A 57671-nucleotide genomic window follows, 5' to 3' on the forward strand; every position below is an offset into this window, starting at 1 on the left:
GTCATGATCACGTCGCCTGGGAGCAAGGTCATGTACTTGCTGAGGTAAGCAACGAGATAGGGCACTGGGAATACCAGATCCCTGCTGTTGCCGTCCTGCCGTACTTCACCATTCACACGCGTGATGACCTGTTGACTTGCGTGGTCGAGCCCGGTGACGATCCACGGCCCGAGTGGGGCGAATGTGTCAGAGCCCTTTCCCGCAAGCAGACACCCGAATGCGCTCTCGCGGCGCTGGAGCACGCGATCACTGATGTCATTGCCGCAGGTGTAGCCAAACACAAAGTCGAGGGCATTGGACTCACTCACGTGGCGGGCTCGCTTGCCGATCACAACCACGAGTTCTCCCTCGAAGTGAATGTTCTCACCGTCGGGAGGATAGAGGATGGAGTCCTCAGGACCAATGGCTGCCGTGCTTGGCTTCATGAACAGCACGGGTAGGTCCGGTACTGGTTTGTTGGTCTCAGCTGAGTGCGCCTTGTAGTTGTAGGCGACACCAAAGATTCGGGGCTGATGGACAGGTTCCAACAGACGAACATCGCTGAGTCTGTCCTGCTCACCGCTGAACACAACGCCATCGAATGGCGCACCGATCAAGCGCTCCAGTACATCTCCTTTCAGCACACCGTAGTACGGCAACCCTTTGAGCTCATAGCGAGCCACACGCATTTGCGACATATATACCTCCAGCCAAAGAGTGCGAACGTTAGCAAGAAAGCTCAGAAATCTGTGTTCGGGTAAACCATGATCTTCGAAACGTTGACATGCGTAGCGTGGACTGATTAAACTGCGCGAACGTTAGCACAAACAGGAGATGACATCATGCACAAAAAGTTCGTTCCCGTTCAATGGCACATGCGCAGAGGCGCTTCAGGAGCCGGGTCGTGAGTATTTCGCTGCTGCTGCAGTCCGCCATAGGTGGGCTTCTATTGGGTGGGATCTACGGACTGCTCGCTCTCGGTCTGAGCTTGAGCTGGGGGTTGCTGAGACTGGTGAACCTGAGTCACTTTGCACTTGCCTTTCTCGGTGCATATCTCACCTACCAACTCAACACTCAGTTCGGGTGGGCTGCCTGGGCCTCGTTGCTTGTCGTTGCGCCAGCCTTCTTCCTGCTCGGAGTCGCGCTGCACGCGCTCTTTGTCCGATTTAAGGTCACCGAATTCGCCTCGATGCTCGTCACTTTTGGTATGACGGTGCTGATCGAGTCGATGATTCAGTGGATCTGGTCCGCCGATTTCCGCAAGCTTGAAACGCCCCTTCAGCAGGAGTCGATTCGCCTCGGACCGCTGTTCATACCCGTTCTGGAGCTGACTGCATTTGTCTGTGCCTTGCTCCTTGCGGTAGCGGCCTGGCTCTGTCTGCACCGCACATTGCTGGGGCGTGCTTTGCGCGCTGCCGCACACGATGGACCGATGGCTGCAGCGTTTGGCATCAACGCAGCTCAGCTTTCATATGGTCTCGCGGGTCTATGTTCTGCCTCGGCAGGTGTCGCCGGCGTATTTATCGCGCTGACGTCGACTCTCGCCCCGTCGCAGATAGAGGCATGGATCGGCGTTGTATTTGCTGTCGTGATCATCGGTGGCCTCGCCAATCCGCTGGGGGCGTTGCTGGCTGGAATGCTCATTGGTGTCTCGGAGGCCGTCACGATGGCTGTCGTGAACCCAGCTTGGGCACCGCTCGTCGCATTCTCGATTCTGATTGCTCTACTCGTCTGGAAGCCCAAATGGCTGTGATCAAACTTCCTGCAAAGCTGGCACTGGGTGCTGGCGCCGTGTCGCTTCTGGCGCTTCCATACATCGGCGCGCCGGATTTCTACCTCTCATACCTGTACATCATCTTCTTCTGGATATCACTCGCGACCAGCTGGGGCATCTTGAGTGGATACGCTGGATATTGGAGCTTTGGGCATGCGGCGTTTTTCGGTGCAGGTGTCTATGCGTCCTCCGTGCTCGCGACAAAGGTCGGCCTTCCGTTTTTGCTGACCATCCCATTGGCGGCAGCGACTGCAGCTCTGCTGGCGACTGCGATCGGTGTCGTGGTTTTTCGCATCAACACGTTGCGTGGCGAGTTCTTTGCGTTGCTGACGCTGTCCGTCACCTATGTGCTTGCGGCCATCGTCTCCAACACCGCGATAGATGGAGGTGCGGGCGTGAACCTCAGTACCGTAGCTCTGCCCACCTTTGGAACGAGTGTTCCGGGCGCAATCTACCTTCTTGGATTGACTGTCGCTGCGGCCGCCTTGCTGATTTCGCGCGCAGTGCTGCACTCATCCTTCGGTGCGGGGCTCTTGGCTATCCACGATGACGAGGATGTTGCTGAGGTCAAGGGCGTACCAACGTTTCGATACAAGCTGGCGGCCTTCGCCATCTCTGCCGGCATCGCTGGTGCAGCAGGAGCCATCCAGGCCGCTTACGTTGGCTACGTAACGGTGGGGGAAACCTTCTCGATCACGGTGCCCCTCTATGTTGTCTTGATGAGCATTCTCGGCGGTGCACGGCATTGGGCTGGTCCTGCAGTAGGTGCAACGCTGATCACCGTGGCCTTGAGCCTCTTCGTCGGGGGCAGCTACGCGGAGTTGGGGCGCGCGGGTGTCGCGTTGGCCTTGATCGTTGTGATCTTGGTGCTGCCGCAGGGCATCACGCCCCGGCTGCTGGCGTTGCTGCGCAGGGGAGTTCCGAAGCAGAGCACTGTTCAACCAGCTGGGATTTCGTTGGTGGCATCTCGCAACGCAGCTTCGTTGCGCAGAAGTGAACAGAGGCCCTTGCTGACGTGTCATGAGGTTGTGAAGCGCTTTGGCGGGTTGCAGGCATTGGCCGGTGTCAGTCTGGATGTGTACGAGGGCGAGATCCTCGCCCTGGTTGGCCCCAACGGATCGGGCAAGTCAACCCTGATCAACATGATCAGTGGCCACTTTCCGCTCTCCAGCGGAAGCATCATGCTAGATGGCCAGGCAATCTCCTCGCTTGATCCGCACCAGGTCGCCAGGCGAGGCGTGGCACGAACCTATCAGATTCCGCGCCTGTTCGAGAACATGACGGTGTTGGAGAACGTGCGGCTGTGTGCTGCCTTCGGAAGGACGAAGGGCGGGCCAGAGCAGGATCTCGATGAGTCGGCGCGTCACTGGTTGACGTATGCGGGGCTGGGGGACAAAGCACAGGAGTTGCCGGCGGCGTTGAATCTGCATGAGCGAAAGTTCGTTGAGTTTGCTCGGGCTTTGGCAGCGCGACCCAAACTGCTTTTGCTCGACGAAGTTCTGTGCGGTCTGACCCCCTCGGAAGTGGACCAAGCTATTGATCTGATTCGACGGATCCGTGCGGGCGGTACGACGATCGTCTTTGTCGAGCATGTGATGCGTGCCGTCGTCGCGTTGGCTGATCGCGTTGCGGTTCTCGACCAGGGCAAATTGTTGGCGCTCGGGGCACCACACGAAACGATGTGCAATCCCGCTGTTGTTGATGTCTATCTGGGAGTTGCACATGCTGCTTGATGTCCGAAACCTGCATGTGTCGTACGGCGACGCTCCCGCCCTGTGGGATGTTTCGCTCCAGATCGATGCTGGACAGATCGTCTCAGTTGTTGGGCCCAATGGAGCAGGCAAGAGTACGCTGATCAACGCCGTTGCCGGCATCCTGCGTCCGAGTGAAGGACAGATCCTGGTGAAGGGGGTGGACGTCGCAATGCTCGCCGGCCACCGCGTGTGTGAGCACGGAGTGGCCATCGTCCCAGAAGGCCGTCGTCTCTTCACCCAGATGTCGGTGCAAGACAACCTCGAGCTCGGTGCCTACAGGCGCGAGGCCCGTGTTGCAACGCGCGAAACGATGGACGAGGTGTTCAAGTTGTTGCCTGTGTTGAGGGAGCGGCGCACGCAAATTTCGGGTTCGATGTCAGGTGGCCAGCAGCAGATGGTGGCGATCGGACGCGCCCTGATGGCACGGCCGAAGCTGCTGCTGATGGATGAACCCTCGCTGGGCCTATCCCCGCTGATCGTTTCGGAGATGTTCAAGATCATTCGACGTATCAACGAAAGTGGTGTCGCTGTGATGCTGGTTGAGCAGAACATTCATCAAGCGCTGGAGGTTGCGCACCATGCGTATGTCATCGAGCACGGGCGGATAGTGACCTCCGGCAGTCCGCAAGCACTGTTGAACAACCCGAAGATCCAGGAGGCTTACCTTGGCGTCTGACACGTTTCATGGCGTACCTGTCGCGCTGCAGCGCGTCGTTACCGGACACGATACCGATGGCGAAAGCTGTTTTGTACAGCAGTCGGCGCCACCTCGGACCGATGCATACACCAGCATACCGGGTATGGTCTCGCGCTTGGTCTGGGCCACGGGTTCTCAATCATGTCTGCCCCACGATGATGAGGACCCCACGCTGCAGGTTTCGAACTTTGTACCCAACCCGGGCGAAACGAGATTCCTCATTGTCACGTTCCCTCCCGACAGCGTTTTCGCATCACCCGATTTCAATGAACAGGCCGCAATTCAGGAGAACCTGGCGCTCAGCCCGGGGCTGGCTGAGCGGTTCGAGCCCGATGGGATGCATGCCACGCCCACCATCGACTACTGCATTGTTCTTGATGGCGAAATCTGGCTTGAACTCGATGGTGGCAGAGCGTCGCATTTGAGGCAGCACGATGTGGCGATCCAAAACGGCACCCGACACGCATGGCGCAACAAGAGCAATCGGTCGGCGACGCTGGCCTTCGTGCTGATCGGCGCTCAAAGTGCGCGCTGACCAGAACGGCATACAGGAAGACTGCAAACAATTATGAAGAACACAACCATTGATCAAGTCCGGGCTCGCCGGGTCTGGGATTCTCGTGGCCGACCGACGGTGGAAGCCGAGGTGTTGTTGCGCGACGGCACCAAGGGACGAGCGATTGCACCTGCTGGCGCATCCACCGGAAGTGGCGAGGCGTTGGACCTTCGCGACGGAGGCACCCGATTCGGCGGTCTTGATGTTTCACGTGCCTGTGCGGCAGTGAACGAGCAGATCTCGCCTGCCTTGACGGGTTTCGACATCTCTGACCAAGAGTCGCTTGACGCAAGACTGGTCGCCTTGGACGGAACTGCAGACCGCAGTCGCATCGGAGGCAATGCACTTGTGGCCACATCGATGGCGCTTGCTCATGCGGCCGCTGCCGCAGCGGGGCGCCCGCTCTGGCTCCATCTGGCTGGTGATCGTCAAGTCCGGCTACCGCTGCCGGAGATTCAGATATTCGGTGGCGGCGCGCACGCGGCCCGACGCGTTGATGTGCAGGACTTCATGGTGATGTGTCCGGCGGCAAGTTCTTTCACAGAAGCGCTTGAGTGGACTGCAGAGATCTATCTGGCGGCGGGGGCCCTGCTGAAGAAAGCAGGCACGTTGCAGGGGGTCGCAGATGAAGGTGGATATTGGCCTGCGTTTTCGACCAATGAACAGGCCCTTGATACGCTGATGCAGGCCATCGTCGACGCCGGATTTCACCCAGGTACAGAGGTTGGTATCTCGCTGGACATCGCGGCTTCGGAGTTCGGTAGCCATGGACGCTACGAACTTGCACTCGACGGTCGCTCACTCGACTCCGACGCCATGATTGAGATGCTGGGTGGCTGGTTGGCGAACTACCCGATCCTGTCCATCGAAGATCCATTGGCAGAGGACGATCCCGAAGGGTTCAAGCGCTTTTGCGCGGCTCATGGGTCGAGTTGCCAAATCATCGGGGACGACTTCCTTGTAACGAATGCCGACAGGGTTCGCGCGGCTGCAAAGGTGCAAGCTGTCAATGCCGTGCTCATCAAGCCCAATCAAGCAGGCACCCTCAGCGAGACGCATGCCGCGTTGGTGGCCGGTAAAGCGGCGGGCTTCGGCACCATAGTCTCGGCGCGTTCAGGTGAAACAGAGGATCTGACGATTGCCCATCTTGCGGTCGGATGGAATGCCGGCCAATTGAAAGTGGGCTCGTTCTCGCGCTCAGAGCGCATGGCCAAGTGGAATGAGGTGTTGCGGATTGAGGAGTCCCTAGGGAAGCAAGCCAGCTTTTGGGGGTGGGACGCACTGCCTTTCCGCTCCGCACAGAGATCTATCGGATGACAAAGGAATTAACCATGAAAAAAGTACGTTTGCTGGGTATCTCAGGAAGTCTTCGCAAGGCTTCTCACAATTCGGCCATTCTTCGCACGCTCAAGGAGCGAATTCCGCAAAACGTGGAGCTCGAACTGCTACCGCTCGACGACCTGCCTCTGTACAACTCCGACCTTGAGGCGCCGCAACTCCCAACAGCGGTGGAGGCGTTCAAGTCAGCTGTGAGCGCCGCAGACGGATTGGTGATCTGCTCTCCAGAGTACAACGCGGGGACCTCAGGCGTGCTGAAAAATGCGCTTGATTGGGCTTCTCGTCCTGGCAATGCAGCGCCGCTCAAGGGCAAACCAGTTCTGCTCATGAGTTGCTCGCCTGGCTTCACTGGCGGCATGCGGGCGCACGCCCAGTTGCGTGAGACGCTCGCAAGCACTTTGTCGCGGGTGCTCGTGCATCCACCTGTGGTGATCGCCAGCGTGCACGACAAGATCAAGGACGGCCGCCTTGTCGATGAGGCAAATCTGCAATTCGCACTCAATGCCGTAGCTGCTCTGGTCGAGGAAGTCAGGCTCACCAATGCACCGAGCCAATAGTCACAGGGGAAGCCCTGCCGGCCAGATGCCGCTTTCAGTTTTTTTTGTTGATTATGCTAACGTTGGCACTACTTTTGTCAAGCCCAGTCATTTGTCATAGGAGCTCCTCATGTTGCCTATCGTAGATTTCCGTCCACCTTTCAACATCACGCGTGCCAGCCACATCGTGCTGTCGGTCTCTGACCTGAAGAAGAGCCGTGACTTTTACGTGAAGATCGTGGGCCTTGTCGTCAGCGACGAAACAGCCACCGAGTGCTACCTTCGCGGCCTGAACGAGGCCTGCCACCACAGCCTGGTGCTGGTGCAGGCCAAGGGCGAAGCGACATGCCGGCGTATCGGTTTTCGGGTCTATCTCGACGAAGACCTCGACATCGCATTCAAGTGGTTCAAAGACCAGGGCTTGCCGGCCGAATGGGCGCAGGTGGCCCACCAGGGGCGCACGCTGCACGTGGAGGATCCCTTCGGAACGAAGATTGAACTGTGCGCGCACATGACCGTGTGCGAGCGCATGTTCCTCAAGTTCGAGCAATTCACCGGGGCGCACGCCCAGCGCATCGACCACTTCCAGATCTTCGCGCCGGACACTTACAAGTCATGCGAGTTCTACAGCCGGCTGGGCTTTCGCAACTCCGAATACCTGGCACATGGAGACAAGCTGCTGGGCGCGTTCATGTATCGCAAGGGCACCTGCCTGGACCTTGCGATCGTTGAGAACACGGGACCGAAGATGCACCACTTCGCCTACATCATTCCTGAGCCTCAGTTGATCTTCACGGCGTGCGATCTGGCGGGCAACTTCGGTTACGGCAGCTCGGTTGATCGTGGACCGGGCCGCCATGGACCCGGCGGCATGTTGTACGTGTATCTGCTGGATCCCGATGGCCACCGCGTCGAGTTGTGCGACGGCCACTACCAGACCATCGACACCGAAGTGGAGCCGGTGCGTTGGGATGCCACGTCGCTGGACACAAGTGTTCGTTGGGGGCTTCCGGCCACGGAGCATTGGTATTTCCACGCCACCCCATTTGAAAACGCTTCCACCACAGCGCCCGAGAAGGTGCCCAACCCGAAAACGCTTGAGAGCTACATCCAGCAGCTCCCTCGCCATACCCACTGAGTGAAGGAAAACATACATATGGCACGCGTCAAATACCTTAGCCGCAGCGAAAGCACCAACCAAGTCATCTTTGACCGCTTGGAACGCGAAAGAAAGATGCCCACCGCCAACATCTTCTTGGCGCTGACCCAGACTCCAGATCTTCTGGACGGATTCCTGACGTATGCGAATGCGCTGCGCAGTTCGCCTCTGAGCCCCCGGCTGCGGGAACTGGCAATCCTTACTGTGGGCCACTTGACGAACTCACGTTACGAGGTTGCTCACCATCAATCCCATGGGTTGAAAGCCGGGCTGAACAAAGCCCAACTCGATGCCGTTCCCCAGTTCGAGACGTCCCCACACTTCACCAGCCAGGAAAAGGCGGTGATGTTGTTTGCAAAGGAGTCCACGTTGAAGGTGGAAGTTGCCCAGCAGACGTGGGCCACGGTGGCGGAGTTTCTCTCCGAGCCGGAATGCATTGCACTGGTGCTGGTGGTCGCTTGGTACAACTCAGGCGTACGGATCATGGCCGGGCTCGACATTGAACTGGAAGACGGCTACCACTGACGTGGTCGTACCAAACCAAATTTTTTTGTTTCATCCGCAGAGCTTTCCCCATCGTATTGTTTGTAAGTAGCAGTTCTGACCAAAAGGAGACAATCATGAACACCTCATCAAAGTTTGACACCACACGGCGCGCGCTCCTGCTCGGAGCAAGCGGTGCGTTGATGGCCACAGCGCTTCCTGCAGCGGGGCAGTCGTTGGCGGGCACGCCTATCCGGGTTGGTGGTACCTTGCCGCTCACCGGGCCGCTGGCCTCCGTTGGCGGGATTCACAAAATCGCCGCCGAGATCTATATCGAAGGCGTGAACAAACGCGGTGGCTTGTTGGGCCGCAAGGTCGAGTACGTCTTGCTGGACGATCAGTCACAGCCAGCCAATGCCAGGACGCTCTACGAACGCCTGATCACTGCCGAGAAAGTGGATCTGTTGATGGGGCCCTACGGCACGAGCTCGATCATTGCCGCAATGGGGGTTGCGCAACGTTTCAACAAACTGTTCATTCAAAGCAGCCTGGGCGATCCAGCCCTGGCACCGTACGAGCTGCAGTTCCCTGCCTTGCCACTGGGGCCGGAACCGCGAAGTGCAGACACGGAGGCGATTCTTGATGCCTACGCGAGTCTGCCGAACCCACCCAAGACTGTCGCATTCGTCACGAGCAAGTTTCCCTCTGCGTTAGACCTTGCCAAAGGCGGGCAAGAGGTTGCAGCGAAACGCGGGCTGAAAACTGTCTTGTCTCTCGAGTATGAGTTCGGCACGCGTGACTTCGGCGGTATCGCTGCACGCATCAAGGATGCCAACCCAGACCTGCTTTGGTCGGGCGCCATTGGCATGGAAGCTACGCAGTTGCTGGATGCGATGAAACGCATCGACTATCTGCCCAAACGGCACTTCTACCTGTTTCCAGCACCGGGACCAACGGCCGCCAATCCGAATGCCAACGGTTTGACCAGCCTGACCTGGTTTGAAGCCCACGAACCTTTTGTTGGCAATGCCGGAGCGGCGGAGTTCGTTGCCGTGTTTGCCCAACGAGCCAAGGAGGCCGGCTTGCCTTATCCAGTGGCAGAGTACCAGGCGGCGTCCGAGTTCACCGCTTGGCAGATGTTGGAGGCCGCGGTCAAGGGAGCTGGCCGCATTGATGACAAGGCAATGGCAGCCTGGTTGAAGGCGAACAAGGTGGAGACCGTCATGGGCCCCCGATCGTTTGAAGGCAAGTTCAACAGCGGCGCGGCCGATACCAAAGTGAAGCAGGTACAAGGTGGCAAGTGGGTCACCGTCTGGCCACCGAAGTTCCGTCCTTCGGGCGGCAGTTTCCAGTGATCGCATTGCATTTATGACAACAGCAGGAGTTTCCATGACAAGGACCATGACATCAGCGCGGCTGCACGCGTTGCACACCCCCATGACGCTGGACACGATTCCCGTGCCCAAACCAAGGCCCAATGATGTCTTGGTCCGGGTCAAGGCCTGTGGCATCGTGCCAAACATGGCCAACGTGATCAACAACTGGCCAAGCTGGTTTCCGCATCAGCCGCTGGCGAAATTCCCGGCCATCTTTGGGCTGGACCCGGTAGGCGTTGTCGAAGAGGTGGGCGAGGCCGTGATCAACGCCAAACCGGGTGATCGTGTCTACGTCAGTCCGCTGCGTTCATGCGGTTCGTGCAAGGCCTGCCGTGCAGGGCGCCGGAGCCAGTGCCGCTACTACACGCTCAACGGCTACTTCAGCACCAGCACCGATGGTCAGCGGATCTTTGATCTGTATCCCTACGGTGGGTTCAGCGAGTTCATGACCGCGCCAGAGTACGCGCTGGTCAACATTCCCGACAACCTGAGTTTTGAGAAGGCAGGGCGTTTTGGCTATCTCGGTACCTCTTATGGGGCACTGCAGAACGCAGCAGCTGGCTCGGGCCAAGTGGCCTTGATCGATGGCATCACGGGCACGCTGGGCGTGGCGGCGACCGTTCTTGGTTTGTCGATGGGCCTGTCGCGAATCTTGGGTACTGGACGCGACAAGGACTTGCTTGAACGGGTGAAGGCGTTGGCACCGGATCGAATCGAGGTTTTGTCATTGGGCGAGAGACCTACCGGCGAATGGGCCAGGGAACTCACGGGCGGCGACGGCGTGGACTTTGCCATCAGCGCACTGGGCGCACGTGCTCCGGTCGAAACCATGCTCGACTCGATGAAGGCGGTTCGCCGAGGCGGTCGAGTGGTCAATATCGGTGGCGTGGCTGACGCCTTGCCGATCGATATGAAGTGGATGATGGACGAACAAATCCAGATCATCGGATCGAACTGGTTCACGGCATCGCAGGGTCAGGAAATGGCGGACATGGTTCGCACCGGCACCCTTGATCTGTCCTATCTGGAAGATGTCGTGTTCCCACTGTCAAGCGTTAACGAGGCCATCTCGGGTTTGAAAGACCGCAACGGCGGATTTTCAAACTATGTTGTTTGCCCGTGAGAAATCCAATGACCAACAGCAAACCCTCCATTCACTGCATGGCCACTCACGAGGTGATCATTTCCAGATCGGGCGCACACGATGTGCCTGCTTTGGCCGTGGGTCTGGTCGTCGCAGGCACCCAGGGGCTGCGAACATGAAAATCATTGTCGCCGTCAAACGTGTGGTGGATTTCAACGTCAAGGTCCGTGTCAAGAGCGATGGCACAGGTGTGGACATCGCCAACGTCAAGATGAGCATGAACCCATTTGACGAGATCGCGGTGGAGGAAGCTGTGCGCCTCAAAGAGAGGGGCATGGCCACGGAAGTGATAGCAGTCTCCTGCGGAGTCACCCAGTGCCAGGAAACATTGCGCACGGCCATGGCCATCGGTGCGGACCGCGCCATCCTGGTCGAGACTGACGTTGACCTGCAGCCCTTGGCTGTAGCGAAGTTGCTCAAGGCCTTGGTAGACAAGGAACAACCCAGCCTGGTGATTCTGGGCAAACAGGCGATCGATGACGACTGTAACCAGACCGGCCAGATGCTCGCTGCGTTGGCCGATCTGCCGCAAGCCACGTTTGCCAGTAAGGTTGAAATTGCGGGTGAGAAGGCCCGGGTCACGCGCGAGATCGATGGTGGTCTGGAAACCTTGGAAGTCACATTGCCGGCCGTGATCACCACGGACTTGCGACTGAATGAGCCACGCTACGTGACGCTGCCCAACATCATGAAGGCCAAGAAGAAGCCGCTGGACACCGTCAAGCCCGAAGACCTTGGAGTGGACGTGGCGCCGCGCTTGAAGATCCTTCAAGTCGTGGAACCCGCCAAGCGCGGTACCGGCATCAAGGTGCCCGATGTGGCGACGCTCGTTGACAAGCTCAAGAACGCAGCCAAGGTGATCTGAGGTTGAGCGTGCGGTATCGAACGGACAGCGTTCACACCGCCGAACAGCCTTCTACCGCGCTTAACCAATAACGCTTAAAAATCATGACCGCACTCGTCATCGCTGAACATGACAACACCTCCATTAAAGCTGCCACCCTGAATGTCATCAAGGCTGCAGCAGAGCTGAGTTCCTTTTCCAACGGTCAAGTTCATGTATTGATCGCAGGTCATCGTTCATCTGGTGCCGCAAATGAAGCGGCCGAGGTTCAGGGGGTTACAAAAGTTCTGCACGGCGATGATCCGGGCTTTGCCCATGGCCTGGCTGAACATGTGGCGGCCCAGGTTCTGGCCATTGCCTCGAACTACAGCCACATCCTGTTCCCTGCCACGGCCAGTGGCAAGAACATCGCTCCGCGCGTGGCCGCCAAACTTGATGTGGGCCAGATCAGCGACATCATTAAGGTGATTGCCGCTGACACTTTCGAGCGCCCGATCTACGCGGGCAACGCCATCGCCACCGTGCAGAGCACCGACGCAATCAAGGTCATCACCGTGCGCACCACGGGCTTCGAAGCCGCAGGCCTGGGCGGCATTGCTGTCGTGGAAGCACTGGCTACCACCTCCGGTAACGGCAAGAGTACCTTTGTGAGCAGCGAAATCGCTAAGAGCGACCGCCCCGAGTTGACCGCTGCCAGGATCATCGTTTCTGGTGGCCGCGCCCTGGGCAGTACCGAGAATTTCAATGAAGTCATGACGCCTCTGGCCGACAAGCTTGGAGCCGCTTTGGGTGCGAGCCGGGCGGCGGTCGATGCGGGCTACGCTCCGAACGACTGGCAGGTGGGCCAGACCGGCAAGATCGTGGCGCCCCAGCTCTACGTGGCCTGCGGCATCTCGGGGGCGATCCAGCACCTGGCCGGTATGAAAGACAGCAAAGTGATCGTAGCGATCAACAAGGACCCTGAGGCCCCGATCTTCTCGGTGGCCGACTACGGGCTGGAGGCTGATCTGTTCATCGCAGTGCCGGAACTGGTTGGTCTGCTGTGAGCGTTCAACAAGCATCACTGAGCCCAGGCGCCCTGGATGGTCTGAAGGTCCTGGATCTCTCTCGGATCCTCGCTGGCCCTTGGTCCACACAGCTGCTGGGAGATCTGGGCGCGGACGTGGTCAAGATCGAGCGCCCCGGTTCTGGGGACGATACGCGCGCTTGGGGACCGCCTTGGCTGAGCGATGGCCATGGTCTTGACACGGGCGAGTCTGCCTACTACCTCTGCGCGAACCGAAACAAGCGCTCTCTTGCCGTGGACATCAGCGTGCCGGAGGGGCAGCGCATTGTTCGCGAACTTGTGAGCCGCGCAGACATCCTGGTGGAGAACTTCAAGGTCGGAGGACTGGCCGAGTATGGTCTGGATTACGGCAGCCTCTCGACCCTGAACCCCCGATTGATCTACTGTTCGATCACCGGCTTCGGCCAGACCGGACCCTATGCCAGCCGACCGGGCTACGACTTCCTCATTCAGGGCATGGGTGGGCTGATGAGCCTGACGGGTCAGCCCGATGGGGAACCTGGCTGCGGCCCCTTGAAAGTGGGGGTTGCGCTCACCGACATCTTGACCGGACTCTATGCCACCGTGGGAATCCTTGCAGCGGTGAATCATCGAGATCGTACCGGCTGCGGCCAGCACCTTGACCTGGCCTTGATGGACGTGCAGATCGCGACTTTGGCCAACCAGGCGTCCAACTTCCTGATCGGCAAGAAGGTTCCGGTTCGACTTGGCAATGCTCACCCGAACATCGTGCCTTACCAAGATTTTCCGACGGCCGACGGCCACATGATCGTCGCTGTCGGCAATGACTCGCAGTTTTCGAGTCTGTGTCATGCGCTCGGTCATGCAGACTGGGCAGCCGACGAGCGCTTCCGCAAAAACCCCCAGCGCGTCGAGAACCGAGCATTGCTGGTAGACCGTATCCAGAGCGTGACCACATCCAGGACCACCGCCGATTGGGTGGCTTTGCTGGAAGAGGCTGGTGTGCCCTGTGGCGCGATCAACACGCTTGACAAAGTTTTCGATGACGAACAGGTGGAGGCAAGAGGTCTGCGAATCGAAATAGATCACCCTACCGCCGGCCGGGTGCCCCTGGTTGCCAATCCGATCCGTCTCTCGGCTTCTCCGGTGCAATACCGGCGCGCGCCGCCCCTCCTGGATGCCGACGCTCAAGCTGTTCTCAGCAGTTGGCTCGACACTTCTTCGAGCTGAGCTTTTTGCTTAGCGGCCCGCCTTTCAGCGGGCCGTACTGCCTCAGGTCACAGAGAATTCTGACCGCGCCAGCTGTCCATGGCGACGACCAGGCAGCTGAGAATCCAGAACACCAAGTACTCGACCCCGCCCAGGTTCCACGCCCAGCCAAAACCCTTGACCACCTGCAGTGCATAGCTGGCGACCATCAGCAGCGCTGCGGCGGCAAGGGCAGCCCAACGCGTGCACACGCCAAGAATGAGTGCAACACCTGCGCACATCTCTACTGTCGCGGCGACAACGACCCAGAACTCAGGAGGCATGAGACCCGCTTTTGCGAAAAAGCCGACGACTCCCGGTGAAGGAACGCCGTCTGCGAATTTGCCAAACACATGTGGAATCAAGAAGGCGCCACAAGCAATCCGAAGCAGGTTTATCGGCTGAGAGAGGTCGAAGTTGGGCCGCAGAGTGCGTATGTCTTTTTGTGTGAGGATCATGTTGCGAAGCCTTTCGGTATGCCTTCAATACTCAGAACGAGTGTTTGATACCGACTTCATAGCCTTTGGAGGACTTTCCTGCAGCGCCAGCAGGCGGCGAACCAACTGTGAACGCCGCAGCACCTTTGTTGCTGATCGCCGAGTAGGTGGTGTAGACCGCAGTGCGTTTGGAAAGGTTGTGAACGTAGCCTACGGCGGCTTGGCTGGCGTCGTTCGCATCGGTCCCGCTGCCCGACGCATTGGCACGCTGGTAGCTGACACGGAATTGGCCGACCTGGCCGACTGGCGCGGTGAACCCGACCTCCAGATTGGTCAGCTTTTTTGCGCCGTGCTTCGAGACGTTGATCATGAGCATCGGTGTCGCGATGCCGAAGTTATATGAAATCCCGGCGTTGGTGACTTTGAAGTCGTCTGGCGTTGCCGTCTTTGTCGCGCCATGCGCCAGCGCTACGTTCAAGCCACCCTGTTGATAGCCCAAGCGGCCTGCCATGTATTTCACGCCCGGAGTGCCTTCGCCAACCGCAACTTCCATCTGGCCATAAATGCCCCCGAGGCCTGGTGGCAGGTAGTAGCTCACGGCGTTGTCAGCACGAAACAGTGTGGTGGCGCCGCTACCCAGGTTGTTCTGAAGGTTGAAGCCCGAGCCGATGCCGACGGTGCCGAATGGATCGAAGGCCGAGACGTTCCAGAAAGTCGCATCCAGGTCACGCCCCGCTCGGATCTCACCGAACGGGCCAAACAGGCTCACCGTCGAGCGGCGATGCCAGAACTTGCCTGAGGCGTTGATCGATCCGGAGTCTGGGTTGATGGCCGTCTCCAGCCAAGCGCCAGCCTTCCACCCCGCTCCGAGGTCTTCATCTGTGCGGAAGCCGAGACGTGAGTTTTGCAAGCCATCGGGGGAGAGTTGTAGCAAGGTCGTGCCCCCTGTTGTGACTGATCGGGCACTGACGTCGACAGTGCCGAAGACGGTCACCGAGGACTGTGCATGGCATGTGGAAGCGACAAGGCCGGCAATTGTTGCGGCGATACGGATGCTGTACTTCATTTGTGTCTCCTGTTGAGGTGAATTTCACTCGGTGGCTTCGGGCAACTGCCGCTCTGCTCCTGCTCCTTCAAGCGAATTTTCAGAACGTCTATGCAGTCAATCAGATTTGTGCTATCGTTAGCACAACTGCAGTGTATGGCACCTCTTGATAGGCTGTCAACCAGCTTGTGAAAGGGTGCCACTTTTGGAGATTTGTATTCATAAAATGCAGGTTATCGAGAGATACGTTATGTCAGATCCTAAGAATCGACGGTGTGCTATCGTTCGTGCAATATGAACAAATGAGGTGACCAAGATGGTGACGATCAAGGACATTGCTGCGCAGCTCGGGGTTTCTGCATCCACCGTGGGTCGTGCGCTGGCGGATGACCCACGCATCAGTGGCGCGATGAAGCAGCGCGTGCAGGAGGTCGCTGTGGAGTTGGGCTATGTAGCCAATCGCGCAGCGCGGATGATGCGTGGTGTATCGAGCAAGCTCGTCGGTCTCATCGTGCCCGACATCCGCAACACGTTCTACTCGACCATCGCGCACTCGTTGTCCAAGTGTCTCGAGCCAGAGGGCTATCAACTCATGCTGTCGGAGACCGACGATGACCGTTTGGTCGAGCTACGACACGTCAGGGAGTTGGTCAGCGTGAATGTCGCAGGAATGATTCTGGTTCCCAGCGCCAAGCCATTGCCAGAGATGGTTCGACTGCTCAAGTCTGTGCGGCATGTGCAGCTGCTGCGCGAGCTCCACTCACTGGGAGGTCAAAGGTTTGGGATGGATGACCGGCGCGCAATCGAGCTGGGCGTCGAGCATCTGATCGAACTGGGTCATCGGCGCATTGCGTACATTGGTCCAACGGAAGATCTCTCCACCGGGGCTGCGCGTTTGGAAGGGTATCGGCATGCGCTGAAAGCCGTCAATGCGTGGAGTGCCGAGTTGGAGGTCTGTGGGGCACCGACGCAAGGTGCCTTCGGGGCAGAAGCGTTGCGTCGACTTGTCGCCCTGAAGCACCCGCCAAGTGCCCTGGTGTTGGGCGGGGTCCAGCACACACAGGGCGTGCTTGACGAGTGCATCGCTCTTGGACTGCAAGTCCCTGAGCATCTTTCCGTGGTCGGCTTCGGGGACGAGCCGGGTTTCCGCTGGTGGAATGGTGGGCTGACGACCATCAATGTGCCAGTCTCGGAAATGGCCACGTCGTGTGGTCTTTGGTTTTTGCACCAACTCCAACAACCCACCAACGACATGCCTCGTTACAGATCTGTGTCGGCTCCCACGCTGGTGCTGCGGAGCAGCACACGAGCCTTGGATGCACCGGTGAAGCGGCGCACACGGAACAGTGCAAATGCATAGTCGCAATTTGCGTACACATCAAAACACCTGAACATTGGATCCACCATGACTGCCACCGTTTTGCTTACCGACTATGCCTGGCCGGACGATTCCATCGAGCGCTCAGTGGTGGAAGGAGCGGGCTTTAGTCTTGTCAGCGGTCCTCCCGCACCGGCTGAATCCAACGTGATCGAAGCGCTCGTTGCAAAGCATCAGCCTGCGGGCATTCTTACCTGCTGGGCGACTGTGTCTGCTGAAGCAATTGCAACGAGTCAGAACCTGAGGATCGTGGCTCGACTTGGCGTCGGCTTGGACAATATCGCAGTGAATGCGGCAACGGAAAAAGGCATCTGGGTCACGAACGTGCCGGACTACTGCGTGGACGAGGTCTCCGACCATGCCGTAGGTTTTGCATTGGCCTGGACGCGCGGACTGTTGCATTTTGACCGCGACGTGCGCGCAGGGCGATGGGACCCCGCCAGCGCAAAGCTGCGCCGGATCGCCAACATGACCGTCGGAATCATCGGATTTGGACGGATTGGCCGCGCCACGGCGAAGAAGCTGGCGGCCTTTGGTTGCAGCCTCCTCGCTCACGACCCAGGACTACAGGGGCAAGCCGATGGCGTGACGTGCGTCGAACTCGATGAACTGCTCGCGCGCAGCGAAATCGTCATCGTGCATGCACCACTGCTGCCATCCACCCACCATCTGATTAACAGTGAGCGTCTGGCGAAGATGCCGCAAGGCGGCCTGATCATCAACGTCAGTCGCGGTGGCGTGGTCGATACCGATGCGGTCACCGCAGCTTTGCTGAGCGGACATCTGTCTGCTGCGGGTTTGGATGTATTGGAGTCGGAGCCAGATGTGCCTGCTTCGCTGCTTGCGCAACCCGGTGCGATGCTCACGCCCCACGTGGCCTTTTCGTCGGATGCCTCTCTTGCGGAGTTGCGCCGACGTGCGGCCGAGGAGGTGGTTCGCGTCCTGAAAGGTGAACCACCGCGCGAGCCGCGGAACAGACCCATCGCAAACAACTGAAACCGAAACGAGACGAGATCGCTTCATGACATCTACTTCCACTGCACCTGATCCATTGCTTGAACGCTTCCTCGTTTCACAGCAACTGGCGAAACCAAACGAAGTTGCGCAATGGGAGCCGCTGACCGGAGGCGTCTCATCCGACATCTGGCGGGTGGACGTTGGCGGGCGAACCCTGTGCATCAAGCGCGCGTTAGCACAATTGAAGGTGGCAGCCGATTGGAAGGCCCCCGTGTCGCGCAACGCCTACGAGTGGGCCTGGATGCAGTTTGCGTCGCTTCATTGCCCAGAGAACGTACCTACACCTTTGGCTCACGACGAGAGTGCCGGCCTTTTCGCCATGTCATTTCTAAACTCGCAGGATCACCCTGTGTGGAAAGAGCAGCTACTGCGGGGGGAGGTCTCCATTGTCACTGCGGCCGCTGTCGGTTCGCTGCTGGGGCGGGTGCATGCTGCAAGTGCCGGACAAGCTGACATTGTGCAAACCTTTGAGACGGTCGACAACTTCTATGCGTTGCGACTGGAACCATACTTGGTAGCGACTGCCAAACGCCACCCGGCACTCGCGCCGAGGTTACTTGAACTTGTTGCCATCACGGCGGGTACGCAGCACGCGTTGGTCCATGGCGACGTTAGCCCAAAAAACATCCTCGTTGGTCCGAAAGGGCCGGTCTTGCTCGATGCCGAGTGTGCTTGGTACGGAGACCCGGCATTTGACTTAGCGTTCTGCCTCAACCATCTGTTGCTCAAACGTACTGTGGTTCCCACAGCACGAGCTGCGCTCGGTCGTGCGTTCAATGCAATGACACAGGCCTACCTCGGACGCGTTGATTGGGAGCCAGTTGACCGCCTGGAGGCGCGCGCCGCACGGTTGCTGCCGGCGCTCTTGCTGGCGCGAGTGGATGGAAAGTCGCCAGTCGAGTACATCACCGATGAAGCGACGCGTGCCCGAGTTCGTGAAGTTTCCAGCGATTTGCTGCTGAAGCCGGTCTCCAGTCTTGAAGAAGTAGAGCTTGTATGGTCGCGTCGAGAAGATGGGGGTGTTCCCAGATGAGGCTGCGCGCTGCCAAAGCCGATGACTCAGGCGAACGGACCTCGAACAGATTCCATGTTTGACCATTGAAGGGTACCGGCTGACCCTGTCCCGAGTGGAGATTTCCGGCTCCTCTAAGTTCGTCGTTGCAGGCAACTGCCTGCAACGACGGGCGAACTCTGAGGGACGTGGTCCAGTCCAGCGATGAGTGGGGACGACTCTCGTTGTCGTACTGCCCCGCCAAGCCTCAGTTTTGCCTCGTGCGTCGTTCAACGATATGAACCAGCGGGCGTTGAGACACTCCTTGGGCAGGCGCCCATTGAAACTCTTCACATCGGCGTTGTCGGGCGGCTTGCCTGGGCGGCTGAAGTTGAGTTCGACACTGGGGCACTCGCGACAATGGCAGGCAGTCTGCTTGCCTTGCTCGGATGTGACGATCTGTTGAAGATGTCAGAGTGCCGGAGAACCTATGGTGGTTGGCTGCGCTTCAACATACTAGTAGGGAGTACCGTCGTGATGTCGAATCTGTTTTCGACTTTATTTGACAGCCTCTTTGATCAACTGTGTGCTGCAGCCTTGAACGTTTTCGACTTCTCTTTGGGCGCTGTTGAGTTTGCCCATGTCACAGGCCGCATGGAACCTAGGCCCTTGTTTTCGACTTTAATTGCTCAGAACAGGAACACTTCTCGGGCTGCGTGAACGAGCCCTTTGCCACCCAGTTGGACGGCGTATCCCTGGAGTTCGTGCTGGTGGAGGCCCGGCCCATTGAAACGAAGGCCAGCAACGCCGTGCGGCGGCCGTTTTCCTTGCTGTTCCGGAACTCGGCGGCCGTGTTGTTTCCCCAGAAGATCTACCCCATGCACCACGCCCGGGTGGGTGAGGTGGGCATCTTCCTCGTGCCCATCGCGTACGAGAAAGCCGGGTTCCTCTACCAGGCGGTGTTCAACTGAGTCTGCGAGGAGGAGGCTGATGGTCCGCTGTCAGCGGCAGCGGCGGCCCGGTGTTCAGGGTCGCCAGCGCATCGACAGATGGGCGCCTTCGCTGGCATCCGTGATGAAGCCCAGCCGTTCGTAGAGCGCGCGCGCGCGGGTGTTCGTCGCCAGCACGTGCAAATGCACGCCGCGCCCCAGTGCGGCTGCATCGGCCTGGGCCTGCTGTATCAGTGCCGAACCCACCCCGCTGGCGCGCATGTCCGGCAGCAGGCTGATGTGGATGACCAGGTGCTCGGGTGGGGTTTGCCGCAGGTAGAGGTTGCCCACCGGCCCCAGATGCCGGTGCTCAATGGCCAGAAACGAGGCCTCTCCGTGGAGCACCAGATAGTGCCGGTGTTGCAGCATGCACTGTTGTTCGAGGAACTGGCGTTTGACCTGATCGGGCCACGGCACCAGTGCCATTTCATCGCGGCGCGTGCTGGCATAGAGGTCGCAGAGCCAGGGCATGTCTGCATCGCACAGCGCGCGCAAAAAAAGCCCGCGCTCGGTGAGGAGCGCGGGCGTCTGCATGCGGTCGGCGCGTTCCCGAGGGAACGGTGCCGGTGTTCGCGGTGTCGCCGAAGTCATGTCAGGGGAACGACGGGAAGACCCCCTGTAGCGCGATGCAGAAGTTCACGGCGAGGTACGGCTGCTGGTTCTCGTGAGGCTGCCCGCCACCTTGGTTGGACGAGATCATGTTCGGGGCAAAGGTGGTGTTGGGTGCTGCGGCACCGAACGGTTTCGCGGTATTGCTGCCCAGCGTGGAGAGCGCGCTGTTGTTGCCCGGTGTGCCACTCTTTTTGGCGCTGTCGGATTGCGCGAACGCGTTGATGCCGTGGTTGTGCGCTGGAATCTCAGTGCTCGTCAGGGTGACGCTGTTGACGCCGAAGGTTTCGCCCAACACCCGTTCGCTGAGCCCCGGGCTCTGGCCCTTTTCGCAGCCGGCGCGGCCCGCGAAATTGGGCAACTGGAACGTGGTCTGGCCATTGCCGCCGTAGGTGGTGCCCAGCAGCGCGAACAGCGCGGTGTTCTGCTGGATCGGCAGCGTGGCGCCGTTGCAGTACGCCCAGTTGCGCGGGTTGAAGTAGAAGCCGAACATCTGGATTTCGCCGATAAAGGGTTCGCTCATGATCTGATTCCTTTGTGAGGTGGTGTCGCGTTCAGGCCTGCTGCGGGAAGATGCCTTCGGTGGCGATGCAGTACTGCACCGTCAGTGTGGGCATGGTGTTTTCGTGCGGTTGCGAGCCGCCAGCGATGGTGGTGGATTGCGCGGACATCGGGGCGGGTGTGGCGCCGGTGACATCGGTGGCGTAGAAGACGTCGCCGCCGACCGAGCCGGGCAGCAGGGAGTTGCCCGGCGTCAGTGCGGTCGCCGCGCCTGTGGTCGCGACCATGGGGTGCGTGTGCGTCGGCATCTGGGGTGCCAGCAGCGTCACGCTTTCGGTGCCGGCCATCTGGCCCACGACGTAGTTGCTCAGCCCCGGGCCCTGGCCCTGGTGGACGGGCAGGCGGCCACGCAGGTCGGGCACGGCGAAGGTGCTCTGGCCGTCGCCGCCGTAGGTGGTGCCGATGAGGACAAACAGGGTTTCGTATTGGGAGATCGGCAGCAGGCTGCCGTCGCAGGCTTGCCAGCCGATGGGGGTGCGGCCGAAGCCGAGCATGCGAATCTCGCCGATATAAGGTGTGGACATGAAACGGTACTCCGAATGATCTGTCAGGGGCGCTGGGCGGGCCGTCAGTCGCGCGAGGGGAAGATGCCGCTGAGCGCGATGCAGAAATTGATCGCGGTGTAGGGCTGGATGTTCGGGTGCGGCTGGTTGCCGCCGGCCGTGGCCACCGATTGGGCGTTCATCGCCACCAGCGCACCGTTCGAGGGGGCGTACAGGTTGGCTGCCGCCGCGGTGTTGGCGCTGGTGGCCAGCAGACGGTTCACGGGGGTGCGGTTGTCGCCCGCTGTGGTCGACGCCGCCATGGTGTGGGTGTGCGCTGGCAGGTTGCTTGAAAGCAGCGTGACGTTCTCGGCGCCGCCCGTCTGGCCCATCTGCATCCCCGGGGGCTGCCAGGCGGGGTCCACCGAGCTGGCATAACCCACGGGTGAGCGCCCGCGCAGGTCGGGCAGGGCGAAATTGGTGGTGCCGTTGCCCCCGAACTGCGTTCCCAGCAATGAAAACAGCGCCTGGTTCTGATTGATCGGCAGCAGCTGGCCATTGCATTGCGCCCAGAATTTCGGCGCGAAATTGAAGCCGGTCATCATGACCTGGCCAATGAAGAAGTCGCTCACTTCAGTCCTCCCTGGGGGGTTGGTGGCTGGCGCAGGTGCGCCGCCTTGTTACATCTTGTGCGCTTTGAGCGGGAGGCCGGGCGATGCCCTGTCAACGCTGACAGGTGCAACGCGAGGCGGTCAGCCAGGTGGCCGTTCGGGGTGCTGGTCGGCAAAAACGCACAAAAACGTGCGAACAATGGGTGGGGGTGTGGTTGATTTGCCACCTTTTTTGTAGCCTGTTGTAACTATACTGGCCGGCCTTACCGGCCGCTTGTGCGAGCCAACCAAGTCAACAGCTCAGGTCGAAACGACTGTGAGGGAGGGGCAAATGCCTGCAGGGTTCTTGAATCTGGGTGCGTTTTCGTGCGTGCGTCGCTGGCGCACCTGGCCGTTGTCGCTGGTGCGGTTGTTCTGGCTCACGCTGGCGCTGTGCCTGCCGAGTCTGGCGATGGCCCAGGTCTCGCCGTATTGCCCGGCGCAGAACCTCACGGTGGCCAGCGGCGGATCGGTGACGTCGATCGATCTGGCGGCTTGCGACGGTCCTTTCAACTTCGGCATGGGCGGGCCCTTCGCGCCGTTTCTTCCTGCCAACGGCTCGGTCGTCCTCGGCCCCCAGAGCGGTCCGGGTAACCAGACGGTCACCTACACCCACAACGGTAGTGCGACCACCACCGACACGTTCGCGCTGGAAGACGAAAACGGCGATGAGCTGTTCTTCAATGTCACCATCACCCCGCCGACCTCGGCGATCGTCGTGTCGCCGGCCTCGTTGCCGACCCTGACCGCCGGCACACCGTTCAGCCAGACGCTGACCTCCACCGGGGGCGTGGCACCTTATACGTATACCCTCAGCAGCGGTACGTTGCCGCCGGGCCTGACGTTGAGCGCTGCCGGCGTGCTGTCGGGTACGCCCACGGAACGCGGCGGTTACACCTTCGGTGTGCGCTCACAGGACAACATCGGCGACTTCGTTGTCAGGGCCTATTCCGGCACGGTGCAGAACCCGAGTCTGGCGCTCGTTCCGACCAGCGTCACCGCGATCCAGGGCGCCCCCTTCTCGCAGACGCTCTCCACCGCCGGTGGTGTCGCCCCGCACACATACCTGCTCGAAACCGGCACCTTCCCGGCCGGCATCAGCATCTCCAGCGCCGGCGTGGTCAGTGGCACCACCGCGGCCGCACCGGGCAACTATCCGGTCACGCTGCGTGTCACCGACGCCAGCACCCCCAGCAATTCGGCGTATTTCGAACTCGAACCCTTCACCGTCACCGTCAGCCCGCCGCCGTCGGTGTCCATCGCGGTATCCCCGGCCAGCGTGAGTGAGGACGGCGCGACCAACCTGACCTACACCGTCACCCGCAGCCTGAACCTGTCGTCGGCGACGGTGGTCACCATCAGCACGAGTGGCACTGCCACCTCGGGGGTGGACTACACCGGCGGTGTCGCCACCGTCAGCATCCCCGGCGGCGCGACCACGGCGACCATCACCATCAACCCCACGGTGGACGGCACGGTCGAGACCGATGAAACCGTCACCCTGACCGTCGCCGCCGGCACGGGCTACACCGTGGGCGCGCCCGCCAGCGCCACGGGCACCATCCTCAACGACGACGTGCCGTCGGCCACTCTGACGGTGTCGCCGGCCGCTGTGGCCGAAGACGGTGCGCCGAACCTGGTCTACACCGTCACCCTGAACCAGGCGTCGTTCTCCGCGCTGTCGGTCAATTACACGGTGGGCGGTACCGCCACCTCCGGCACCGACTACGCGGCCGTGACCTCGCCGCTGGTCATCTCGGCTGGCAACACCACCGGCACCATCACGGTCAATCCGACCGCCGACGCCACGATCGAAGCCGACGAGACGGTGAGCCTCACCCTCGCGGCCGGCGCCGGCTACACGGTGGGTGCGCCGGCCAGTGCCACCGGCACCATCCTCAACGACGACCTGCCGACGCTGACCATCAACGACGTGACCGCCAGCGAAGGCAATGCCGGCACCACCAACTTCACCTTCACGGTGAGCCTGAGCGCGCCGGCCGGCCCGGGCGGCGTCACCTTCGACATCGCCACCGCCAACGGCACCGCCACGGCGGGCGTGGATTACGTCGCCAACAGCCTGACCGGCCAGACCATCCCGGCCGGTAGCAGCACCTACAGCTTCACCGTGCAGGTCAACGGGGATGTGCTCAACGAGCCCAGCGAGACCTTCTTCGTCAACGTGACCAACGTGGTCAACGCCATCGTCGGCGACGGCCAGGGCGTGGGCACCATCGTCAACGACGATCCGCTTCCGTCGCTGTCGATCAACGACGTCACTGTGGTCGAAGGCAATGCCGGCACCGTCAACGCGGTGTTCACTGTCACCCTCAGCGCCGCCAGCGGCCAGACCGTCAGCGTCAACTACGCTACCGCCGACGGCACCGCCACACAGCCGGCCGACTACACCAGCACCAGCGGCACGCTGACCTTCACCGCGGGCCAGACCACGCAGACCATCACGGTGCTGGTGGCGGGCGAAACCGTGCCCGAGGCCGGCGAAACCTTCTTCGTCAACCTCAGTGGTGCGAGCAACGCCACCATCGCCGACAACCAGGGCGTGGGGACGATCACCAACGACGATGTGCCGGTGACGGTCAGCCCGGGCACGCTGCCCAACGGCGCGGTCACCGCGGCCTACAGCCAGACCCTCACCGCCAGCGGCGGCGTGTCGCCGTACAGCTTCGCGGTGACGGCGGGCGCCTTGCCCGCAGGCCTGACCCTGTCTGCAGGGGGTGTGCTCAGCGGCACGCCCACGGCGGGCGGCAGCTTCAACTTCACCGCCACCGCCACCGACAGCAGCCCCTTCCCGGGTCCGTTCGCGGGCAGCCAGTCCTACACGCTCGTCGTGTCCCCGCCCACCATCGTCTTGGCGGCGACCGGTCTGGCCGGCGGCGCGGTCGGCACCGCCTACTCGGCCGGCATCACGGCGGCCTCGGGTGGCACGGCGCCCTACAGCTATGCGGTCACCGCCGGTGCACTGCCGGGCGGTCTGAGCCTCAACGCCGCGAACGGCGCCATCACCGGCACCCCCAGCGCACCGGGCAGCTTCAACTTCAGCATCACCGCGAGTGACAGCAGCACCGGCACCGGCCCGTACACCGCGACCCAGGCGTATGCGATCACCGTGATCGACATCCCGCCGGTGGCCAACGCGGTGTCGCTCACCGTGGCGTACAACGCGGCCGCCACGCCCGTGACGCTGAACATCACCGGCGGCACGCCGACCTCGGTCGCGGTCGGCACGGCGCCCACCCACGGCACGGCCATCGCATCGGGTACGTCCATCACCTACCAGCCCACCACAGGGTATGCCGGGCCGGACAGCTTCACCTACACCGCGACCAATACCGGCGGCACCTCGGCGCCAGCCACGGTCACCGTCACGGTGAATGACCCGGTCATCACCGCCACGCCCAGCGGCGGTTTCTCGGCCACCGTCGGCACGCCGTATTCCCAGACCATCACCCTGAACGGAGGGGCACCGCCCTGGAGCAGTTTCATCGTCACCAACCTGCCCGCGGGTCTGTCGATCACCGGCACCACGGCCAACAGCGTCACCGTCTCCGGCACACCGACCCAGGCCGGCAGCTTCACGCTCAACGCCTCCGCCACCGACAGCAGCACCGGCAACGGCCCTTACACGGTCGGCACGGTGTATGTGCTGACGGTGGCCCCGCCGGGTCTGGCGCTGACCCCGGCCGCCACCACCTTCAACACGCCCTATGCAGCGCCCTACAGCCAGAGCTTCACGGCCAGCGGTGGCACCGGTCCGTACAACTACGCGTTGACGGCGGGCGCGTTGCCGACCGGTGTGACGTTCTCTGGCAATACCGTCTCGGGCACACCCACGGCGCCGGGCAGCTACAACTTCACCATCACGGCCACAGACACCGGCTCCACCGGCTCCGGTGCACCGTTCTCGATCGCGCAGAGCTACACGCTGACGGTGGCGGCACCCACCATCGCGGTGAGCCCGACCACACTGCCCAATCCGGCGGTGGGTACGCCCTACAGCCAGACGGTCACGGCCTCGGGTGGTATCGCGCCGTACAGCTTCGTGGTGAGCGCCGGCAGCCTGCCCACCGGCTTGGCCCTGTCCACGGGTGGCGTGCTGTCCGGTACCACGAACCAGGTGGGTACCTTCAACCTGACGGTCACCGCGACGGACGCCCATGCGCAGACGGGCTCGCGCGCCTACACCGTGACCATCGCCGCGCCCACCTTGACGCTGGCACCCGCAGCAGGGACGTTGACCGCGCCGTATGGCGTGGTCTATTCGCAGAGCTTCGTTGCCAGCGGGGGCTCGGGCAGCTTCAGCTACGGTTTGACCGGTGCCTTGCCGGCGGGCCTGACGTTCAGCGGCAACACGGTCTCCGGCACGCCGAGCGCGCCCGGCAGTTACCCGGTCACGGTGACCGCCACCGATACGCTGGCGACCGGTGCGGGCGCGCCGTTCTCCGTCGCTCAGAACTACACCATCAACGTGGCCGCGCCGACCCTGGTGGTGAGCCCGGTATCGCTGCCCAACCCCGCCGTCGGTACGGCCTACAGCCAGACGCTCACGGCCAGCGGCGGTGTGGTCCCCTACAGCTTCGCACTCACCAGTGGCGCCCTGCCCGCAGGCATGACCCTGGGCAGCGGCGGTGCGCTCACGGGCACTGCGACCCAGGTCGGCAGCTTCAGCTTCACGGTCACCGTGACCGACAACTTCAGTCAGGTCGGCAGCCGCGCCTACACCCTGGTCGTTGGCGCCCCCACGCTGACGATGACCCCTGCGGCGGGTGTGTTGACCGCCCCCTACGGCGTGGCCTATTCACAGGTCTTCACGGCCAGCGGCAGCCCTGGTCCTTTCACCTACGCGCTGACGGGCGCACTGCCGACCGGGGTGACGTTCAGCGGCAACACGCTCTCGGGCACGCCGACCGCACCGGGCAGCTATCCCATCACCGTGACCGCCACGGACAGCGCCCTGACGGGCGTCGGTTCGCCCTTCTCCGTGGCACAGAACCACGTGCTCAACGTGGCCGCGCCCACCATTGCGGTGACGCCGACCACGCTGCCCGATCCGGTGGCGGGTGAGGCCTACAGCCAGTTGCTCACGGCCTCGGGTGGCCTGGCGCCCTACACGTTTGCGGTGACCGGCGGCAGCCTGCCCACGGGCCTGAGCCTGAGTGCCAGCGGCTTGCTGTCGGGCACGACCACCCAGGTCGGCACCTTCAACATCAGCGTGACCATCACCGACGCCGGCGGACAGCTCTCGGTCTTCAACTTCGTGATCCAGAGCACGGGCAGCCCGCGGCAGACCTTGAGCAAACAGGTGTCGAGCAATGCCGATGAGGACCGGAACGGCAAGGTGTCCCTGAACGACACCCTGACCTACCGCGTCACCCTGAGCAACACGGGCTTCGTTCCGCTGAGCAACGTGGTGGTGAGCGACGCCAGGATCGAGCCGGGCAGCATCAGCTGTGCCAGTGTCCTGCCCGGACAGTCCTGCGTGCTCCAGGGCACCTACACCGTCACCGCGGCCGATGTCCGGGCGCGCCGGGTGGTGAACGTGGCCACGGTGAGCAGCACCCAGTGCGCTGCCGGCAGCCAGGACGCCCAATGCCGCGTCACTCTGAGCACCCAGGTGATTCCGGCGGTGGTGCGGGCCAACAACGACGACTTCGGCGAAATCATGTGCCCCAAGGGGGACGCCATTGTGGGCAACGCCTACAAGAACGACACCGTCGATGGCCAGCCGATCCGCGCGGCCGAGTTCCTGGGTTCGGTGGTCTCCCCCGCCAAACCCACCAGGCCAGGCAAGCCCGTGCCCGAACTCAACACGGCCACAGGCGACGTGAAGGTGCCGGCGGGTACCCCGGGCGGGTCGTACTCGATCACCTACAAGATCTGTCAGCGCAGCGTGTCGAACAACTGCGACACCGCCACCATCGTGGTGAAGATCAAGCAGTGCCAGGTGCTGGTGCGGGTGATCAAGACCGCGAACGTGAAGCAGACCCGGGTGGGTGACTTCGTGTCGTACACCCTGCAGATCGACAACCTCTCGGAGAACGACACCGAGGTGGAGGGTCTGCGGATCGTCGACACCCCACCGCCGGGCTTCAGCCTGGTGTCGGGCAGCGCCCGGTTCCAGGACCGCAACGGCAGCGGCACGGTGACCGGCACCGGCCCGATCACGCTGGACCAGATCGACCTCGCCGGCAACGGCAAGGCGTTCATCACCTACGTGCTCCGCGTGGGCGCGAACGCGCTTCGCGGGGATGCGGTGAACACCGCCGTCCCGTTGCATGAAGGCGCGCAGGTCGGGAGCACGGCGAAGGCCGTGGTGTCGGTCTCGGCCGACCCGGACACCGACGAAACGTCGATCATCGGCACGGTGTTCATCGACCGGGACGGCGACGGCTGGCAAGACAGCGCCGACGCCCACGACGTGAAGATCCAGGGTGGCATCGATGCCTCCGTCTATGTGGCCGGCTCCACCACCGTGGACCGCGGACAGGGCGCGCAGCCGGAACCCGATGCGAGCGCACCGCTGCTGCACGGCATCCGCATCGGCACCCTGCGCGGACGCGGCGACGCCGACCCGGCGACCCCGCTGTCCCGTGTGGTGATCAGCCAGTGGCTGAGCGCCCCGGCGTTCGTCGGCGACAGCGTGATCACCAGCGGTGAGGGCACACGCATCACCGTGAAGCCCAGCGGCGAGGTGGTCTACGGGCACGAGGGCGACGTGGCCACCGGGCTGAACGGCCAGGACCTGCGTGTCGAGCGCACGGTCACGGCGGTGGATGGCAAGCACCGGGTGGACTACATCCTCACCAACCGCGGGGTCTCCGAGCTGGGCCTGCCGGGTGTGCGCCTGGCCAGCCCCGAGGGACTGGTGGTGCAGACGGACAGCTACGGCCGCTTCCACCTCGAAGGCATCGATGCCGCTGCGCGGATGCGCGGGCGCAACTTCGTGCTGAAGCTGGACCCGGTCAGCCTGCCACAGGGCGCTCGCGTGACGACCGGGAACCCCCTGGTGCGTCGCCTGACCGGCGGCCTGATGGTGCGGTTCGACTTCGGTGTCGGGTTTGACAACGCAGCGCCTGCCGCCATCGTGGTGCCGCCACCGGCGCCGACGCCGGGCGCACCGGCCCCCACACCGTCGCGTTGATGGCCCGCACCTGACCCGAGGCTTCCGAAGGTGAACGCCTTCCCCGCCTGCCAGCGCCCCGAGGGGGGTGATCGCGCACCGATTGCGCGCACCGCCCCGGGGCCCGGCGTCTCCCCTTGAAACCGCACACAACCCGTACGGACGACCGCAAGATGAAACCCACCTCACACCACATCGAACGACTTGTCGCCATGCGCCGCCAGCGCGCCGGGACCGATTGGTTTCGTGCGGCGGCGCTGCTGCCGATGGGCGCGATCTTCGCGTTGACGCCGTTGGCGGCGAGCGCCCAAACGGCCAAACCTGTCCAGCAGGCCCCGGCCACGGTGGCCGCGCCGGTCGCGACCCAGGTGAAGCCTGGACAGGTGCTGACCCTGCCGGGCGGTGGCCGGGTGTGGGCGACGGAAGATCCGGCCAACCTCACGCCGCAGATGAACGTGTCGTCCACCTCCATCGCCGGCATCCGCGACGACAGGCTGAGCGAGGCCCTGAGCTTCAACTACAGCAGCAACTACGCCGGCTTCATTCAGCGCATGGAGTTGCTGGTGTTCAGCGGGCGCGACACCGATCTGGTCAAACCCCTGGTCACCCTGCCTTTGTCCGTGAGCGGCGAGGGGATTGCGCAATGGGACGGCCAGTTGCCCGCGGGCCATGGCCTGCGCGCCGGTGACACGCTGGTCTATTTGGTGCGGGCCTACGGCACGGGCGGTCAGCTGGACGAAACACAGACGCGTTCCGTGCGCCTGTACACCGAGCAGGAATGGCGCCTGGCCAAGGAACAGTTGCTCAGCGAGAGCAACCAGCTGGCCGACGGCTTCACCCTTGACCAGCGCCTGGCGCGACAGGCGCAGCTGGTCAACGGTCTCGTGAAGCAGAACATTCCCCTGTCGGGCTCGATCGTGCGCATCTTCGGGCAGGACATCCCGGACGACGCCCAGGTCCAGATCAACGGCAAGACGGCGTCGCTGGACAACAACCGCCGTTTCGTGTCCGAGGTCCTGCTCCCCGTCGGTTCGCACAGCCTGAAGATCGACGTCAGTGGCCTGAAAGCCGCGCCGGACTTTTCCCGCCAGCTGGACGTGAACATCAGCGGCGAGTACTTCTTCATGGTCGGCATGGCGGATTTCTACCTGTCCAAATCCAAGGTGTCGGGCAACATCGAACCCGCCTCGGCAGAGGATGGCTTCGATCAGGAGCTGCTCAAGGAGGGGCGCCTGGCCTTCTACCTCAAAGGCAAGATCCAGGGCAAATACCTCATCACCGCCCAGGCCGACACCGAAGACCAGGAACTGAACAACCTGTTCAAGAACTTCTTCAAGGCCACGCCCCAGGACATCTTCCGTCGCCTTGATCCGGACCAGTACTACTCGGTGTACGGCGACGACGCCACCGGCTACCGCGACGTGGACAGCGCCGGCAAGCTCTACGTGCGGCTCGACTGGGACAAGAACCAGGCGATCTGGGGCAACTTCAACACCGGCATCGATGGCGGCGAGTTCAACCAGTACCAACGCACGCTCTATGGCGGGGCGCTCAAATGGCGCAGCAACGGCACCACCCGGTTCGACGATCCGAAGGCGCAGGCCACCGTGTTTGCGTCGGAAGCCCAGTCGGCCAAGGGCTACAGCGATCTGCTGGGCACCGGGGGCAGCCTGTATTACCTCAAGCACACCGACGTGCTGCGGGGCTCCGAGCAATTGCACGTCGAGGTCCGTGACAGGGTGACCGGGCAGGTGGTCCGGCGCGGGCGCCTGGTCTTCGGCACCGACTACGAGATCGACTACATCCAGGGCCGCATCATCCTGAGCCGCCCGCTGGGCCGCAGCGATCTGGACAGCGGGTTCGGCATCACGCGCCTGAGCGCCGAGGGCGACCACGAGAACCACCTGCTCGTGGACTACGAGTACGTCCCCGAGGGCTTGGAGAACCTCGTGGTCGGCGGGCGTGGCCAGGTCTGGGCGGGCGACCATGTGGCGGTCGGCGGCACCGTGGTGTCGGAAGACCGCGCGGGCGACGACTACAAGCTGCAGGGGGTGGATGTCACGCTGCGTGCAGGGCGGGGCACCTACCTCAAGGCGGAACTGGCCCAGAGCGAATCGACCCAGTCGGACGTGCACTACTCCGACAACGGCGGCCTCACCTACACCCAGCGGGCGGTGGCCCTGGAGACCGAGGACCGATCGGGGCGGGCGCTGGGCGTCGAGGCGAAGGTCAACCTCTATGAACTCGGGCTGACGAAAGGCAACGTGAGCGCCGGGGCCTGGTACAAGGACCGGGAGGCCGGTTATTCCACCGCCCGGGCCGAATCGGCCGGGTTGCACAGCCGCGAGGCGGGTGTCGAGCTGGTGGGGCAGGTGGCTGCCGACCTGGACGTGGGGGCGCGGCTGAGCCGGCGCGAGACCGATGCCCAGGCGAGCATCGAGCAAGCCCAGCTGGTGGGCAACTGGCGCCTGGACGACGTGCAAAGCGTGGGCCTGGAGCTGCGCCGGATCCGCTCGGCCGAACCGGGCGGGGACTTCACCGAGAGGGACGAGGCGGTGCGCAACGCGGGGCAGGGCATCGGTACCGCCACCTACATGGGGCTTCGCTACAAGCGCAAGTTCGGTGGCCAGACCGAAGGTTATGCCTTTGTGCAGAGCACCCTGCAAAGCGACGAGACGCTGAAAAACGATCGCTACGGACTCGGGGCCACCCGGTACTTCGGCGAGCGTTCGTCGGCGACCGCCGAGGTGTCGACCGGCACGCGCGGCGTGGCCGGCAAGCTCGAAGGCAGCTACTACGTCACACCCGACTACAACCTGTACACCCGCTACGCCTACGCGACGCAACCGGGCGATCTCTTTGGCAGCGATCCGTTCGAAGACGGGCTCGGTCGCAGCCTGTCGCTGGGTCAGCGCTGGAACGCGGGCGGCGGCCTGAGCCTGTTCCAGGAGGCGCAGCTGAGCGACCGGGCGGGGACCAGCGGGCGCGGCCAGAACCTGGGCATGGACTACAACATCGCGCGGCACTGGCAGCTCGGCCTGCGCTACGCGCAGAGCCGGATCGAGGACGCCGAGGGCGGTGAAACCCTGCGTCGCTCGGGCACCGTGCTGGCCAGCTACAACGACAGCCGGACCAGCTTCACCCCACGGTTCGAATACCGCCGGGACCGGGGCGCCCAGGCCCGCAACCAGTACCTGCTGAGCGTGGGCCTGACCCGCAAATTCAGCGAAGACTGGCGCACGGCGTTGCGGCTGAGGACCTCCCTGACCCGCGACCTGCAGGACCGCAACGACGACGCCCGCTTCACCGAAGCCAGCGTGGGGCTGGCGTACCGCCCCGCCGACAGCGGCCGCTGGGCCTGGTTGTCGAAGTACACCTACCTGTACGACCTGGGCACGGTGGCGCAGATTTCGCCCACCTCCGGCGTGGCCAACAACTCGGTGGACCAGCGGGCGCACATCGCCGCCTCCGAGGTGCTGTACCGGATCAACCCGGTGTGGGAAGTGGGGGGCAAATACGCCTACCGCAACGGCGAACTGCGCGAGGGGCGCAACACCGGCGCCTGGTATGAAAACACGCGCCACTTCGTCGCCGGGCAGGTCCGCTACCGCGTGCTGCAGAGCTGGGACGTGCTGGTCGAACACCGCTGGCTGCAGACCGTGCAGGACAAGAACCAGCGGTCCGGCTGGCTGGCCGGCGTGGACAAGCAGATCACGCCCCATTTCCGCCTCGGGGTGGGCTACAACTTCACCGACTTCAGCGACGATCTGCGCCACTCGGACTACCGGTACAAGGGCTGGTACCTCAACGCGGTGGGCGTGTACTGAACGGCCGCGTGTCTTCTCGCCGGACCCCCTGAGGGTCATCACCTGGCCGGAGAACGCCCTGTTCTCGATGGCCCGCCGTGGTGTCGTCAGTCCCATGGCCCCGGTGTCCCCGCCCCGATCCTGACGGTGGCGTGACCGGGGCCACCAGCGCCCCTCCTGCGGGTGGCCGGGGTGGCACCGAAGCCACCCGTTTCAGGCGTTCTTGAGCGGGCGGGCACCCGGATTCTCCGGGCAGGTCTTTCCCCGTCCTCATCGCCTTTGCTGCACCACAGCAACAAAAAAACCCTGGCGATGCGAATAAATCACGCCGACTTTGTTGCAAATCATTGCAAAATGTATCAATCAGCGTCAGTTTGTGACAAACGACAAGGGTCGAAGGTAAGAAATTGGACCTCGCTGCACCCCACCCAATCATTCAGGAGATTGCATGAAGCACGGTTTAGCGGCGGCCCGAGTGGCTGCAAGTTCGGGCAGGCGCGGCACGCAGGGCGGCTTCACCCTGGTGGAGTTGTCGGTGGTGCTGGCCGTCATCGGTCTGATCATCGGCGCGATGGCCATCGGCAAAGATGTCCAGCGCAACGCCGAGTACACCAAGGTCAAGAACAAGTTCATCGACCAGTGGGAGCAGTCCTACAACCAGTACTACCAGCGCACGGGCGTGGTGGTGGGCGACAGCCAGACCGCACCTCGCCTCATGGTCAACGGCCTGAACTACACGGTGGGGGCGGGTGTGCCGATTTCCGGCGGGAACATGACCGCCGTGGCGGCTGGGGACGTTCCCCGTGTGTGCGACAAGGCGGACGGGGGTGGCATGACCGCGCGCGGCACAGCGGTGACCACCCTGCGCACCCAGATGACCCAGACGGGTGTGCGCCTGCCGCCCGGTCGTGCCGAGGGGTTTGAAGACCGGTATGTCTACCTCGACAGCAACGGCAACCCGCAGGAGGTGCAGGTCTGCTTCCAGTGGAACCCGCCCACCAGCCCCGACGGCTCCGGCAACGTGATGGTCATCTCCGGCCTCACGCCCGACCTGGCCCGCATGCTGGACCAGATCACCGACGGCAAGCCCGACGCGCAGGAAGGCCGCTTCCGCCTGCAAGGCATCGCCAACGGCACCGCGAACGCACCGGGCGTGCAGTGGAACCGCACCAACGACGATTCCATCGCCAGCGGCGCCACTGGCGACAACCGGCGGTTTGACGAAGACCAGGTCGCGACCGTGGTCGCCATCTACAAGATGAACCAATAAGTCCACCCCTCCACCGGACCACACACCATGAAGCATTCAATGCACAACCGCCGTGCCGCCCAGTCGGGCTTCACCCTGATCGAGCTGACCCTGGTGCTGGCCGTGATCGGCCTGATCATCGGCGCCATCGCCATCGGCAAAGACGTTCAGCGCAACGCCGAATACACCAAGGTCTCCAACAAGTTCCTGGAGCAGTGGAAGATGGCCTACGACCAGTACTACCAGCGCACGGGCACGGTGGTCGGCGACTGCCAGCAGGCACCGACCTACATGGTCAACGGCGCAGAAACCGGGATTGGCGGGGCCGGCTCCTGCCAGCGTGGGGGTGCCCAGGCTGTTGCCGGCATTCCCGAGAACTTCACCAACACCGGCCTGAAGGTCTGCGAAGGCCAGGGCTACGCGGCCGGTCAGACCGGTGTGGACGACGTGGGCCTGGCGACCCAGGGCCTGCGCACGCTGATGACCCGCCACGGTGTGCGCCTGCCGCCAGGCCGTGGTGAAGCGCACGAAGACCGCTACGTGTACCAGGACACCAACGGCAACTCCACCGAGGTTCAGGTGTGCTTCCAGTGGAACCGTGCGGGCACCGCCAGTGGCGCCGGCAACGTGATGGTGGTGCGGGGCCTCACGCCCGACCTGGCCCGCTACATCGACCAGATCATCGACGGCAAACCCGACTCGCGCGAAGGCCGCTTCCGCATCCAGGGTCGCGATGCCCACACCCAGTCTGCCGAAGCCAACGCGCCAGGCACCTCCTGGGAAGCCAACAACACGGTGGCCAGCAACATCGGCGGCAACGCCCAGTCCGGCACCGACGCCACCGCCATCGGTGCCGACAACCCCGGTGGCGCCACCACCACCGGTCGCGAGTACGACGAAGACCGCGTGACCCTGCTCACCGCCCACTGGGCGATGGACCAGTAAATGGCCTTGCCCCGTCACGTGCGCCTGGGCATTCTGGGCATCGCCACCGCCGCGCTGGCCGTTGCGGCCTGGGCAGCGCTGGACAGCGTTTCCCGGTTGAGCAGCGCCCGCCAGCAGACGGTGCAAGCCCGCACCGAGCTGGGCCAGCTGCGCGCCCTGCTGCCGGCCATCGAACAGCGCGAAGCTTTCATCCGGGAGGCCGACGTGATTCGCACCCGGATCGAAAAGGACGGGCTCGATCCGGAGCGCTGGACCCATCGCCGGGTGCAGCGAACCGCGGCCGTGGTGTCCCGGCAGGACGCAGAAAAGACCTTGGGCCAGCTGGTGGGCGTGAACGCGCGGCAGTGGTTCGCGCCCGAGACCTTTGCCGTGTCGGTGGTCAGTCCCGAGGCGGGGCTGTTCACACCGGCGCTCCCGGACGACCGGGGCTTCAGCCTCGAGATGACCGGCATGGTCCATTTCCCGATCAGTGCACCATGAACCCAGACCAGATCATCCTCGCGTCCCCTCAAGGCTGGTTCCAGCTCAAAGAGGGCAGCTGCCTGCCGATTCAGCCCTGGTCGGGGCTGGACGGCTCGGCCCTGGTGGTGGTGGATTTCGAACAGTCCCAGTCCGGTGTCCAGGCCTGCAAGGGCAAGGCCGAGTACGCGGCGTCGCTGATCGAGAAGGCCGTTCGCACCGAAGGCCTGGTCGAAGGCCCGCTGCAGGTCTTCATTCACCGGCAGATCCGCCACACCGACAGCACGCTCGCCCTGTACACGGCCGTGCCGCTGGACGCCTGGCAGCAGCTGCAGACCTGGGCGGAGGGTCAGCGGGACCACTGCCTGATCGTGCCCCTGGCCAGCCTGCTGCCGGCCATGGCGACCGAAGGGCGGGTGCATGTGCTTCGCTCGGGCACCCAGCTGCATGCCTACAGCGAGTCCGAGGGCAAGATGCATTACGCGGGCGCCACCGCGCTGGGCACCGATGTGGCCGACATGCAGGCGCCTTTGCGCGCGCTGATGGCCCAGCTCCGGGCCAGCGCCGGCGGTGAGGCGGGCCAAGGCGTGTTGTGGTCGTCGACGCTCACCGACGAACTGGCCGCCGAGCAGGCCCTGGCGAGCCGGCTGGCCGAGCTGTCGTCGCAAGAGGTCAGGCTGGTGCCCCACGTCACCCTGCGGGGCGAAAGCACCGACCGCAAATCGTCGGCGCTCCCCCACCTGATCGGGGCCGCAGGGCAGAAGGCGGTGCAGGCCTCGGGCCTGGCCAAGCTGGCCTGGATGAGCGAGTCGTACGTGTTGCCACTGGCCGCGATGATCGCCGTGGTGGCGGTGGGGCTGGGGGGCTTTGCCGTCTTTTCCCACCAGCTCGCGCAGCAGGAAACGCAGGTCGCGGCCTCGATGCAAGGCGAAATGGCGGGCTTGCGCCAGCGGGCGTCGCTCGTGAGCCAGGCCGCACCCGCACCGGAGCTGGAGCCCTCCTTGGCCCTGACCCGCCAGCTGGGTCATGCCGCCATCTACGACCCCATCCAGATGCTTCACACGATCCGCCGCGCGGCGGGCGCCGCCGTGCGTGTCCAGAACGTGCAGCTGGTCAAGGCCGACGCCACGCACAAGGCCCGCTTCCGGGTCGACGGTGTGGTGATCGACGGACGCAACGAGGAGTTGAGCCGCTTTTTGTCCGAGCTGAAGCTCGAAGGCTGGCAGGCCGAACCCGCCAACCCCGGCGACGGTTCGGTGGGGGCGTTCGCGTACCACCTCAAGCCCGTGGGCCACAAGAGTCTCTGACCCTCGACAGGCCTCACCGGCGTCTGGCCGAGGCCGCAACAGGCTCGACAGACGCCGGGCTGGCTCCGGGCACCAACCAACAGAACGCATGAAATACGCAGCCTTGACCCTCAGCACACTGTCACTCGCCATCCTGGCCTGGGGGACGGTGACCACGGCCCTCAAGATGGGACCCGGCGGCCGTCCCCTGCCCGCGAACGAGGTGTCGATCCGGCCACTGTCGGATCAGCAGCTGAAGGACCAGGCCGAGGCGCGGGAAGCGCTGGACGCCATGCGCGAGGTCGCCATGAGCCGCATGAAGGACTTCCCGGACGCCGGTGAAGCGCAGGGGCTCATGGGCAGCTCGGTGCGCCGGCTCCAGCCCCGGTTCGACAGCATCTTTGCGTCAACGCCTCCCGTGGTCGAGAAGGTGGCGTTCGGCGGCGCGGCGCGCCTGCCCCGCGCCATGTCCGCGATGCCGGTGTCGCTGCCCGTGCCCCGCGTCAGCCTCGTGCTCCAGACCGGCAGCGAAGGCCGCGCCATGGTGGACGGCCGGCTGGTCCGCGTCGGCGACCCCGTGGCCGAGGGCATGGTGGTGAAGTCCATTTCCATGGAGTCCGTGGTGTTTGCCTCCCGCGGCGAGGAGCTTGTGGTGGCCGTGCCCCTGGAGCGCCTGCGGGTGCTGGGCGCGTTCCCGGCCTCACGGGCGAAAGGCAACTGATGAACAAGGGTGTTCTCTGGGGGGGTGGACTGGGGTTGCTGTTGCTCGCCTTCCTGGGGGGCTTCTGGCTGGCCGGGTCCCCCGCGGGATCGCCCACGGAGCCGACCCCCGCGCCGAGCGTGTCGCCGGTGGCGCCGCCACCGTCCGGTGCGGCCGGCGTTGCTGGCCCGGTCAGCCCGTCCATGTCCGGGCCCCCGCCTGGCATCGACGGGACGGCGCCGGCCACGCAGGCCGCGCCCGCGGCCGGCCAGGCTCCCTGGGCCGCCCCGAGCGCCGCGGCAGGCCCCGCCACCGCCCGCCCGACCAGGAGCCGCGAGGAGCGGCGCAAGGTCCGGGAACAGGTGCGCGCGCTGTCGGTCGAGCTGCAGGCCAAGGGCGCCAACGTCACCATGCAGGACGTGCGCACCTACCTCGACAAGGTGGAGCGCCTGGGGGGCGGCGATTTCGATGCGCGTTACTTCAGCACCATGCGCCAGATCGTGGACCAGACCGCGCGTGCACAGGCGCTCAACCAGGAGCTGACCAGGCTCTCCCAGCGCAATGCCCCCGCGGACGTGGCCCGCAAGCAGGCGATCCTGGCCGAACTGCGCGACGTCAGCGGCAAGGTCAGCAGCGGCGCGGCCGCGCTGCAGTCCTACTCGAACGAAGTCGCTGCCGGCGGCAAGCCGCGCTGAGCGGACCGGACTGTTGCATGGCCGCCCGCCGTCCTCCCTCCACACAAAGAGGCTTCACCTTCCTGGAGCTGGCCCTGGCGCTGCTCGTGGTCGGGCTGGTCTCGTGGTCGGCCTTTTCGGCCTATGACGTGTTCCAGGACGCGCAGGACCGGCGTGCCGCGCAGGACAACGCGCGCCATCTGCAGGGCCAGCTGCGCGCCTTTGCGCTGCGCCACGGGCGCCTGCCGTGTCCGGACACCAGCGCCGCCGGCACCGGGTACGAAAACCTGGCGGCGGGCGCGTGCGCGGCCGGCAGCCAGGTCGGCTGGTTCCCCTACGTCAGCGCCGGCCTGGCCGTGCCCACCGACGAACACCGCGCCCGTTACGCCGTGTACCGGCTGGCCAACGCCACGGCGTCCCTCGACGCCGATCTCGCGGTGGCCCGGGAGCGCAACGGCGACGCGCCGGGCCAGCGCCACCACCAGGACGTGGGCGACCTGATCGTGGCCCTCAACACCGCCGCCGGCCACGCGCCGGTGAGCACACGCTCCTATGTCACCGGCGACGGCGGCATGGCCGGCGCCATCGACTGTGCCGCCAACCTGTCGCAGCTCGCCGCTTACTGGCTGGTCATTCCCCTGCAGGACCGCGACGGCGATGCCGACCGGCTGGACGCCCCCAACACCCTGGCCGGTCCGTGCGCGGGCGGTCCGTCTGCGCCCGTCAGCGCCGCGAACGACGACGTCGTGCTCGCAGAGTCCCCCGCGCTGCTGGCCGGCTGGCTCCGGCAGAACCTGCCCTGACCCCACCCCTTCGCCCACCGATCCCTTCCCACTTCAGACAACCGTCATGCACACCTCCAATACCAAGAAGACCAAGCCCGGACTGGGAACGACCGCTGCGATCCTGTCCTCGGTGCTGCTCGGCGCGTGCGTGTCGCCGCCGCAACAGAGCGCCAAGCACCTGTCGGACGCCGACGCCACGCCGCTGGCGCGCATGCAGGAGGTGGCCCTGGCCGAGTCGATGAAGCTGATGGCCAAGCAGGACGAGCTGCTGCGCGACCTGCGCAAGAAGGCCGAGGCCAAGCCCGTGCAGCCCGCCGCACCGGTCTACGATCCGCTGGAGGGCAAGACCATCAGCGTGGCCATCGCCAACGGCAGCATCAGCCAGATCCTCACGGCCTTCGCCGACGCCGCGAAGGTCAATCTGATCGTGGAACCCTCGGTCGTGCAGCAGGGCGCACAGACCGACATGTACCTCAAGGACGTGTCGCTGCGCGAGGCCTTCAACGAGGTGCTGCGCAGCTACGACGTCGCTGGCGAAGTCCGCAACCAGACGCTGCGCGTCCGTCTGCACGAAGAGAAATTCATGTCGCTGGGCTTCCTCAACGTGAGCAGCCAGATGGCCCTGAACTCCGGTGGCAACGTGTTCGGCGCCAACTCCACCGCAGGGAGCTCGGCCATCTCCGGCAGCCTCTCAATGAGCGCCAGCGCCGGCAACAAGACCGACCCCTACACCGAGATCGAGAACAACCTGCGCACCATCCTGGGCGACTCGAAGCTCACCACGGACGACGACCGCACGCCCGCCACCGCCGCCCAGCAGGCACCCACCATGGTGCGTCAGCCCAACCAGGGCCAGGGCTTCACCCTCAACCGCACCACCGGCACCCTGTACGTCAAGGCCCGTCCGTCGCAGATGCGCTCGGTGGAAGACCTGATCAAGCGCACCCAGAACTCGCTGACCAAACAGGTGTACATCGAGGCGCAGCTGATCGATGTGACGCTGAACGACGGCTACCAGTTCGGCATCGACTGGACCCAGCTGCGCAGCCGCCTGGCCCTGAACTTCGGCATCGACTCGCTGGCCCTGGGCGGCGGCGCGGCCAGCCTGCCCGGTGCCTCGCGCGCCTACCCGGCCAGCTCCCTGACCATTCCATCGCGCGTGGTCGGTTCCACCTCGGGCAGCGCGTCCGGGGGCATTGCCTACCAGGACCAGAACGGTTCGTCCGTGATCAACGCGCTGCGCTCGTTCGGCAACCTGCGCGTGCTGTCCAACCCCAACATCCAGGTGCGCAACGGCACCCCCGCCATGCTGTCGGTGGGCACCAGCCAGCGTTATGTGTCGCGCTCCAGCTCGGCCCAGAACAACATCGGTGGCGGCTCCAGCACGGTCACGTCCGACGTGCAGACCGACGCCGTGTTTTCCGGCGTGATGGTGGGCGTGCTGCCCATGATGCGTGACGACGGCACCATCGAGCTGCTGATCAACCCGGTGCAGAGCGATGTCGATCCCAAGACCCTGGAACTGGTCAGCGTGAACGAAACCAACCGGGTCAGCCTCCCCCACGTGGCCTACAAAGGCCTGACCACCACGCTCAACGTCAACGACGGCGACGTGGTGGTGGTGGGTGGCCTGATCGACCAGTCGAGCAGCGGCGCCAACAGCGGTGTGCCCTTCCTGTCCGACGTGCCGTTCTTCGGCAAGCTGGTGACACAGGAAGGCGACAGCCACCGGACCCGCGAACTGATCGTGGTGCTGCGCGTTCGCGTGTTATGAGCCTGATTTACCAAGCGCTTCAGCAAACCGCCGGGCCGGCCACGTCGCGCCCCTCGCCGGAGAAGCCGCCGTTGTCGTCGCCGCCAGCCGCCCCGACAGCCGCGGGTGGCCGGGGTCGCCACATGGCCCTGCTCGGGGCGGCCATGGCCGGCGCCGGTGTGCTGGGCGGTTTTTTCATCAGCCAGTGGGGCGGTGCCCAGGCGCGCCCCGTCCCGGCCCCGGCGCCCGTCGGCGCGGCGGTCTTGCTGGCGAAACCGTCCGCCGTGGACAGCATCTACGCGGCCGAGCAGGCCACGCCCGGACAGGCCAGCCTGCCCCGCATGGAGGCGCCGCTGCCGACCGCGTCGCCCAGCCTGACGCTGACCTATGCGCTGCCGGTCGCCGTGCAGGCCCCGGCACCCGCCAAGGCGGCGACGCCCACAGCGCCTGCGGCGGCGGTGTCGGCCGATGCCGTGCCGGCTCCGACGGCGGTGCCATCGACCGGCACCGCCCCGACCCCGGCCTTGAAAGACACCCCGGCGACGGCGGGTCCCTCCAGCGCGCCGGTCACCCCCGCCTCGTCGGCCGCGCCCGATGACCTGTCGGAGCGTTTCGAGGGCATGAACCAGGCGCTGGACAACAAGGACGACGCCACCGCGCGGCGGCACCTGCAGGCCATCCAGGCCCAGTTGCCGGCCACCTCGGTCGCGCGCCTGCGCGCCGAGGCCTGGTTTGCCTACCAATCGGGCGACCTGAGCTCGGCCCAGCGCACCTACCGCCGCCTGCTGGACCGCCTGCCCGCCGATGAACAGTCCGCGTTGACGCTCGCTGCGATCGAGAGAAAAAGCGCACGACCCGACCAGGCCCGCGACATCCTGTCCCGGTCCCTGCGCCACAACCCGGGCTCCGTGCCGCTGCGCAGCGCCATGGACCAGCTCGCGGCCAGTGAGGCCCCCAAATGAGCACCCGCAACAGCCACCTGGCCACGCTGGGGCTCGTGCGCAACCCCTTCCCCTACACACCGGACGCGGGCAGCTACTTCCTGACCGCGCACCTGGAGGAGCAGTTCGTCGAGCTCGCCCACTGCATCGAATCGCGCAAGGGCTTCTGCCTGCTCACGGCCGAGGTCGGCATGGGCAAGAGCACGCTGGTGCGCCGCCTGATGGCCGAGCTGCAGGGCAAAAACGTGGTCTCTGCGCTGGTGTTCAACACCTTTCTGCAGGGGCAGGAGCTGCTCGCGGCGATCCTCCAGGACTTCGGGCTGGAGAGCGCCGGCACGATGTCGGCCGATATCTCCACGCTCAACCAGTTCCTGCTCGACCACCACCGCAGCGGCAAGACCTGCCTGCTCATCATTGACGATGCGCAGAACCTCTCGGCCAGTTCGCTGGAGCTGATCCGCCTGCTGTGCAACCTGGAGACCGATCAGGAAAAGCTGCTGCAGATCCTGCTCGCCGGACAGCCCGAGCTGGAGGAGATGCTGTCGCAGCACAGCCTGCGCCAGCTGCGCAGCCGGGTGGCCAAACACTCGCGCCTGCATGGCCTGAACAGCACCGAGATCGCGGACTACGTGAAGTTCCGTTTCGACTCGGCGGGCAACGACGGCACGCTGGTGCTGCAGGCCGACGCCTGCCAGTTGCTCTGGAAAGAAACCCAGGGCGTGCCGCGCCAGATCCACGTGATCCTCGACCGCTGCCTCTATGGCCTGGCGGCCAAGAACGGCAACGTCATCGACCTGCCGCTGATGCGCCAGGCGATCGAAGACAGCCGGGTCGATCTCGGGCCCACGACGGGCGCCGCCGCCCCGGTGGCTGCGTCCGTGACCACAGCGCCTCGCGGTGTGCCCATGGCCTGGATCGGATCGGGCCTGGCCCTGGCCGGCGTGGTCGCGGCGGTGGTGCTGTTCAACGGACGGTCGGTCACGCCGGTGGCTTCGGCCGCGGTGCCCGCTGTCGCCCTGGCGGGCCCGTCGGTCGCGGCCGCTCTGCCGGCCCAGACGTTGCCGGTGCCCGCCACCGAACCCGTCGCCGCCTCACCCGCAGCAAAGGCCGCTGTGGCCACGCTGGTCGCCGCAGACCGCGCGGCCGGCGCGGGCTGCACACCCAAGGTCGCCTGGCCCAGCGGGCGCCAGGCGGTCAGCCAGCCCCTGAGCGAACTCACCCAGCGCCTGCTGGGCGAGCGGCTGGCGCGGCTGGACGATGCCTGCACCGAGCTGCGGCAGGGCCAGACCTGGCTGACCTGGGGCGCGGTGCCTGCCGGTTACGCCATGGACCAGCGCCTGGCCACGGCACAGATACAGATCGCCCTCAGCCACTACGGCAGCCTGCTCCCGCAGGCGGTGGACGGCGTGTGGGGGGCCAAGAGTCAACGGGCCTTGCAGCAGTTTCAGACCGGCGTGGGCCTGGAGCCCACCGGCCACGTGGATGCCCTGAGCGGATTGATATTGGAGAGGTTTTATGTTCAAGAACGGTGAGGGCGGAGACAGCCCCCAGGGCGTGGTGCATCGCCGCCTCGGCGACATGCTCGTGGCCAGCGGGCTGGTCAGCCGGGTGGCGATCGACTACGCACTGCAGAAACAGGTGGTGGAGGGGCAGAAGCTCGGGCGCATGCTGGTCGAGCTGGGCTTCCTCAGTGCGAAAGACCTGGCGCGCCACCTGGCCATCCACCGCGGGCTCGAATTCAGGGAGGTGCCACCGGTGAATCCGGAGGTGACCGCGGCCTTCAACCGCAACCTCTGCGTCACTCACAACTTCCTGCCGGTCGGCCGCGAGGGCGACAAGATCCGCGTGCTGCTGGGCGACGCCGAGCCCGAGACCGTGGCCGCGCTGGTGCAGCGCCGGGTGGGGCAGGACGTGCTGTTCTGGCAGGGTGACTTCTTTGCGGTCACCGACGCGATCCACCAGCACTTCTATTTCAAGGAAAACCCGACCGAGAAGCTGATCGAGTCCGAGGTCCGCCGCCTGAGCGACGACCGCGACCACGCCTACAGCCCGGAACGCCTGATGGAGCTGATCCTGCACACGGCGGTGCGCGAGCGCGCCACCGACGTGCACATCGCCCCCACGGCCCACAGCCGCACGGTGCTCATGCGCATCGACGGCGTGTTGCGCCCCATGTTCGCCATGCCGGCGTCGATGGACCGCCTGGTGGCCTTCATCAAGCTCAAGGCCGACATGGACGCCAGCGAGCAGCGGCTGCCGCAGGACGGCAGCTTCGCCGTGAGCCTGATGGACGCGCTCTACACCATCCGGGTGTCGACCCTGATTTCGGAGTTCGGCGAACGCATGGCCCTGCGCCTGCTGCCCGAGCGCAGCGACCTCGACCGCCTCCAGGACCTGGGTTTCCTGGAGGAAGACGTGGCCGAGATGGAGCGCTCGTTTGCGCGCCCGCACGGCCTGATCCTGATCACCGGCCCCACCGGCTCGGGCAAGAGCACCACGCTGCACGCCGCCCTGCGGGTGCAGCCGCTGGTGGAGCGCAACGTGCTGACGGTGGAAGACCCGGTGGAGCACCGCGTGCCCGTGGCCTGCCAGACCGAGGTGAACCGCCGCGCCGGCTACGACTTCGCCAGCGCCATGCGCCACTTCCTGCGCCACGACCCGGACATCATCCTGGTCGGCGAGGTGCGCGACGCCGAAACCGCGCGGGCCGCGCTCGACGCCGCGTCCACCGGTCACCTGGTGCTGTCCACGCTGCACGTGGGGGGCATCTTTGGTGTGGTGCCGCGCCTGCGCCTGCTCGGGGTGGACGCCGAGACCGTGGCGGAGAACCTGGTCGCGGTCATCAACCAGCGCCTGGTGCGCCGCGTCTGCCCGCACTGCCGCACCGGCCGCCCGGCCACCGACGAAGAACGCGCCTGGCTGGGTGTGGAGGACACGCCCACGCTGTTCCATGGCGTGGGTTGCCCGAGCTGCCGTGGCTCCGGCTACCGGGGCCGGCTGCCGGTCTACGAGGTGCTCACCGTGCACCGCGAGCTGGCCGACGCCATCATGGCCGAGGCGCCCCGCGCAAAACTGCGCGAGCTGGCCGAGGCGGGCGGGCTCAAACCCATGTCGCGCCTGGCCCGCCACCGCGTGCTCGCGGGCGAGACCACGCTCGAAGAGATCCGCCGCGCCATTGGCTGGGACTGATCCATGAGCACCGGCTTGCGCACCTATTTCTACCGCGTGCTGCTGCCGCACGGGAAGGTCGAGACCGGCTTCCTGCGGCTGCTGGTCGAGCGCGACCACTCGGTGCGCCTGCGCCTGGAGCAGCGCACCGACGGCACGGTCCTGCACCTGCTGCGTCTGCCGGAGTGGCTCAACGCGCTCAACGAGTTCCGCCTGCGCATGTTCCGCAAGCAGATCCGGACGCAGGACCTCGCGGGTTTTCTGCGCGACATGGGCATCATGCTGGACGCGGGCGTGCCCATGATGGACGCGCTCAAGACCCTGATCGAAGACGACTCCGGTTCGAGCGGCGTGTCCGACATCGCGACCCGGGTGCACCTCGACCTGTCGTCGGGCATGCGCATGCCCCAGTCGTTCGACCGCCACCCCGACGTGTTTCCCGAGACCGTGCGCAACCTGTCCGAGATCGGCGACCAGTCGGGCGAGCTGTCCCGGATGCTGCTGGAATCGGCGTCGCACGTCGAGCGCCTGATCGACATCCGGCGCGACATCCGCACGGCCCTGATCTACCCGATGTTCGTGTTCGCCACGGTGCTGGGCGTGGGCTTCTTCTGGCTCTATTACGTGGTGCCCAACCTGGCCGCGCTGTTCAAGCAGCTGCAGGCCAAGCTGCCGCCGCTCACCCAGTGGCTGATCGCGGTGTCCGACGTGCTGGTGCAGTACCTGTTGCTGTTCCTGCTCGCCGTGGTGCTGGTGATTGGGTTGCTGGTCTGGGCCTACCGGTACTTTCCGACATTCCGCCGGGGCATCCACGAGCTGGTGCACCAGCTGCCCATCGCGCGCACGCTGGCCACCTCGTCGGGCATGGCCTTCATCAGCGAGCACCTGGCCCTGCTGGTGCGGGCGGGCCTGGACTTCATGACCAGCCTGGACGTGCTGGCGCGCGCCACCACCGACCACTACTACCGCGAGCGCCTGCTCAAGGTGCGCGACGGCGTGGCGCGGGGCGAGGGCGTGGGCGCGTCGATGCGGCGCGTCGGCGGCTTCCCGGCCATGGCGGTGCGCATGATCGCCGTGGGCGAGGAGTCGGGTTCGCTGGACAAGCAGCTCGACCGCCTGGCGCAGGAGTACCGCAAGCGGCTCGACGTGGTGGTGCAGACGCTGAGCGAGATCATCAAGCCCGCGCTGATCCTGCTGGCCGGCGGCCTGTTCATCTTCATGATCGTGGCCCTGCTGCTGCCGATCTACGACCTGGTGCGCCAGTCGGTGAACCAGTCGCTGGGAGGGGGCGGATGATGTCCCTGCACGTCGCGCACGGTCAGAACGGAGGCAGTCTCTCGCGCCAGCGGCAGCAGCGTGGTCTGGGCCTGCTGGAGGTGCTGCTGTTCGTGTTCGTGCTCTCGGGCATGGTGCTGGCCGGCTACCTGGGCTGGCGCGAGCGCACCGCCGTGCAGACCGCGCGCACCGAAAAAGCGACCCTGTCGCAGGCGGACCAGGCGGTGATCACCTTCGCCACCGTCATGCGCCGCCTGCCGTGCCCCGACACCGACCGCGACGGCGCGGAAGACTGCGGCGCCAACGCGCAAAAGGGCTGGCTGCCGTCGACCACGCTGCGCCTGGCCGGCGCCGACCCGGGCGTGGCCATCGGGCAGCTGAGTTACCTCGTGCAGCGCGGCACCACCGAGATCGACCTGGCCACGCTGAGCGACAGCTGGCGGCCGCTGGCCTACGACGACGCGGTGCCGACCTTCGCCGCCATGCGCGACACCACCGCCAGCGGGGGCACCTACCAGGCCGACATCCTGACGCTGACCGACCTCTGCCAGCGCCTGGGCGAAGGCACCGGTGCCACGTTTTCCACCGCCCTGGCGCACGTGACCTCGTCGCCGGTGCGGCCCGTGGCCTACGCGCTGGTGCACCCGGGCCTGGCCGACGAAGATGGCGACCTCTCGCTGTTCGACGGCGTGAACCCCGATGCCGTCAACGCCTTCGACGACCCCAACCGCTCACCGCTGCTGGGCGGCTACGACGACCTGGTGCTGGAGCGCTCGTTCAGCAGCCTGCAGGCGGCCTTCAGCTGCCAGCCGCTGGCGCAGTCCATCGACTCGCTGGCGCTCGGTCTGGACGTGGTCGACCAGGTCGATCAGATGCGTCTGGACAACATCGACGCCGCCGAACGCGCCGTGATCTTTGCGGCCCTGGGCGCGGCGATCACGGCGGTGGAACTCAGCGCGTCCATCATCGAGGCGGCCTCGGACGGGGGCAACGCCGCCGCCGACGCGGCCTTGTGCGGTGCCTCGCTGGGCCTGGCGGTGAACGCCTGCGCCGCCATCGGGCCGCACGTGGCCGGGGCGGTGCTGGCCGGCGTCACCAGCGCTTTGAGCATCGCCTCGATTGCCGCGAACGTGACGGCGGCGGTGCTGGCGGGCAATGCACTGGTGCTGGCCGACAGCGGCCAGTCACCGTCGTCCGTGCCTTGTCCCGTGGTCGATGTGAGCAGGCCGCTGGCCGACGCACTGGCCGAACGGGACGCCGCCGTGGCCAACCGGGCACAGCTCCAGACCGATCTCGTGGACGCGCAGGCCCGGCTCACGACCGCCAACACGGCAAGGACCAACGCGATCAACAGCCTGTATGCAGCGATCCGCAACGGCACGGGCAGTGCACAGATCGACGACCGCGTGCCGCCCCTGATCGCCGCGGCGGGCGACTATGTGGCCCGGCAGAGGGCCTACGACGAGGCCGCAGCCGATGTGAACAACTACCAGACCCTGGTGACCAACTGGTCTGCGACGGTGACCGACTACGACGCCATGCTGGCGACCCGCACCACCCGCATCCCGGTCCTGCAGGCCGAAATTGCCGCGCTCAACATGCAGATCGCTGCAACGACCGACCCGGTGGCCCGCGACGCCCTGATCGCCACCCGAACCGAAAAAGCCGGCGAGCTGTTGCTGCTTCAAGACCTCACGACCTTGAACAACGAACGAAACAACGCCATCACCGAGCGGGACACCGCCAGCGCCAACCTGGCCGCTGCCCAGACCGCGCTGGCGCTGGCCGGGCCGGCGCTCACGGCGGCGCGCAACCAGTACCAGACCACCTACAACAACATCGTCAACGTGACCCAGTATTCCTTTGGTCCCCTGAACGCCTTCGTGGCCTGCAATCCCGCGCTGGTCAACCCCTGCCCCAACGGCTCGGTGAACACCGCGCCGGCCGTGCAGGCCGCCATGACCGCCTTGCTGGGCGCCTCGGGCGACACCGGTTCGGTGCAGCCGCAGACCACCAGCCGGTTTGTCAGCCCCTACACGATCCAGAGCGAGATCGATGGCATCCAGGCCGAGCTGAACAGCGCGGATGACCGTGTCACGCGCGCGCAGGATCAGTACGACGATCTGCTGGCACAGTCGCAGAACCCGCCGTCCTGCAACGTCACCGGATCGGGGGTCACGCCCTGGTCGCCGGCCGCCGCCGGGGGCATTCTGGTGAACACCGACATCAAGGGAGGCACCCGATGAGCCGCCGCCTGCGCCGCCAGGGCGGCTTTTCAATGGTGGAACTGAGCGTGGTGCTGGTGATCTTCGGCATCATCGGGCTCATGCTCTGGCGCTGGGTCGCCGACACCCGGCAGCCCGTGAACGTGCAGGACATCCGGCGCCAGGTGGGCGAGACGCAGTCGGCCATCGAAGGCTTCGTGCTCTCGCGCAACCGCCTGCCCTGCGCCGCGTCCGACACCGGCGGCGTGGAAAACTGCGGCGATGCCACGGCGGTCTTCATGCCCTGGCGCACCCTGGGGCTCAGCAGCGAGCTGGGCACCCTGCACTACGGGGTCAACCGGGGTGGCGGTTTCAACCTCGCGGCGGTTCCCGCGGCGCGCGACATCAACCTCAGCTTCAGCGGCGTGCCGGTGATGGCGGTGGACGATGCCGCAGCGCCCGCCGCCGTGCTGGCCGCGGGCCGGGTGACCGCCGAGCTCGCGGCGGCTCAGGCCCAGCGCTCCGTGGTCAACGGGCTGGACCTGTGCGCGGTGTTGCGCGACCACGCCAACAACCCCGGGGCCGCCGGCACGCTGCGGGCCGGCAACATCGCCGCCGAACTGCCCGTGGCCTACACGGTGGTGCACCCCGGGCTCAACGGGCAGTACGAGGGCAACAACGTGGTGGGCGCGGGGGGCAGCTGGCGCTACGACCTGCCGGGCCGTGTGCAGGACGCCACCTACGACGACATCGGGGTGGCGGTCGGTCCGGCCGACCTCTCCGCGCGCCTCGGTTGCGTGGCGCGGCTGAGCGCGGCCCAGGCGGCGGTGCAGGTGGCCTTTGCCCAGTACGACACGACCCGGGTGATGCAGGAATACTGGTCGCTGCGGGCGTTCGACATCACGACCGCCGAAGACGGCGTCTCGGGCGCCGAGACGGGCATCACCATGGCCGCCGTGGGCCTGGCCATCGCCACCACCAGCACCCTGGTGGGGCTGGCCTCGGCCGCCAACACCGAGGGCCTGACCGTCTACGCGGTGGTCATCGCCGCCGTCAACATGGCGGTGGCGATCACCGAAACCGTGCTCGCGGCGCAGGACCTGGTGGACGCGCAGGAGGCCCTGGTGGAGGCCCGCGCCAAGCTCGTGGCCACCAGCGACTACGCGGCCACGGTGTTCAACACGCTGGCCGACGCGCTGGCCCGCGGGGTCGAGCTGGACAGGAAAGGACTCAACCCATGAGGCAACACGCCATCAGGCAACACGCGAGGGGTTACACGCTGGTCGAGGTGTCGGTGGTCTTGCTGGCCCTGGGCCTGGTGCTCTGGGGCGCGGTGGTGTTCTGGCAGCAGTCGGCGGGGCAGCGCAGCTCGGCCCTTCAGCTGGACGTGCAGCAGCAGGCCAAGCAGTCGGTGACAGGGTTCCTGCACGCCCGGCACCGCCTGCCGTGCCCGGCGGCCGACGCGAACGGCGTCGAGTCGTGCACCTCGGGCACGGGCGGGCTGCGCCAGGTGGGCTTCCTGCCCTGGCAGACCCTGGGCCTGCCCCGGCCCGAGGCCGGGCGTTTGCGCTACGGCGTGTACCGGGAACCCTCGGCCACCGCCGCCGAAGACCGTGACCTGGCGGTGAGCCGCGACCGCATGAACCCGCTGCGCGTGCGCACGCCGAGCCCGCGCCCGCAGAACGGCAGCGCGCCCAACGGCAACGCGCCGCCAGTGCCGGTGGCCGCCGCCGGCCAGCTCGGGGCCACCGAATCGGGCGACCCGTTCAACCCGCTGAACAGCGCCTGCAACGCCGCCAACGCGCCGCCCTGTCCGCTGGGCGGTGAGGCGTCGGTCGGTCAGGTGGACGTGTGTCTGGCCCTCAACACCGCCTCGGACCCGATCAGTGCACCCACTGGCCGGCTGGGCGTCTCGGCGGGTGGCGTGCGCCGCCCGGCCGCGTTCGTGATCGCAGCGCCCGGCCTGCTCGACGCCGACGCCGACGGTGTGGCCTTCGACGGCGCCAACGCCACGGCGAGCGACACCTCGCCCACCTTCGAGTCGGCGAACACGCGCGGCACCAGCAGCTACGACGACAGCGTGATCGCCGCCAGCCACACCGAGCTGTTCGCGCTGCTGGCCTGCGAGACCGGCCTGTCGGCGGCCGAACACGCGCACTTCAACGCCGCGATCGGCGCCTTCGTGCTGGAGCGCGCGATGTACGACTACCGCGACCAGTTGCACGTGATGGTCAGGCTGGCCGAGGCCGATGTGGCCGCTGCGGCAGCGGGCTTGCTGGGAGCCGGTGCGGGCGTGTCTGACGCCGCTCAAGCCATGCTCGCCGCCACGGGCGACACCATTCTGAGCGTGGGCGCCCGTTCCTTCCAGATCGGTCTGGCGGCGGTGGGCATTGCCGCTGCCGCTGCCGGATTGGTGGCGGCCACCTTGGGGACGATCGATTCGGCCGCCTCGCTGGTGGACGCCATCGCCACCCACGACGAGTTCGCGGCGCGCACCACCGCCATCACCGACCTCGCCATTTCGATCAACCGCAACGCACTGATGGCCGACGCCATCGGTTTCTGACACCTGTCCTGTCCCGGGATGCGCACCATGAATCTCCGTACCTCGCCCAGACCACCGCGCTTGCCCCGTCGCCAGCGCGGCTTCACCATGGTCGAGCTGAGCGTCAGCATGCTGGTGATCGGCCTCCTGCTGGGCGCCGTCGCTGTGGGACGCGACCTGCAGCGCACGGCCGCCAACCAGCGCCTCTCCAGCGACTTCGTGCAGGGCTGGCAACTGGCCTACGAGGCCTACATCAACGGCGTCGGCCGCCCCCCCGGCGACAGCGCCACCAGCCCCACGGGGCAGGTCAATGGCGCCACCGCCGGCCGCGCGCTGCTGTGTGGCGATGCGCTGCAGAACGCGTTTCTGGCCGCCGGCGTGCGCCTGCCCGAGGGCCGCACCGCGGGCCAGGGCGACCGCTATGTGTACCTCGACAGCAACGGCAACCCGCAGGAGGTGCAGGTGTGTTTCCGGAACGTCGACTGGGCCGAGCCGGGCGCGACGGTGGGCGCCTATGTCACCCGTCCCCGCAACGTGATGGTGCTGACCGGGACCACGTATTCGCTGGTGTCCATGCTGGACCAGCAGGTCGACGGCCGCAGCGACGCCCGTTTCGGGCGCCTGCGTGAACCCGTGCAGGCCAACGCGGTGGCCGTCACCACCGGCCAGCTCTGGAGCATCGACGACACTGACCAGTACGGCACCACCAACGCCCGCACCTTCGACGAAGACCAGGTGGCCGTGACCACCGCCTACCTGCAGATGATGCGGTGAGCGCCGGGCCGCTCTGACGGCAGGCGTGTGCCCTGCGCGACAGTGGGTGGCGAGCCACGCTTGTGGCGAATTGAGGGCCTTGACAGGTCACAGGTGCCCCGCCCGGGCCTGGGGGTGACAAAATGAAACACAACCACCGCTCTCCAGACCCCCCACATGCCACACACGACCCGATGGGAAGGCCCGCAGCCGGGGCTGCGCCGTGCCGGGCCACGATGTTCGGTCTGGTCGCCGCTGCGCAGCGCGCGGGTGCGGCTCGCGCAGCTCCTTCTTCTGCTGCTGCCGCTGGTGATGCTGGCCGCCTGCGAGCCGCTTCCCCCGGCGCCCCTCAAGGTGGGCATGAACGCCTGGGTGGGGTACGACCCGCTGGCGCTGGCGCGTGAAGAGGGGCTTCTGGATGCCCGCCAGGTCAAGGTGATCGAGCTGTCGTCGAGCTCCGAGACCTTGCGCAATTTCCGCAACGGGCTGCTCGACGCGGCCGCGCTGACGCTGGACGAAACGCTGCGGCTGGCCGACGACGGTGTGGATGTGCACATCGTGGCGGTGCTCGGCGTGTCGGCCGGCGCCGATGTCGTGCTGGCCGGTGCCTCGGTGGCGGGCCCCCGGGACCTGCGGGGCAAGACCCTCGCGGTGGAGGGCACGACGGTCGGTGCGCTGATGCTGCAGCGCCTGCTGCAGGCGGGTGGGTTGCGGCAGGACGAGGTGACGGTGCGCAACCTGGAAACCTCACAGCACCTGGCCGAGCTGAAGAGCGGTCGGGTGGACGCGGCGGTGTCCTACGAGCCCATGGCCGGGGCCATGCGCGATGCGGGGTTCCGACCGATCTTCGACAGCCGGGCGATGCCCGGCGACATCATGGATGTGCTGGTGGTTCGGGCGCAGACGCAGGCATCGCGGCCGCAGCAGGTGGCCGAGCTGGTGTCCGGCTGGCAGCGGGGGGTGTCGGCGCTGCAGGAGCGGCCCGAAGCCAGTGCGCGCCTGCTGGCGCCCGGGGCGGGCCTGACGGTGGACGGTTACCTCGCGACGCTCAAGGGTTTGCGGTTTGTCACCGCGTCGCAGTCGGCGGAGCTGCTGTCGGGTCGTCCCCGGCGCCTGGGCCAGGAGGCCGCGGGCCTGGCCCTGACCCTGAAGGCCATGGGCCTGATCCGCGACACCCCCGACTGGGGGCGCCTGCTCCCCTTTGACGGTCCGGTGACGGCGGCGGAGGGCCTGCCATGAAAGCCTGGAACCGGGGCTGGGTGTTGGGCATGACGGGTCGCCAGCTGCTGCCCCTGCTGCTGTTCGCGCTGGCCTTGCTGGGCATCGGGCTGCGCTACCAGGCCCAGATGGCGAAGATCGATGTCGATGTCGAGCGCCAGGAAACCCTGCGGCTGCGTGAGCGCCTGAGCATCGAGCAGGCCCGGATCGATGTGTGGCTGGGCCAGGCCAACGCGCTGGGGCTGCGTGGCCTGGTCGGGGCACTCGGGCTGCACGATGGGCTGGACCGCGCGTACCTCGCCGGCCCCGGGGCGGCGGTGCTCGCGTCGCTGGCGCGCGAGGACCTGGGGCGAACCCTGTCCCAGGTGCTGCAGGGCGCCTCGGCGCAGGCCTCGATGGCGCCCCTGTTCAACCGGCCCTTGCCGTCGGCCATCACCGTCGAGCGGGTGGCGGGGCAGCCGCTGCTGACCGGCCTGGTGCCGCTGGTCGACGGCCACCGGCTGGGGGTGATGGTGGACATCGGCCATGCGCTGGCGCTGCGCCGGGCCAGCGTGCAGCGCGAGGTGGCCCGCGAGGCCCTGGCCGCGCTGCTGGTCACCGGTGCCCTGGCCTTGCTGCTGCACCTGCTGTGGTTCCGGCGCGCCCGCCAGCTGGCCCATGCGCTCAAGGCCATGGGGGAGGGCGATCTGACGGTGCGCACCGGGCTGCGCGGCCGCGACGAGCTGGGGCTGATCGGCAAGGCCGCCGACCGCATGGCCGAACAGCTGCAGGCGGACCGCGCCCGCGCGCTGCACATGGGCGATCTGGTCAACCGCTCACCGCTGGTGGTGATCGAATGGCGCAACGCCCCGGGCTGGCCGGTGAGTTACGTGAGCGAATCGGTGGCGCAGTGGGGCCACACACCGGCCGCGCTTCTGGAGGGCCAGGTGAAGTTCAGCGACCTGCTTCACCCGGACGACGCACAGCGCATCCACGACGAAGTGGCGGGGTACATCGCACACGGCCCCGACGAATACCGGCAGACCTACCGCCTGCGCTGCGCCGACGGGCGCTGGGCCTGGGTCGAAGACCGGACCTCGCTCACGCGGGATGGGCAAGGCGAGGTCCTGTCCATCAGCGGCATCCTGCTCGACACCACGGCGCAGAAAGCCGCCGAGCAGGCCCAGCACGAGCAGGCCGAACTGCTGCGCATGTTCTACGAGCTGCCGTTCCTGGGCATGGCGATCTCGTCGCCGGCCGACAAGCGCTGGCTGCAGGTGAACGACCGGCTCTGCGAGATGCTGGGTTACCGGCGCGATGAACTGCTGCGCATGACCTGGGCCGAGATGACGCCACCCGGTGACCTGGAGCGCAACGTGACGCTGTTCGACGAACTGATGTCGGGCCAGCGCGCGGGCTACCAGATGTCGAAGCGGTTTGTGCGCAAGGACGGCCGCCTGGTGCACGTCGAGCTCGACGTGCGCGCCGTGCGCGACGCCCAGGGTCGCGTCAAGCAGCTCTTCGCCACCATCCAGGACGTGACCGAGCGCAAGCAGGCCGAGGCTGCGCTGCTCAGCAGCGCGCAGCAGCTGCGCGAGGCGCAGCGCATCGGGCGCATGGGCAGCTGGGCGTTCGACCTGGACAGCGGCGAGGTGGTCTGGTCGGAGGAGGTCTACCGCATCCACGAGACCGACAGCGCCCACTTCCAGCCGTCCTACGACAGCTTCCTGACCACCATCCACCCGGACGACCGCGAGAAGGTGAACGCGGACTACCAGGCCTCGATCGAGCAGGGCACCGTGTACGAGACCGGCTACCGCATCTGCCTGCCCGGCGACCGCATCAAACACCTGCGTGTCAGGGGCGAGACCGAGTGGCGCGACGGGCGGCCGGTGCGCACGGTGGGCATGGTGCTGGACGTGACCGACATCACCCTCGCCCAGCAGGCCCTGGAAGAGAAGGAGGCCCTGCTGGCCGAGTCTCAGGAGGTGGCCCGCCTGGGCAACTGGAGCGTCGACCTCCAGACCAACAAGGTGGTCTGGTCCAACGCCCTGTTCCGCCTGCTGGGTCACGACCCCGCGAAGGACGAGCCCGGCGAGGACCTGTTCCTGAAGTCGCTCCATCCGGACGACCGGGAGCGGGTGCTGGCCCACATGCGGGCCCATGCCGCGGGAGAGCCCGGCCAGTACTGGGTCCTGGAACACCGCATCGTCACGCCCGAGGGTGTGCGCCATGTCGAGCAGCGCGCGCGCCTCGCGTGCGATGCCGACGGTCAGCCCCTGCGGCTCTATGGCACCACCATGGACGTGACCGAACACCGTGAGGCCGCGCTGACCTTGCAGGACTACAAGGAAATGCTCGAACAGGCGGAGGCGCTGGTCAAGCTCGGCAGCTGGGCGGGCGAGGTGGACACCCAGCGCCTGACGATTTCGGCCCAGCTGTTTCGCAACGTCGGCCTCGATCCCTCGGGGCGCATGCCCAACGATGCGGAATACCTGGCGCGCATCCACCCCGAAGACCGGGCCCTGGTGGCGGACGACATGCAGCGCATTCGCAAAGCACAGGAAGCGGGTGAGCTGCTGTTCCGCACCGACCCGGCCTGGGGGCCGGTGCGCTGGCTGCGCCGCACGGTGCGCCGCATTTCGCGCGAAGGCGAGGGCCGTGGGCCGCGCTACATCGGCACCCTGCTCGACGTCACCGAAGCGATAGAGGCCGAACAGCGGCTCAGGAACCTGAACCAGGAGCTGGAGCGGCGCGTGGCCGAGCGCACCACCCAGCTGAGCCAGGCCAACCAGGAGCTCGAAGCCTTCTCCTACTCCGTGTCGCACGACCTCAAGGCGCCGCTGCGGGGCATCGACGGCTACAGCCAGCTCCTGGTGGACGACTACGGGGACCGGCTGGACGCGGACGGGCGCCAGTTCGTGCAGCGCATCCGCCAGGGGGTGCAGCAGATGGGCGCGCTCATCAGCGACCTGCTGGAGTACTCGCGCATGGAGCGCCGCGACATGGCACAGGAGCCGGTCGCGCTGCGACCCCTGGTGGAGCAGATCCTGGAGGCCTACCAAGCCGACATCGAGGCGCACGGTGTGCAGGTGCACCTGCAGATGGAGCCGCTGACGCTGGCGCTGGACCGCGAGGGCATCTCGGTGGTGCTGCGCAACCTGATCGGCAATGCGTTGAAATTCAGCGCCGACAGCCATCCCCCCTCCCTGGAGATCGGGGCCCGCAGCGCGCCCGGTCGGCGTATCCTGTGGGTGCGTGACAACGGGGTGGGTTTTGACATGAAATACCACGACCGCATGTTCGGCATCTTCCAGCGCCTCCACCGGGCGGAAGAGTTTCCGGGCACGGGCGTGGGCCTGGCGCTGGTGGCCAAGGCGGTGCAACGCATGGGCGGTTGTGTCCGGGGCGAGAGCAGCCCGGGCGCCGGCGCCACTTTCTATCTGGAGTTTCCCGAATGAACACTGGTGTGAACCTCCCCCCGATCCTGCTGGTCGAGGACAACCCGATGGACCTGGACCTGACGCTGCGTGCGTTCAGCAAAAGGAAATTCTCCAACCAAGTGCAGGTCGCGCGCGATGGCGAAGAAGCGCTGGCCTTCATTCCGCGCTGGGAGGCGGGCGAGGCCCTGCCGGCGGTGATCCTGCTCGACATCAACCTGCCCAAGGTCAGCGGGCTGGAGGTGCTGCGCCAGCTCAAGGCCCACGAACGCTTCCGCCGCATCCCGGTGGTGATGCTGACCTCGTCCCGGGAAGACCGGGATCTCACCACCGCCTACGACCTCGGTGTCAATTCCTACATCGAGAAGCCCGTGAGCTTCAGCAAGTTCATGGAAGTGGCCGAGCACATCGAGCTGTACTGGTGCGTGCTCAACGAGCGACCCTCCCGGCTTTGATGCGGGGGCGCCGTCCACCGGCGCGTGTCCCAGGCGTCTCGCGGCTCACAGCAGCCACTGGCGCAGCAATTCGTTGAACACCCCGGGCTGTTCCAGCTGGGGGGTGTGCCCGCAGTCCTGGAGCCGCACCAGCTCCGAACCGCTGCACAGGCCATGCGCCGTGACGGAGTGGGCGATCGGCAGCACCACGTCCTGCTCACCGTGAACGATCCGCGTGGGCACCTTCAGGCCTTGCAGGATCTGGTGTGACCGCGTCCACACCGCCTCGCGCTGGCCGCGCAGCGTGGTCATCGCGCGCAGCTGTTTCAGAAAGTGGGCTGCGCCGCCGGGCCTGCGCACATTGCGTTCGATGGCGGTGCGCACGTGCGGCGTGATCGCCTCGGGCCGAAGGACGATGGCCTTGATCTGTTGTGCCACCGCCGTGGGGCCGGGCTTGTTCATCAGCTCCCCCAGCCAGGGCAGCGACATCAGCTTGAAGGCGCCGAACACCTCGGGCCCCAGGGCGGCCGAATTGGCCAGCACCAGCGAGTCGACGCGGGCAGGCGCCTGGTCGGCCATGCGCAGGGACATGGCCGCGCCGAGCGAGTTGCCCACCAGGTGCACCCGCTGAACCCCGAGTTGGTCCAGGAGTGACCAGGCCACGCGGGCCTGTCCCTCCAGGCTCATGGCGTCGGCGGATTCATCCGACAGGCCATGGCCCGGCATGTCCCAGGCGATCAGGCGCAGGGACGGGCCCAGGTCGTCGAACTGCCGGTGCCAGAACTCCAGCGACTCGCCAATGCCGTGGGTCATCAGCACCGCCGGCCCGTCGCCGCCGCTGTCCC

At 65.4% G+C, this 57671-nt stretch carries 45 protein-coding genes and 2 pseudogenes (2 of these 47 cut by a window edge); 38 read left to right on the forward strand and 9 right to left on the reverse strand.

Translation table 11 applies throughout. The features are described 5' to 3' along the window. Window positions 1–677, reverse strand: the 5' portion of a protein-coding gene (locus tag IM738_RS00265; protein WP_236963907.1) for a fumarylacetoacetate hydrolase family protein. It extends 106 nt beyond the left edge of the window; the window shows 677 of its 783 coding nt (coding positions 1–677); its start codon is at window positions 675–677; its stop codon lies off the left edge, out of view. A 206-nt stretch (window positions 678–883) separates the two neighbouring features. Between IM738_RS00265 and IM738_RS00270 the strand changes: the two genes are divergently transcribed. The 13 genes from IM738_RS00270 (at window position 884) to IM738_RS00330 (ending at window position 13897) form a co-directional block, all read left to right on the forward strand. Beyond that, window positions 884–1732: a branched-chain amino acid ABC transporter permease gene (locus IM738_RS00270; protein WP_236963908.1), complete on the forward strand. Its 849-nt coding sequence runs from the start codon at window positions 884–886 to the stop codon at window positions 1730–1732. After that, complete coding sequence (locus IM738_RS00275) at window positions 1723–3486, forward strand: branched-chain amino acid ABC transporter ATP-binding protein/permease (RefSeq protein WP_236963909.1); 1764 nt, start codon at window positions 1723–1725, stop codon at window positions 3484–3486. Before IM738_RS00270 ends, IM738_RS00275 begins: the two co-directional genes overlap by 10 nt. Next, entirely contained in the window at window positions 3476–4183 is a 708-nt protein-coding gene (locus tag IM738_RS00280; protein WP_236963910.1) for an ABC transporter ATP-binding protein, read from the forward strand. Before IM738_RS00275 ends, IM738_RS00280 begins: the two co-directional genes overlap by 11 nt. After that, window positions 4173–4739, forward strand: coding sequence for a cupin domain-containing protein (locus IM738_RS00285; protein WP_236963911.1), 567 nt, complete (start codon window positions 4173–4175; stop codon window positions 4737–4739). Before IM738_RS00280 ends, IM738_RS00285 begins: the two co-directional genes overlap by 11 nt. Window positions 4740–4772: 33 nt before the next feature. Continuing rightward, a complete protein-coding gene (gene eno / locus IM738_RS00290) occupies window positions 4773–6077 on the forward strand; it encodes a phosphopyruvate hydratase (protein WP_236963912.1) in 1305 nt (434 codons plus the stop codon). Between the two features lie 14 nt (window positions 6078–6091). Next, window positions 6092–6655: an NADPH-dependent FMN reductase gene (locus IM738_RS00295; RefSeq protein ID WP_236963913.1), complete on the forward strand. Its 564-nt coding sequence runs from the start codon at window positions 6092–6094 to the stop codon at window positions 6653–6655. 109 nt (window positions 6656–6764) lie between these two features. Next, window positions 6765–7772, forward strand: coding sequence for a VOC family protein (locus IM738_RS00300; protein ID WP_236963914.1), 1008 nt, complete (start codon window positions 6765–6767; stop codon window positions 7770–7772). 18 nt (window positions 7773–7790) lie between these two features. Further along, the gene (locus IM738_RS00305) at window positions 7791–8318 is read left to right on the forward strand and encodes a carboxymuconolactone decarboxylase family protein (protein WP_236963915.1); all 528 of its coding nucleotides are present in this window, start codon (window positions 7791–7793) and stop codon (window positions 8316–8318) included. A gap of 95 nt (window positions 8319–8413) precedes the next feature. Beyond that, complete coding sequence (locus tag IM738_RS00310; protein WP_236963916.1) at window positions 8414–9631, forward strand: amino acid ABC transporter substrate-binding protein; 1218 nt, start codon at window positions 8414–8416, stop codon at window positions 9629–9631. Window positions 9632–9665: 34 nt separating this feature from the next. Then, window positions 9666–10775, forward strand: coding sequence for an alcohol dehydrogenase catalytic domain-containing protein (locus IM738_RS00315; protein ID WP_236963917.1), 1110 nt, complete (start codon window positions 9666–9668; stop codon window positions 10773–10775). A 136-nt stretch (window positions 10776–10911) separates the two neighbouring features. Further along, on the forward strand, window positions 10912–11661 hold the full coding sequence (locus IM738_RS00320) for an electron transfer flavoprotein subunit beta/FixA family protein (protein ID WP_236963918.1): 750 nt from the start codon (window positions 10912–10914) through the stop codon (window positions 11659–11661). Window positions 11662–11744: 83 nt separating this feature from the next. After that, window positions 11745–12686, forward strand: a complete 942-nt coding sequence (locus IM738_RS00325) for an electron transfer flavoprotein subunit alpha/FixB family protein (protein ID WP_236963919.1) — start codon at window positions 11745–11747, stop codon at window positions 12684–12686. Next, a complete protein-coding gene (locus IM738_RS00330; RefSeq protein ID WP_236963920.1) occupies window positions 12683–13897 on the forward strand; it encodes a CaiB/BaiF CoA transferase family protein in 1215 nt (404 codons plus the stop codon). The genes IM738_RS00325 and IM738_RS00330 overlap by 4 nt, the downstream gene beginning before the upstream one ends. 47 nt (window positions 13898–13944) lie before the next feature. On the opposite strand, the gene IM738_RS00335 is transcribed toward IM738_RS00330, so the two are convergent. Together IM738_RS00335 and IM738_RS00340 are read right to left on the reverse strand one after the other, a co-directional pair. Beyond that, window positions 13945–14373, reverse strand: a complete 429-nt coding sequence (locus IM738_RS00335; RefSeq protein WP_236963921.1) for a DoxX family protein — start codon at window positions 14371–14373, stop codon at window positions 13945–13947. 31 nt (window positions 14374–14404) lie between these two features. After that, window positions 14405–15418: a porin gene (locus IM738_RS00340; protein ID WP_236963922.1), complete on the reverse strand. Its 1014-nt coding sequence runs from the start codon at window positions 15416–15418 to the stop codon at window positions 14405–14407. Window positions 15419–15713: 295 nt separating this feature from the next. On the opposite strand from IM738_RS00340, the gene IM738_RS00345 reads away from it, so the two are divergent. The 3 genes from IM738_RS00345 to IM738_RS00355 are packed head-to-tail and all read left to right on the forward strand — an operon-like array spanning window position 15714 to window position 18825. After that, window positions 15714–16757, forward strand: a complete 1044-nt coding sequence (locus IM738_RS00345) for a LacI family DNA-binding transcriptional regulator (RefSeq protein ID WP_236963923.1) — start codon at window positions 15714–15716, stop codon at window positions 16755–16757. Window positions 16758–16802: 45 nt separating this feature from the next. Further along, on the forward strand, window positions 16803–17771 hold the full coding sequence (locus IM738_RS00350) for a C-terminal binding protein (protein WP_236963924.1): 969 nt from the start codon (window positions 16803–16805) through the stop codon (window positions 17769–17771). Between the two features lie 25 nt (window positions 17772–17796). Continuing rightward, window positions 17797–18825, forward strand: a complete 1029-nt coding sequence (locus IM738_RS00355) for a phosphotransferase family protein (RefSeq protein WP_236963925.1) — start codon at window positions 17797–17799, stop codon at window positions 18823–18825. A gap of 166 nt (window positions 18826–18991) precedes the next feature. Here IM738_RS00355 and IM738_RS00360 read toward each other — a convergent pair. After that, window positions 18992–19185: pseudogene (locus IM738_RS00360) on the reverse strand (integrase core domain-containing protein); the annotation flags it as partial. 305 nt (window positions 19186–19490) lie between these two features. On the opposite strand from IM738_RS00360, the pseudogene IM738_RS00365 reads away from it, so the two are divergent. Then, a pseudogene (locus IM738_RS00365) lies at window positions 19491–19754 on the forward strand (DUF6916 family protein); the annotation flags it as partial. A gap of 54 nt (window positions 19755–19808) precedes the next feature. On the opposite strand, the gene IM738_RS00370 reads toward IM738_RS00365, so the two are convergent. Genes IM738_RS00370 through IM738_RS00385 form a run of 4 tightly spaced genes read right to left on the reverse strand, consistent with a single transcriptional unit; the run spans window position 19809 to window position 22056 of the window. Beyond that, window positions 19809–20363, reverse strand: a complete 555-nt coding sequence (locus IM738_RS00370) for a GNAT family N-acetyltransferase (RefSeq protein WP_336886542.1) — start codon at window positions 20361–20363, stop codon at window positions 19809–19811. A gap of 1 nt (window position 20364) precedes the next feature. Beyond that, window positions 20365–20904, reverse strand: coding sequence for a phage tail protein (locus IM738_RS00375; protein ID WP_236963928.1), 540 nt, complete (start codon window positions 20902–20904; stop codon window positions 20365–20367). Between the two features lie 31 nt (window positions 20905–20935). Continuing rightward, window positions 20936–21466: a phage tail protein gene (locus IM738_RS00380; protein WP_236963929.1), complete on the reverse strand. Its 531-nt coding sequence runs from the start codon at window positions 21464–21466 to the stop codon at window positions 20936–20938. A 44-nt stretch (window positions 21467–21510) separates the two neighbouring features. Continuing rightward, on the reverse strand, window positions 21511–22056 hold the full coding sequence (locus IM738_RS00385; protein WP_236963930.1) for a phage tail protein: 546 nt from the start codon (window positions 22054–22056) through the stop codon (window positions 21511–21513). A gap of 310 nt (window positions 22057–22366) precedes the next feature. Here IM738_RS00385 and IM738_RS00390 point away from each other — a divergent pair, with 310 nt between their 5' ends. The 21 genes from IM738_RS00390 (at window position 22367) to IM738_RS00490 (ending at window position 56847) form a co-directional block, all read left to right on the forward strand. Beyond that, window positions 22367–29233 (forward strand): beta strand repeat-containing protein, encoded by a 6867-nt coding sequence (locus IM738_RS00390; protein WP_236963931.1) that lies wholly within the window; start codon window positions 22367–22369, stop codon window positions 29231–29233. Between the two features lie 152 nt (window positions 29234–29385). Continuing rightward, window positions 29386–33039, forward strand: coding sequence for a hypothetical protein (locus IM738_RS00395; protein ID WP_236963932.1), 3654 nt, complete (start codon window positions 29386–29388; stop codon window positions 33037–33039). 427 nt (window positions 33040–33466) lie between these two features. After that, window positions 33467–34288 (forward strand): type IV pilin protein, encoded by an 822-nt coding sequence (locus IM738_RS00400; RefSeq protein WP_236963933.1) that lies wholly within the window; start codon window positions 33467–33469, stop codon window positions 34286–34288. 27 nt (window positions 34289–34315) lie between these two features. Beyond that, entirely contained in the window at window positions 34316–35212 is an 897-nt protein-coding gene (locus IM738_RS00405; protein ID WP_236963934.1) for a pilus assembly FimT family protein, read from the forward strand. Further along, entirely contained in the window at window positions 35213–35692 is a 480-nt protein-coding gene (locus IM738_RS00410; protein ID WP_236963935.1) for a hypothetical protein, read from the forward strand. Next, window positions 35689–36978 (forward strand): hypothetical protein, encoded by a 1290-nt coding sequence (locus IM738_RS00415; RefSeq protein WP_236963936.1) that lies wholly within the window; start codon window positions 35689–35691, stop codon window positions 36976–36978. The genes IM738_RS00410 and IM738_RS00415 overlap by 4 nt, the downstream gene beginning before the upstream one ends. Before the next feature lie 88 nt (window positions 36979–37066). Then, the gene (locus IM738_RS00420; protein WP_236963937.1) at window positions 37067–37678 is read left to right on the forward strand and encodes a hypothetical protein; all 612 of its coding nucleotides are present in this window, start codon (window positions 37067–37069) and stop codon (window positions 37676–37678) included. Next, window positions 37678–38352 (forward strand): hypothetical protein, encoded by a 675-nt coding sequence (locus tag IM738_RS00425; RefSeq protein ID WP_236963938.1) that lies wholly within the window; start codon window positions 37678–37680, stop codon window positions 38350–38352. The genes IM738_RS00420 and IM738_RS00425 overlap by 1 nt, the downstream gene beginning before the upstream one ends. A 17-nt stretch (window positions 38353–38369) precedes the next feature. Further along, a complete protein-coding gene (locus tag IM738_RS00430; protein WP_236963939.1) occupies window positions 38370–39134 on the forward strand; it encodes a prepilin-type N-terminal cleavage/methylation domain-containing protein in 765 nt (254 codons plus the stop codon). 46 nt (window positions 39135–39180) lie between these two features. Then, window positions 39181–40890 (forward strand): pilus (MSHA type) biogenesis protein MshL, encoded by a 1710-nt coding sequence (gene mshL, locus IM738_RS00435; protein ID WP_236963940.1) that lies wholly within the window; start codon window positions 39181–39183, stop codon window positions 40888–40890. A gap of 122 nt (window positions 40891–41012) precedes the next feature. Beyond that, on the forward strand, window positions 41013–41831 hold the full coding sequence (locus tag IM738_RS00440; protein WP_236963941.1) for a tetratricopeptide repeat protein: 819 nt from the start codon (window positions 41013–41015) through the stop codon (window positions 41829–41831). Continuing rightward, window positions 41828–43342, forward strand: coding sequence for an ExeA family protein (locus IM738_RS00445; protein WP_236963942.1), 1515 nt, complete (start codon window positions 41828–41830; stop codon window positions 43340–43342). The genes IM738_RS00440 and IM738_RS00445 overlap by 4 nt, the downstream gene beginning before the upstream one ends. Beyond that, window positions 43326–44999: a GspE/PulE family protein gene (locus IM738_RS00450; protein ID WP_236963943.1), complete on the forward strand. Its 1674-nt coding sequence runs from the start codon at window positions 43326–43328 to the stop codon at window positions 44997–44999. The genes IM738_RS00445 and IM738_RS00450 overlap by 17 nt, the downstream gene beginning before the upstream one ends. 3 nt (window positions 45000–45002) lie before the next feature. Further along, on the forward strand, window positions 45003–46274 hold the full coding sequence (locus tag IM738_RS00455; RefSeq protein ID WP_236963944.1) for a type II secretion system F family protein: 1272 nt from the start codon (window positions 45003–45005) through the stop codon (window positions 46272–46274). After that, complete coding sequence (locus IM738_RS00460; RefSeq protein ID WP_236963945.1) at window positions 46274–48499, forward strand: type II secretion system protein; 2226 nt, start codon at window positions 46274–46276, stop codon at window positions 48497–48499. The genes IM738_RS00455 and IM738_RS00460 overlap by 1 nt, the downstream gene beginning before the upstream one ends. Beyond that, entirely contained in the window at window positions 48496–49698 is a 1203-nt protein-coding gene (locus tag IM738_RS00465) for a type II secretion system protein (RefSeq protein WP_236963946.1), read from the forward strand. Before IM738_RS00460 ends, IM738_RS00465 begins: the two co-directional genes overlap by 4 nt. Then, on the forward strand, window positions 49695–51023 hold the full coding sequence (locus IM738_RS00470) for a prepilin-type N-terminal cleavage/methylation domain-containing protein (protein WP_236963947.1): 1329 nt from the start codon (window positions 49695–49697) through the stop codon (window positions 51021–51023). Before IM738_RS00465 ends, IM738_RS00470 begins: the two co-directional genes overlap by 4 nt. Before the next feature lie 27 nt (window positions 51024–51050). Beyond that, complete coding sequence (locus IM738_RS00475) at window positions 51051–51776, forward strand: type II secretion system protein (RefSeq protein ID WP_236963948.1); 726 nt, start codon at window positions 51051–51053, stop codon at window positions 51774–51776. Window positions 51777–51932: 156 nt separating this feature from the next. Beyond that, complete coding sequence (locus tag IM738_RS00480) at window positions 51933–52994, forward strand: ABC transporter substrate-binding protein (protein WP_236963949.1); 1062 nt, start codon at window positions 51933–51935, stop codon at window positions 52992–52994. Then, window positions 52991–56413: a PAS domain-containing protein gene (locus IM738_RS00485; protein ID WP_236963950.1), complete on the forward strand. Its 3423-nt coding sequence runs from the start codon at window positions 52991–52993 to the stop codon at window positions 56411–56413. The genes IM738_RS00480 and IM738_RS00485 overlap by 4 nt, the downstream gene beginning before the upstream one ends. Before the next feature lie 47 nt (window positions 56414–56460). Next, window positions 56461–56847 (forward strand): response regulator, encoded by a 387-nt coding sequence (locus IM738_RS00490; protein ID WP_442908535.1) that lies wholly within the window; start codon window positions 56461–56463, stop codon window positions 56845–56847. A 45-nt stretch (window positions 56848–56892) separates the two neighbouring features. Here the strand turns inward: IM738_RS00490 and IM738_RS00495 are convergent, their stop codons facing one another. Beyond that, a protein-coding gene (locus IM738_RS00495) for an alpha/beta fold hydrolase (RefSeq protein ID WP_236963952.1) crosses the window boundary here: on the reverse strand, window positions 56893–57671 show its 3' portion. The gene runs 46 nt beyond the window's last position; the window shows 779 of its 825 coding nt (coding positions 47–825); its start codon lies beyond the right edge, outside the window; its stop codon occupies window positions 56893–56895.

This window comes from Hydrogenophaga sp. SL48 (assembly GCF_021729865.1).
Taxonomy (GTDB): Bacteria; Pseudomonadota; Gammaproteobacteria; order Burkholderiales; family Burkholderiaceae_C; genus Hydrogenophaga.

Coding starts and splice junctions, on each gene's coding strand:
- IM738_RS00275 (WP_236963909.1), top strand. CDS start 1,723: ATGGCTGTGATCAAACTTCCTGCAAAGCTGGCACTGGGTGCTGGCGCC.
- IM738_RS00280 (WP_236963910.1), top strand. CDS start 3,476: ATGCTGCTTGATGTCCGAAACCTGCATGTGTCGTACGGCGACGCTCCC.
- eno (WP_236963912.1), top strand. CDS start 4,773: ATGAAGAACACAACCATTGATCAAGTCCGGGCTCGCCGGGTCTGGGAT.
- IM738_RS00295 (WP_236963913.1), top strand. CDS start 6,092: ATGAAAAAAGTACGTTTGCTGGGTATCTCAGGAAGTCTTCGCAAGGCT.
- IM738_RS00300 (WP_236963914.1), top strand. CDS start 6,765: ATGTTGCCTATCGTAGATTTCCGTCCACCTTTCAACATCACGCGTGCC.
- IM738_RS00305 (WP_236963915.1), top strand. CDS start 7,791: ATGGCACGCGTCAAATACCTTAGCCGCAGCGAAAGCACCAACCAAGTC.
- IM738_RS00310 (WP_236963916.1), top strand. CDS start 8,414: ATGAACACCTCATCAAAGTTTGACACCACACGGCGCGCGCTCCTGCTC.
- IM738_RS00315 (WP_236963917.1), top strand. CDS start 9,666: ATGACAAGGACCATGACATCAGCGCGGCTGCACGCGTTGCACACCCCC.
- IM738_RS00320 (WP_236963918.1), top strand. CDS start 10,912: ATGAAAATCATTGTCGCCGTCAAACGTGTGGTGGATTTCAACGTCAAG.
- IM738_RS00325 (WP_236963919.1), top strand. CDS start 11,745: ATGACCGCACTCGTCATCGCTGAACATGACAACACCTCCATTAAAGCT.
- IM738_RS00335 (WP_236963921.1), bottom strand. CDS start 14,373: ATGATCCTCACACAAAAAGACATACGCACTCTGCGGCCCAACTTCGAC.
- IM738_RS00340 (WP_236963922.1), bottom strand. CDS start 15,418: ATGAAGTACAGCATCCGTATCGCCGCAACAATTGCCGGCCTTGTCGCT.
- IM738_RS00345 (WP_236963923.1), top strand. CDS start 15,714: ATGGTGACGATCAAGGACATTGCTGCGCAGCTCGGGGTTTCTGCATCC.
- IM738_RS00350 (WP_236963924.1), top strand. CDS start 16,803: ATGACTGCCACCGTTTTGCTTACCGACTATGCCTGGCCGGACGATTCC.
- IM738_RS00355 (WP_236963925.1), top strand. CDS start 17,797: ATGACATCTACTTCCACTGCACCTGATCCATTGCTTGAACGCTTCCTC.
- IM738_RS00370 (WP_336886542.1), bottom strand. CDS start 20,363: ATGACTTCGGCGACACCGCGAACACCGGCACCGTTCCCTCGGGAACGC.
- IM738_RS00375 (WP_236963928.1), bottom strand. CDS start 20,904: ATGAGCGAACCCTTTATCGGCGAAATCCAGATGTTCGGCTTCTACTTC.
- IM738_RS00380 (WP_236963929.1), bottom strand. CDS start 21,466: ATGTCCACACCTTATATCGGCGAGATTCGCATGCTCGGCTTCGGCCGC.
- IM738_RS00390 (WP_236963931.1), top strand. CDS start 22,367: ATGCCTGCAGGGTTCTTGAATCTGGGTGCGTTTTCGTGCGTGCGTCGC.
- IM738_RS00395 (WP_236963932.1), top strand. CDS start 29,386: ATGAAACCCACCTCACACCACATCGAACGACTTGTCGCCATGCGCCGC.
- IM738_RS00400 (WP_236963933.1), top strand. CDS start 33,467: ATGAAGCACGGTTTAGCGGCGGCCCGAGTGGCTGCAAGTTCGGGCAGG.
- IM738_RS00405 (WP_236963934.1), top strand. CDS start 34,316: ATGAAGCATTCAATGCACAACCGCCGTGCCGCCCAGTCGGGCTTCACC.
- IM738_RS00410 (WP_236963935.1), top strand. CDS start 35,213: ATGGCCTTGCCCCGTCACGTGCGCCTGGGCATTCTGGGCATCGCCACC.
- IM738_RS00415 (WP_236963936.1), top strand. CDS start 35,689: ATGAACCCAGACCAGATCATCCTCGCGTCCCCTCAAGGCTGGTTCCAG.
- IM738_RS00420 (WP_236963937.1), top strand. CDS start 37,067: ATGAAATACGCAGCCTTGACCCTCAGCACACTGTCACTCGCCATCCTG.
- IM738_RS00425 (WP_236963938.1), top strand. CDS start 37,678: ATGAACAAGGGTGTTCTCTGGGGGGGTGGACTGGGGTTGCTGTTGCTC.
- IM738_RS00430 (WP_236963939.1), top strand. CDS start 38,370: ATGGCCGCCCGCCGTCCTCCCTCCACACAAAGAGGCTTCACCTTCCTG.
- mshL (WP_236963940.1), top strand. CDS start 39,181: ATGCACACCTCCAATACCAAGAAGACCAAGCCCGGACTGGGAACGACC.
- IM738_RS00440 (WP_236963941.1), top strand. CDS start 41,013: ATGGCCCTGCTCGGGGCGGCCATGGCCGGCGCCGGTGTGCTGGGCGGT.
- IM738_RS00445 (WP_236963942.1), top strand. CDS start 41,828: ATGAGCACCCGCAACAGCCACCTGGCCACGCTGGGGCTCGTGCGCAAC.
- IM738_RS00450 (WP_236963943.1), top strand. CDS start 43,326: ATGTTCAAGAACGGTGAGGGCGGAGACAGCCCCCAGGGCGTGGTGCAT.
- IM738_RS00455 (WP_236963944.1), top strand. CDS start 45,003: ATGAGCACCGGCTTGCGCACCTATTTCTACCGCGTGCTGCTGCCGCAC.
- IM738_RS00460 (WP_236963945.1), top strand. CDS start 46,274: ATGTCCCTGCACGTCGCGCACGGTCAGAACGGAGGCAGTCTCTCGCGC.
- IM738_RS00465 (WP_236963946.1), top strand. CDS start 48,496: ATGAGCCGCCGCCTGCGCCGCCAGGGCGGCTTTTCAATGGTGGAACTG.
- IM738_RS00470 (WP_236963947.1), top strand. CDS start 49,695: ATGAGGCAACACGCCATCAGGCAACACGCGAGGGGTTACACGCTGGTC.
- IM738_RS00475 (WP_236963948.1), top strand. CDS start 51,051: ATGAATCTCCGTACCTCGCCCAGACCACCGCGCTTGCCCCGTCGCCAG.
- IM738_RS00480 (WP_236963949.1), top strand. CDS start 51,933: ATGCCACACACGACCCGATGGGAAGGCCCGCAGCCGGGGCTGCGCCGT.
- IM738_RS00485 (WP_236963950.1), top strand. CDS start 52,991: ATGAAAGCCTGGAACCGGGGCTGGGTGTTGGGCATGACGGGTCGCCAG.
- IM738_RS00490 (WP_442908535.1), top strand. CDS start 56,461: ATGGACCTGGACCTGACGCTGCGTGCGTTCAGCAAAAGGAAATTCTCC.